Raw genomic sequence first — 55,670 nt, forward strand, 5'->3', positions numbered from 1 at the left:
GCCCGACCCCGCACCCGGCGCCTCCCGCACCGGTGCCCCCGGCCGTGCACCGGCCGGCGCCGGCCGTGGTGCCGCCCGCGCCGAGCGCGCCGCCACCGCGCCCGGGGCCGCAGGCCGTGCCCCGGATCACCCTGCGCAACTACCAGATGCCGCCGCGCAAGAAGCCCGCGCCCCGGCTCTCCCCCGTCACCTTCACCCTGCTCATCACCGCCCCCGCCGTCATCGGCGCGGCCCTGTTGCGCTCCCGCTCCGGCTCGCGCTCGCGCTGAGCCCCCTTTTCCTTGAGAGGTCCCGTTGTCCGACTGGCTCGTCCTGGTCATCGCCATGGCCGCCGCATGCGCGGTCGTGCTCACCATCACCCTGTTCAGCAGCCGCCGGATCACCCCGGACGTCGACACGTCCGAGACTCCCGACGTCATCGAGTACATGACGATGATGATCGGCGTGGTGTACGCCATCGTCCTCGGCCTCGCCATCGCCGGCGTCTGGGAGGGCCGCGGAGCCGCCCAGGCGGACGTACAGCAGGAGGCCCAGGCCCTGCACGAGATCAGCCAGCGCGTGCAGGTGTACCCGGCGGAGGTGCGCGACCGGACCCGGGCCGACGTCGACGCGTACGTCAGCTACGTGGTGCACACCGAGTGGAGCCACATGGCCAAGCACGGTGACCTGACCGACGAGGGCACCGAGAAGCTGGAGAAGATCCGCCGCGACGTGACGGACTACCACCCGGCGAACGACTTCGAGGCCCAGGCCTACCAGCCGGTGATCGACCAGGTGGGCGCGGTGGACGCCGCCCGCACCGCCCGCGGGCAGGGGGCGGGTGCCACGATGCCCGGGGTCGTGTGGTTCGGCCTGATCATCGGCGCCCTCGTCACGGTCGGGCTCATCTTCACGATGCAGATCAGGCGCAGCTGGCGGGAGCTGCTGCTCGCCGGCCTCTTCAGCGCCCTGATCGCCTTCCTGCTCTTCCTGATCTGGGACTTCGACGCCCCCTTCGGCCGGGGCATCTCGGCGACCGCGGGCCCGTTCATGGACCTGTTCCCCGGCATCGGCTGACACCCCCGGCCCGCCGGGCCGCGCCTCGTGGCTCCGCCGCACCGGCGGGGCCTTTGCTCGGCCGGGCGGGGGACGGCGATGCCCCATTCGCCGGACAGCGATCGCGACACGCCGGGCCGCCTCCTAGCGTTTCGGGCATCGAGGTGCATTTCACCCCATGTGGAATCGGATCCGCAGCTGCTCCTCGGGGACCGGAGGACTGACCATGGGCGCGATACGCATCGCATCCGCCACCCTGCTCGGCGCCGTCGCCGCCCTCACCCTCGCCGTGCCGACGACTGCCGCAGCGGCCGGGGGCAGCACCGGCGGAAGCACGGGGAGCAGCACCGGGAGCAGCACCGGCGGAAGCAACATCACGCCGTTCGGCTTCAGCATCACCCCCTCGGTGATCGCGCCCGGCGGTCAGGTCACGCTGAACGTCACCGGGTGCTCCACCGAGGCCACCGTGTCCTCCGGAGTCTTCGACACGGTCACCGTGCCCAAGGACAGTTCGAGGAACGCGACGGTCGACTGGGACGCCAAGCGAGGCGCCGCGTACACCGTGACGTTCTCCTGCGACGGCGCGCGCGGTACCAGCCAGCTGACGATCAGCGGCGGTTCGCCGACCACCAGCTCGACCGTGCGCCCCACCGTCCGGCCCACCGTCACCACCCCGCGCGGCGTCCGCGGCGGTCTGGGCGGCAGCGTGGACGGCTCCCTGAGCCCCGTCGAACTCGCGACCGGCGCCACGCTCATCGCGCTGGCGACCGGGGGCACGGGCTACGCCCTGTACCGCCGGCGTACCACCGGCCGGCGCCACTAGCGCCGGTCGCGCGACCACGCACACCCGTCGCCCCCGAGTCCTGGCCAGGACTCGGGGGCGACCGGCCGTTGCGATCCTTCCGGGGAGGTTCGTCCCGGTCAGACCCCTACGCCCTGGCGCCGGCGGCGGGCGATGAACAGCGCGCCGCCGAGCGCGGCCGTGCCGACGAGGGTGCCGCCGACCGCCATCTCGGTGTCGGTGGGGCCGGCCGCGCCGCCGAGGCCGCCGTCGGCTCCGCGGCCTTCGAGGACGCGGAAGCTGCGCGTCGCCACCCGGTCGTTGTCGTTGCACTTGACCGCCAGGCTGTACGTGCCCGGCGTCGTGGAGTCGTGGATCCTCGCGGTCGCGTAGTTGACGTCGCCCGACGACAGGTGGACCTCGTCGAAGGCGTTCGAACTGACCCTGCCGCCGTTGTGGCAGCCCCTGGCGGTGATCCGCAGAGTGGCGCCCTGGTGGACCGCGTAGGGGTCGACTTCGACACTGGTCGGGCCACCGCCGCCGCCCGGCGGGCCTCCGGCGACGGCCGCCGGGGCGGCGAACCCGACCGCGGCGCCGACCACCAGCGCCACCGTTAGAGCGCGTGAAGCACGCATCGTTGAACCTCCATGGGAGGACGCCCCGGAGCCGTGCTCCGGGATGATCGACGAGTACGCCTCCCATGACGAACCCTCACCGCCGCTCATACAAGCCGCATTTCGGCACTGATCCACCCTGGTGAACCGTGGCTCCCCCGTGCGCTTCGGAATCTGACGGACCCGCAGGTCACAGGCCGTCAGATCATTTTCGGCGGGGCGTTACCCGGATGGCTCAGGCCCGGTGGACAGCACCCGTTCGCCGCTTCCCGATCGCCGGTCGGTCACGTGGCCCTTACGTTGCTCGGAGGCGCTGAGGGTGGACGGCGAAGGAGACGGAGAGACATGGCGCAGGACGAGTACGGCATGGAGCGTCGCAGATACTCCCCGTGGGGAGCGCTGGCCCTGGTGATGCTCACCGGCCTCGCGCTGCTGCGCAACGGCGCGGACGTGACGATGGGCCCGCCGCAGCCCGCCGCGGCGGCGGCGCTGACCAGCACCGCGGGGACCGCGTCCCCGCCCCCGTCGGCCGCGGTCGAGCCGCTGCCCTTCGCCCCGGCGTCCCGGGTGCGGATCGAGTCGATCAACGTGAACGCCCCCGTCATGGACGTCGGCACCGACCCCCAGGGCTGGGTGCAGGCTCCCCCGCCCGAGGACCCGAACCTGGCGGGCTGGTACCAGAACGGGGTGGCCCCGGGCATGCGCGGCACATCGGTCGTGGTCGGCCACGTCGACAACATGAAGGGCCCCGCGGTGTTCTACGGCCTCGGCTCCCTGCAGAAGGGCAGTCACATCGAGGTGGACCGCTTCGACGGCCGCACGGCGGTGTTCGAGGTGTACGGCGTCGAGGTCTTCGACAAGGCCACCTTCCCGGGTGCCCGGGTGTACGGCGACACCGGGCACCCGGAGCTCCGGGTGATCACGTGCGGCGGCGGCTTCTCCAGGTCCCGCGGGTACGACGGGAACGTCGTGGCGTTCGCCCGCCTCGTGTCCGTCAAGTAGCCCCGACGCGACGGGCGCGGCCGCCCCACGGCCGCCGCCCCGGATTCATCTGCGGCGCGGCGGAACCTTCAACTCGTAGCCCTGCTTGAGGAGTTCGGGCAGATAGGTGCGCAGGGCCGCGACGCTCTGCGAGCGGTCGCCGCCCGCGTCGTGCGAGAGCACCACGACGCCGGGCGCGGCCCCTTCCAGCACCCGGCTGATGATGGTGGGTGTGCCGGGCGTGGTCCAGTCGAGGGTGTCGACGGTCCAGGCGAGCGGCTCCATGCCCATCTCGGCCTGGATCTCGAAGACATTGCGGTTCCACGCCCCGTACGGCGCCCGGAACCACTGCGGCGCCTCGCCGAGGGTCTGCTCGATGACCTCGCTGGTGCGGCCGATCTCGGAGCGGATCAGGGCGGAGGCCGTCTTGTTGAGCTGCGGGTGGGTCCAGGTGTGGTTGCCGACCACGTGCCCGTCGTCCCGCATCTCGCGCACCAGGTCCCGGTTGTCGGTGGCCATCTCGCCGCACAGGAAGAACACCGCGCGCACGTCGTGCTCGCGCAGGGTCTTGAGGATGCCGGGCGTGTAGCGCGGGTCCGGCCCGTCGTCGAAGGTGAGCACCATGGAGCGCTCCCCCAGCTGGGGCATGCTCAGGAACGGCCTGGTGCGCACCGGCGGCAGCGCGGTGTGATAGCGCGGCGGGATGTAGGCGGTCATGGGTTCCAGCCGGTACGCGCTGGCACGCACGGGGGGCGCGACGGCCTGGGGGCCCGCGGCCTGCGGGGCCGCGCGGGGCGCGGTGGCCGGGGCGACGGTGTCCTCCGCGGTGAGCACGCGTACCGCGGCTGCGGCTCCGAGACAGCCGGTGATGCGCAGCAGTGTCCGCCGACTGGGGAGCATCTGATCCCTTTTCATGACATACGGCTTTTGTTCGTCATGGCGGCAGATTAGGGCGTACCGGGCGCCACGAGGCCGACGAAACGTCAACAGCGCGATGACACCAGCACGAATGGAGTCACCCGGCGCGGTTGCCGTCGGGCGTGTTCAGGTGCGGCGGACCAGCGGGAAGGGCAGGGTCTCGCGGATGGTGAGACCGGTGAGGAACATGACGAGCCGGTCCACGCCGATGCCGAGGCCGCCGGTGGGCGGCATCGCGTATTCGAGCGCGTCGAGGAAGTCCTCGTCGATCTCCATCGCCTCGGGGTCGCCGCCCGCCGCGAGCAGCGACTGTGCGGTGAGCCTGCGGCGCTGCTCGACGGGGTCGGTCAACTCCGAGTAGGCGGTGCCCAGTTCGGTGCCGAAGGCGACCAGGTCCCAGCGTTCCGCGAGCCGGGGGTCCCTGCGGTGCTGGCGGGTCAGCGGGGAGACGTCGGTGGGGAAGTCCTTGTAGAAGGTGGGCAGCTTCGTCTTCTCCTCGACGAGCCGCTCGTACATTTCGAGCACGACGTCGCCGCGCGTGTCGTCCGGGGTGTGCGGGACGTGCACCCGGTCGCAGAGCCGGCGCAGCCGCTGCTCGTCGGTGTCGGCGTCGATCTCCTCGCCGAGCGCCTCGGACACCGCCCCGTACAGCGTCTTGACCGGCCAGGGCCCGGAGATGTCGTACTCGACGACCTTGCCGTCCGGGTCCGCCTTGCGGGCGATCGGGGAGCCGAAGGCGGCGGTGGCCGCACCCTGGATCAGCTCGCGGGTGAGGTCGAGCATCACGTCGTAGTCGGCGTACGCCTGGTAGGCCTCCAGCATCGTGAACTCGGGGTTGTGCTTGTAGGAGACGCCCTCGTTGCGGAAGGTGCGGCCCATCTCGAAGACCTTCTCGACGCCGCCGACGCAGAGCCGCTTGAGGTACAGCTCGGGTGCGATGCGCAGGTACAGATCGAGGTCGTAGGCGTTGATGTGGGTGGTGAAGGGGCGCGCGTTGGCGCCACCGTGGATCTGCTGGAGCATCGGCGTCTCGACCTCCAGGTAGCCGCGCTCCAGCAGGCCCTGGCGCAGCGCCTGGACGGCCGTGGAGCGGGCCCGGACGACCTCGCGGGCCTCGGGGCTCGCCACCAGGTCGAGATAGCGGCGGCGCACCCGGGCCTCGGGGTCCGCGAGGCCGCGCCGCTTGTCGGGCAGCGGACGCAGGCACTTGGCCGTCATCTGCCAGCCGGTGGCGAACAGCGAGAACTCTCCCTTCGCGCTCGGACCGGTCGTGCCGGTGGCGGTGATGTGGTCGCCGAGGTCCACGTCGTGGGTGAACCGGTCGAGGACCTCCGCGCCCGCGCCCTCGCGGGTGAGGGCGAGTTGGAGGTCGCCGGACCAGTCGCGCAGGACGGCGAAGACGACACCGCCGAAGTCCCGTACGGCCATGACGCGTCCGGCCACGGTCGCGCCGATGCCCTCGCCCTCGGCCCTGAGCCGGGCCAGGGTGTGGGTGCGCGCCGGGATGACGACGGGGTAGGGCTCGGTGCCGTCCGCGCGCAGCCGGTCGAGCTTGCGGTGGCGTACCCGTACCTGGTCCGGGAGTTGACGCTCCGTCACCCCTGCGTCGGTGGGCCCGGCGAGGCCGAGCGCCTCGATGGAGGGCAGACCCGCGGTGGTGACCGGCGTGGTGACGCCCTTGTGATGGCCCTTGCCCCAGAGCTTGCGCAGGCTCGGCACCGACACGAAGCCCTCGGCGATGCCGGAGGCCAGCCCGACCCGGGCGAGGGAGCCCGCGTCGCCGTAGCAGAGGAAGCGGGGGAACCACTGCGGCTGGTACTTCACGTTGGAGCGGTACAGGGCTTCCAGCTGCCACCACTTGGAGAAGAACAGGAGCAGCTTGCGCCACAGCCGCAGCACGGGTCCGGCACCGATGCGGGCGCCCTCCTCGAAGGCGGAGCGGAACACCGCGAAGTTGAGCGAGATCCTGCGCACCCCCAACTTCGGCACGGTGGCGCAGAGTTCGGCGACCATGAACTCCATGACACCGTTGGGCGCGCTGCGGTCGCGGCGCATCAGGTCGAGCGAGATGCCGTCGGGGCCCCAGGGGACGAAGGAGAGCAGCGCGATCAGCTTGGCGTCGGCGTCGAAGGCCTCGACGAGCAGGCAGTCGCCGTCGGCGGGGTCGCCGAGCCGGTCGAGCGCCATCGAGAAGCCGCGCTCGGTCTCGGTGTCGCGCCAGGCGTCGGCGCGGTCGACGATCCCCCGCATCTCCTCGTCGCTGAGCGCCGAGTGGCGGCGGATCCGGGTGGTGGCCCCGGTCCGCTCGACGCGGCGGACCGCCTGGCGGGTGACACGCATGTCGCGGCCGTCGAGGTCGAACCTCGCGACGTTCAGGATCGCCTCGTCGCCGAGCTGGATCGCGCCGAGCCCGTGCCGGGCGTAGGCGGTCGCGCCCTCCTCGGACGCGCCCATCACGGCGGGCGCCCAGGCGTACTTGCGGGCGACGTCGAGCCAGGCGTCGATCGCCGGCCCCCACGCCCCCTCGTCCCCCACGGGGTCACCGCTGGCCAGGGCCACGCCGGCCTCGACCCGGTAGGTGACGGCGGCCTTGCCGTTGGGCGAGAAGACGACGGCCTTGTCACGCCGGGTGGCGAAGTAGCCCAGCGAGTCCTGGCGTCCGTAGGCGCCGAGCAGCGCCCGGATGCGGGGCTCCTCGTCGCCGTGCAGGGCGGCCTCCATCCGCTGCGAGCGGAAGAGCGTGGAGGCGGCGGTCAGCAGGGCGATCGCACCGAACAGGCCGAGGAAGAAGTACAGCGGCCGGGGCGGGCTCCCGTCGAAGCGGCCGCTGGAGACGAGCCCGCCGAACACGCGGTTGGTGGCCCAGAGCAGGCGCTGGCCGCGCGGCAGGGTGTTGGGGAACAGTTCGATCAGGCCCCAGCCGACGAGGACGCCCGCCGCGAGACCCAGGCACAGCACCCCCACGGCTCGGCGGAAGGCGCCTCTGCGGGTCTGTGCGTAGAACTGCTTGCGGGCCAGGATCAGCACCAGGAGGGCGGCTCCGCAGAACAGCCCGTTGGCGATCCACGCCCATTCCATGACGGCGATGAGCAGCACGTCGAGCAGGAACAGCAGCCCCAGATAGACGACGACCAGCCACCAGGCGACCTTCTTGCGGGAGCCGATCGCGGCCGCGAGCAGCAGCAGGAAGACGGCGTACGCGAGGTTGGCGCTGACCGGCACGGCGACCCGGTCGAGGAACCAGGAGACCGGGTGGAGCAGTCGGCGCAGCGGCGGGATCAGCGCGATGACGGCACAGAACAGGCCGAGCACGCCGAAGAACATCGCGAACGCCTCGGGCACGCGCCCCAGAAAGCCGGTCCGGGACGGTGTCGGCGCCGCCTGGCTGACAGTCATGTTCAGCACTCTAGGGAGGCCGGGGCCGGGCCGCCTGTCGAAGGCGCCACCGGGCCCGTTAGCCTCGGGGCGTGACAGAGCAGCAGCCCCAGCCCCTCCCCGACTCCCAGCGCTTCGAACGCGGCACCGACGGTCCGAAGGTGATCGTCGCCGGTGTCGACGGCTCGGACTCCTCCCTGCGGGCCGCGGCGTACGCCAGCGGCCTGGCCCGGCGCCAGAACGCGCTGCTCGCCCTCGTGTACGTCCAGCCGGTCCTTCCGGCGGGCGCAGCGCTCGGCGCCCCGGTCGCCGACACCACGGGAGAGATCGCCGAGGGCCTGGTCGCCGAGATCAGGGAGGCGGCCGAGCGGGTGCGCGGCATCTGGGACGTGCGCTGGGAGTTCCACACGTTCCGCGGCGACCCCTACTCCGGCCTGGTGACCGCGGCCGACGAGCTCACGGCGGACGCGGTCGTGGTGGGCGCGTCGGAGTCGGCCGGCCACCGCATCATCGGCTCGGTCGCCGTCCGCCTGGTGAAGGCGGGCCGCTGGCCGGTCACCGTGGTGCCGTAGCCGGGCCGCCGGCCTGCCATCGTGGTGCCGGAGCAGGGCCGGTCCCGGCCCGGTGACCGGATCGGGACCGCAAGGGGCGGCCCGGGCACCCGGCGGGCCCTACCGCGACATCGTCAGGCCGTCCTTCGCCGCGCCGCGCCCCAGGACCGCCTCGCGGATGTGGTCCTGCGCCTCCGTGTAGTCCTCCCGCCCCGGTGACTTCGTCAGCGCATCGGGCAGGCTCATCACCCGGCCGCGGTCCACGTCGATCCACTGCGGGACGAACTCCGCCTTGCTGACCTCCCAGCGCGCCCCGGGCCTGACGGGCGGCGCGAAGGTGAAGCGGGCGATGGAACTCATGTTGCCTCGGTCGTCGCGCGCGCCGGTGTCGTTGAACATCTCGCCCGCGATCTGGTCGCCCTCCCCGTAGACGATCCAGGTGCCGTTGACCTTCTCGTACGCCTGCGGGATGTGCGCGTGGGTGCCGAGGACAAGGTCGATGTCGGGGCGGCCGTTCGTCTTCGACGCGGTGAGCGCCTTGCCGAGGGTGAGCTGCTGCTCGTCGGGGTCGGTCTGCCACTCGGTGCCCCAGTGGAGGCTGACGACCACGACGTCGGCGCCCGCCGCCCGGGCCGCCCGCGAGTCGGCGATGATCTTCTTCTGGTCGATGAGGTGGACCGCCCAGGGCTGTCCGTCCGGCATCGGATAGCCGTTGGTGTCGTAGGTGTAGGCGAGCTGGGCGACCTTGGCGCCGCCGGCCGAGAGCAGCGCGGGCCGCGCCGACTCCTCGGCCGTGCGGCCCGAGCCGGTGTGCTTCAGGCCGGCCTTGTCGAAGGCCTTCAAGGTCCGGGCGATGCCGTCGGCGCCGTCGTCCAGGGTGTGGTTGGAGGCGGTCGAGCAGGAGTCGTACCCGGCGTCCTTGAGCGCCGCGGCCACCTGGGGCGGGGACGTGAACGCGGGGTAGCCGGTGAAGGGGCCTTCGTCCTCTCCGTACACGGTCTCCATGTGACAGATCGCCAGATCGGCCCGCGAGATGATCGGCTTGACCCCGGCGAGCATCGGCCGGAAGTCGTAACTCCCGTCCTGCGCATCGGACTTGGCACGCTGAATGGTCGAGTCGTGCGGGAGCACGTCGCCGGTGGCGACGAGGGTGAAGGGATGCGCGGCGGGTGCGGGCCCCGAGGCCGGGGTGCGCTGGGCGCCCTGCGGGTGCGGCTGCCGCACGGCGGGCCGCTGCTCCCCGCCGCATCCCGTGGTGGCCGCGAGCAGGAGGGCCAGGGCGGCCGCCGCCCCGAGTCGGGTGCGTTGGGTCGGCTGGTGCATCGGCGTCGGACTCCGTTGCTCGAAGGCGGTGGTGTGTCCGAAATCCACCCCGCGAGAACCGGCCAGTCAAGCCGAAAAGCCGTTCATATGATTCAAGATCGCTGAATCGGACGCACCCGCGCCAGGGCCCGCTCCCCCGCCGCGACCGTTCGCCGTACCACTCGTCGGCCCGGTTCGACCGCTCGCCGCAGGACGGCGGACGACGCCTGTCCCCCGTCCGTCCGGATGCGCTCGGATACCGCTGGTCAGGGGTTTCGGGGGGAGAGGCGGGCACGGTGACGACGGCGGTCGCAGGCATACGGCGCTACACCCACGAGCGGGATCTGGCCGAACTGCAGCGCGCGCACGGGCCCGCGCTGCTCCACTTCCTGCTGGGGCTCACCTACGGCGACCGCCAGCGCGCCGAGGACCTCCTGCAGGAGACGCTGGTACGGGCCTGGCAGCACCCGGAGGCGTTCGAGGCGCCCTACTCCTCCATGCGGCCCTGGCTGTTCACCGTCGCCCGGCGCCTGGCCATCGACGCACGGCGGGGCCGGCTGGCCCGTCCCGCCGAGGTCGCCGACGAGGTGCTGCTCGCGACCGCGGAGTGCGCCGACCACACCGAGCGCTGCGCCGCAGCCTTGGACGTCCGCACGGCCGTGAGGTCGCTCACACCCGAACACCGCGCGGTCCTGGTCCAGTTGTACTTCCGCGGCCTGAGTGTGAACGAAGCGGCCGAAGTGCTCGGTGTGCCGCCCGGGACCGTCAAGTCCCGTTCGTACTACGCCCTGCGCGCCCTGGCCCGGGTGCTGCCCGGCTATTCTGCGTCGGGTCCCGAAGGGCTCTCCTCGGTGGGTTCCAGGTCCGCCTCGGTGAGCAGAGCGAGCAGTGAGGACGCCTCGGCGGCTTCGAGGTAGGCGGCCCGGCACGGCGCGCACCGGCGCAGATGCGCGGCGACGGCGCGGTCCTCCTCCGGCTCCAGGGCGCCCAGCACATGAGCGCCGAGGAGATGCCGCACATGCATGAGTACCTCGTGTCTTGTGACGGATCCTGCCCTTCTGGCCACGGCGGGCACGCGCCCCCGGTTCAATGCTCCCTGGAGCTCCCCGGGAGCGCCGGGACGGTCGATGAAAGAGGCGAGACAGGATGCGTCCGGAGGGAAGTAACGGGACCAGTGGTGGCGAACTGCTGGTGCCGATGGCATGGATGTACGCGGAGTACATCGCCGACGAATTGCTGCGCACCGGCGATCTGATGCCGCCGACGACGCTGGAGTTCAGAGCCGGGCGCAATGCCCTCGCCCTGACGATCTTCCTCTCCGACGGGGCAGTCGGCGGGGCCCTGGTGGTGGCGCGGCTGGACGAGTGGAGCTCGCTCACCGCCGCCGGGCGGCCCTGGCGGCACTGGGTCTGCGCGCGACTGCACCGACTGCTGCACGATCAGGAACGCGGACCCGATGTGGAGATGGCACGGACGGCCTGGCGATGGCTGGAGGAGACGGAGCTGCTCGCGGCCGACCTGGACGCCGTGGTGCCGGGCGGGGTCGATCCCCGGGCCGACACCGAGGACGAGCCCCGGGTGTGGACCCCCGCGTGGGAACTCGGCCTGCCGTTGGGCCACTTGGCGATCCACTTGTTTTGACGCCCAGTCAACTGTGCACACCCGCACGGTACTTGGGAATCCGTACCGTGATCTTCATGCCCGCGCCGACACCCGTCTCGATGACGAGGCCGTAGGCGTCGCCGTAGACCTGCCGCAGTCGTTCGTCGACGTTGAGCAGGCCGATGCCGCCCGAGGCGCCGCCCTCGCCGCGCAGGATGCGGCGCAGCCGCTCCGGTTCCATCCCCGCCCCGTCGTCCTCGATCACCACCTCGGCCTCGTTGCCCGCGTCCAGGGCGCTGATGGTGATGCGCCCCGCCCCGACGGCGCCCTCGACGCCGTGCTTGACGGCGTTCTCGACGAGCGGCTGGAGGCACAGGAACGGCAGCGAGACCGGCAGCACCTCGGGCGCGACCTGGAGAGTGACGGAGAGCCGGTCCCCGAAACGGGCCCGCACCAGGGCCAGGTACTGGTCGATGGAGTGGAGTTCCTCCGCGAGCGTGGTGAAGTCTCCGTGCCGCCGGAAGGAGTAGCGGGTGAAGTCGGCGAATTCCAGCAGGAGTTCGCGGGCGCGTTCCGGGTCGGTGCGGACGAACGAGGCGATCGCGGCGAGTGAGTTGAAGATGAAGTGCGGAGAGATCTGGGCGCGCAGGGCCTTGATCTCGGCCTCGATCAACCGGGTGCGGGAGCGGTCGAGCTCGGCGAGTTCGAGCTGTACGGAGACCCAGCGCCCGACCTCGCCCGCCGCGCGTGCGAGGACCGCCGACTCGCGGGGCGCGTAGGCGATCAGCGTGCCGAGCACCCGGTCGTCGACGGTGAGCGGCACGGCCACCGCCCAGCGCAGCGGGCAGTCCAGGTCGTCGCAGGACAGCGCGAACGCCTTGTCGCGCCCCGTTTCGAGCAACGCCCGTACCTGGTCGAGGACTTGGGCACCGTGGTGCTGCTCCCCCGCCCCGTCCCAGGTCAGGATGGCCTCGCGGTCGGTGAGGCAGAGCGCGTCGGTGCCGAGCAGCGAACGCAGGCCACGGGCCGACTTGCGGGCGGCCTCGGCGGTGAGCCCGGCGCGCAGCGGCGGCGCGGCGAGCGAGGCGGTGTGCAGGGTCTCGAAGGTGGCGTGCTCGACGGGCGTTCCGACATCGCTGGTACGGGCCTGTCGTGCGGCGCGTCGGCCGAGCAGGAACCCGGCGGCGGCGAGGAGCGGTCCGAGGAAGAGCAGGGCGGCCAGGGTCATCGCGGTGCGCCTCCCCCGCGGGCCAGGGATTCGGGCAGATGGAAGCGGGTCATGGCGGCGTTGGTGCCGGCCGGGATGCGTCCCGGGGTGGCGAGCGAGACCCCGATCATGGCGAGGAAGCCGACCGGCACCGACCAGACGGCGGGCCAGGCGAGCAGCGCGTGCGCGAGCCCCGGCGGGGCGAGCCCGAGAACGGTGGCGGCGACCGCGAGCAACGCCGAACCGCCCCCGAGGAGGAGCCCGGCCGCCGCCCCCGGCGGGGTCAGCCGCCGCCACCAGATGCCGAGCACGAGCAGCGGGCAGAACGAGGAGGCGGACACCGCGAACGCCATCCCGACCGCGTCGGCCACCGGCACCCCGCTCACCAGCAGCGCGCCGACGAGCGGCACCGAGATGGCGACCGGTGTGGCCAGGCGGAAGTGACGTATGCCGCGCGAGGGCAGCACGTCCTGGGTGAGCACTCCGGCGACCGCCATGGTGAGTCCGGAGGCGGTCGACAGGAAGGCGGCGAACGCGCCGCCCGCGACCAGCGCGCCGAGCAGATCGCCCCCGGCGCCGCCGACGAGGCGCTCGGGCAGCAGGAGCACGGCGGCGTCCGCGTCACCGGTGAGGGCGAGTTCGGGGGCGTACAGACGGCCGAGGGCACCGTAGACGGGTGGCAGCAGGTAGAAGGCGCCGATCAGGACGAGGACGACGACGGTGGCACGGCGGGCCTCGCGGCCGCCCGGGCTGGTGTAGAAGCGGACCACGACGTGGGGCAGGCCCATGGTGCCGAGGAAGGTCGCGACGATCAGCCCGTAGGTGGCGTACAGCGGGTGTTCCGTGCGGGCGGCGGTGCCGGGGACGCGGGTCGCGGCCGCGAGGGCGAGCCGGGTGCCGGCCCCGACGCGGTGCTCGCCCCGCGCGAGGGTGAGCGCCTCGCCGTGGCGCGGGCGTCCGTCGACGGTTCCGGTGGCACGGACGGGCAGCGGGTCCGTCAGCCGCAGGGTCAGGGTGTCGGCGACGTGGACGGTCTGCTGGTGGCGCAGGGCGGCGGGTTCGTCGTAGACCGGACGCGGCGCGCCGTCGCCCCGCCAGGCGAGGACCAGGAAGAAGACGGGGATGAGCAGCGCGGTCAGCTTCAGCCAGTACTGGAAGGCCTGGACGAAGGTGATCGAGCGCATGCCGCCGGCCGCGACCGCGACCACCACGACGGCCGCGACGAGCACCGGCCCGAGCCAGCCCGGCGCCCCGGTCAGGATCTTCAACGTGAGTCCCGCGCCCTGGAGTTGGGGCACCAGGTACAGCCAGCCGGCGCCGACCACGAACACGCTCACCAGACGGCGCACTCCCGGCGATTCGAGCCGGGCCTCGGCGAAGTCGGGCAGCGTGTACGCGCCCGAGCGGCGCAGCGGAGCGGCGACGAACAGGAGCAGGACGAGATAGCCGGCGGTGTAGCCGACCGGGTACCAGAGCATGTCCGGGCCCTGTACCAGGACGAGCCCCGCGATGCCGAGGAAGGAGGCCGCGGAGAGGTACTCGCCGCTGATGGCGGCCGCGTTGAGCCCCGGGCCCACGGTGCGCGAGGCGACGTAGAAGTCCGATGTGGTGCGCGAGATGCGCAGGCCGAACCCGCCGACGAGGACGGTGGCGAGCACGACGGCGGTCACCGCCACCACGGCGTACGTCTGGCTCACTCGGCGCGGCGGCCTTGCGTCGGGCGGCCGTCCGTCGGACGGTCGGCGACGAGGCGGGCGAAGTCGCGCTCGTTGCGCTCGGCGGTGCGCACGTACCACCAGGCGATGAGGGCGAGGGGCGCGTAGACGGCGAAGCCGAGCACGCACCAGGTGACGGCGTCGTCGTCCAGGGCGCGGAAGGCGAGCGGGAGGGTGCCGACCGTGAGGGCGAGCACCGCGAACCCGGTCAGTGCGGCCCGGAGTTGACCACGCATCAGGGAGCGCACGTAGGCGCCGCCGAGCGCGGTCTGCTCGTCGATCTCGGACTGGGCGCGGTGACGCGGCAGCGGGCGGACCCTCCTCGGCTCCCCGGTGACCCTCTCGCGTCGCGCCGCCTGCTCTGCGGACATGGCGCGGAGTGTACGCAGCCGCTCACTGATCGGGGAAGGGGCAGGTCAGCGGGGGCTGCGGCGCAGCAGGCGGTCGCGTACCGTGCGCGCGTGGCGCCGGCTGACGGGGAGTTCGGCGTCGCCGACCCGCACGCTCATGCTGCCCGCGTCCAGCCGGAGTTCGTCGATCCGGTCGAGGGCGACCAGGTGGCTGCGGTGGATCCGTACGAAGCCGCGGCTGCGCCAGCGCTCCTCCAGGGTGGTCAGCGGAATCCGTACCAGGTGGCTGCCGCGTGCGGTGTGCAGCCGGGCGTAGTCGCCCTGGGCCTCCGCGTAGGTGATGTCGTCGATGGCCAGGAAGCGGGTGACACCGCCGAGTTCGACCGGAATCTGGTCGGGCTCCTGGACGGTGGCCGTGCGGCCGGAGACGAGTTCGGCGACCCGGCGGACCGCCTCGGCCAGGCGCTCACCGCGTACCGGTTTGAGGACGTAGTCGACGGCCTTCAGATCGAAGGCCTGCACGGCGAAGCCCTCATGGGCGGTGACGAAGACGATCAGGGGCGGGCGGGCGAACCCGGCGAGCAGCCGGGCGATGTCCAGCCCGGTGAGCCCGGCCATGTGGATGTCGAGGAAGACGACGTCGACGCCCTGGTCTCCGTCCTCGCCCGCTTCGAGGGCGGCGCCGATGAGCCGGAGTGCCTCGGTGGCGCCGGTCGCGCCTTCGGCGGAGCGGATCCGGGGGTCGGAGCGCAGCAGGTAGAGGAGCTCTTCGAGGGCGGGGGCTTCGTCGTCGACCGCCAGTACGCGCAGCATGGGGCCGGAGTGTAGGCGGGGTCGTGCCGGGGTGTCGTGAGTGTTCGGGTCGCTTTCCGCGTACCTGACGGCATGAGTTCGCCGCAGATCCACCAGGACGTCGGGGCCTACGCCCTCGGTGTGCTCGGTGCCGCCGACGCCTTCCGCTTCGAGGAGCACCTCGCCGGGTGCGCCCGGTGCGGTGCGCTGCTCGCCGAGTTCGGCAGCGTGGCGGCGCTGCTCGCCGCCTACCTCGCGGGCGGCCCGGTGCCCGATCCCCCGGTGTCGCCGGAGGTGCTGCACCGGATGCTGGGCGCGGTGGCCCGCCGGCGCCGGCGCGGACGCGTGGTGCGGCTCGGCCTGGTGGCTGCCGCGGGGGTGCTGGTGGCGGGCGGGACGGGCATCGCCCTCGAACCCGCGGCGCCCGGCTGGAAGGTGGCCTCGCACGCGCCCGGGGTGACGGCATCCTTGGTGACGGCCCCTCAGGAGTGGGGTACGGACGTCGAGTTGGCGCTCTCGGGCGCGGCTCCGGTGTCGTGCACGCTGGTCGCGGTGGGCCGGGACGGCTCCAGGGAGACGGTGGCGACCTGGGCGGAGCCGGGCGGCCTGCCGGTGCGGATGCGCGGGGCGGCGGCGCTCGCGCAGAACGCGATCGCCCGCTTCGAGGTGCGGGGCGCGGACGGGACGCGGCTGGCGACGATCACGCCCCGGTGAGGCGGGGGTTCGCGCGCCCGGACGGCCTCGCACGCGCGGGCGTGGTCACTTGAGCAGCTTCGACAGGCGTCGGTCGGCGAGGACCTTGCCACCGGTCTGGCAGGTGGCGCAGTACTGGAGGGAGGAGTCGGCGAAGGACACCTCGCGGACGGTGTCGCCGCACACCGGACAGGGCTGCCCGGTGCGGCCGTGCACCCGGAGCCCGCTCTTCTTCTCGGCCTTGAGGCGGCCCGCCGCGAGCCCGTGCGAGCGCTCGACCGCCTCCGTCAGCGTCGTGCGCATCGCCTCGTACAGCGTGGTCGTCTCGTCCTCGGTGAGGTGGGCGACGGCCTTGAACGGTGACATGCGCGCGACGTGCAGGATTTCGTCACTGTAGGCATTGCCGATGCCTGCGATGAGGGACTGGTCGCGCAACGCTCCCTTGAGCTGGCGCCGCTCGCCCTTGAGCAGCGCCGCGAAGTCGTCGCGTCCGAAGCCGGGGGCCAGCGGGTCGGGGCCGAGCCGGGCGATGCCGGGGACCTCGGACGGGTCGTGGACGAGGTAGGCGGCGAGGCTCTTGCGGGTGCCGGCCTCGGTGAGGTCGAAGCCCGCGCCGCCGGTCAGCGAGACCCGCAGCGCGAGCGGGCCCTTGCCGGGCTTCGGCGGGGTGGCGGGCAGGGCGTCGTACCACCGCAGCCAGCCCGCCCGGGCGAGGTGGACGCACAGGTGCAGGCCGTCGGCGTCGAGGTCGAGGAACTTGCCGTGCCGGGCGACACCGGTGACGGTGCGCCCGGCGAGGGCGGTGTACGGCGGGTCGTAGGTCTTCAGGACGCTGATCGCGACGGGCACGGCGGCCGCGATCTCCTGCCCGACCAGGTGGTCGGAGAGGAATTCCCGCAGGGCCTCGACTTCGGGCAGTTCCGGCATAGGTCCAGGGTGCCCCGGCCGGGCCCGCTCAGCGAGCCGCGGACGCCCCGCGGAGTTCCCCGAGCTCCTCCCGCAGGCACGTGGCGAGCCGGTCCAGGTCGGGGACGGCCTTGCCGTCGGCGACCAGACCTACGTGGACACGGCCGCCGTACGGGGACAGGGCGATCGCCAGGGACTGGCCGCGGGCGAGCGGTGCCATCGGGTAGACGGCGCGCAGCGGGCAGCCGCCGAGGGAGAGCTCGGAGCGGGGCAGCGGCACGCTGGTGACGAGCACGTCGAAGAGCATCCGGGCCGCGTTTCCGGCGAGCGGCGCCCCGAACCGGTGTGCCAGCGGCGGCAGTTGATCGGCGAGCAGGGCCACGGCCCCGGCCCCGCGACCGGGCCCCGCGGCCTTGTTGCGGTCCATGGCGGTACGGACCGCCGCGAGCCGGGCCAGGGGGTCGGACTCGGCGACGGGCAGGCCGAGCAGGTAGGCGGAGAGCTTGTTGCCGGAGCCGGGCGGGGCGCCGGGACGGCGGCGGGATACGGGGACCAGGGCGCGCGGCTGGGCGCCGGGGACTCCCGAGCCGCGTTCCAGGAGCCAGCGGCGCAGTCCACCCGCGACGACGGCGAGCAGCACGTCGTTGGCGGTGCCGCCCTCGGCCCTGCGCACCCGCTGGACGTCCTCGTGGTCGAGGACGGCGGTGGCCAGGCGCCGGGTGCCGCTGGAGTGGGCGGCGAGCGCGGAGCCCGCGCCGAGTTCGAGCCGGCCGGCCCGCAGCACGGAGGCGCCGATGCCCACGGCCCGGGTCAGTTCGCCGACCCGGTCGCGGGCGAATCCGGCGACCTGGCGCGGGCCGGGCAGCCCGGAGCTCGGCGGCACGGGGCGCCGGCGCCGGGCGCTCGGGGTGGCGAGCTGGTCGAGGATGCCGGCGCCGATGGCGACCGCGCGCATGCCGTCGGCGAGCGCGTGGTGCAGCTTCACCAGGACGGCGAACGCCCCGTCGTCCTCGCCGGTCAGGACGTACATCCGCCAGGGCGGCAGACCACGCGCGAGCGGGCGTTCCATCAACTCGCCCGCGACCCGGACGGCCTCGGTGTCGAAGTCCCCCGCGGGCAGCCGGACCCGGCGGACATGGCGGCGGACGTCGAAGCCCGGGTCGGCGACCCAGGCGGCGCCGCCGACGGGCAGCCAGACGCCGCGTACGCACGTCCGCAGCCGCGGGACGGCCGCGGCGCGCTCCGCGAGGAGGTCGAGGACCTGGCCGCCGCCCACGCCGGGGCGCGGGTCGAAGTGTGCGAGCGCACCCAGATGCATGGGGTGCTCAGCCGATTCGAGGTGCCAGAACGCCAGATCAAGAGGTGCCAGCAGCTCACTGCTCAAGGGGTCCTCGTGTCGGTCGGAGGCCGGTCGGGCGGCCACGGTGCCGCCCGTACAGAGTGAGCAGTCAAACCCTTGCGAACGGTTACGGTCAAGTAATGAATCGTTACGGATAGTTACCGTCAAGTATTGATCAGTTCCGCTCCGGCACGGTGAACTCGCACCACACGCACTTGCCGCTGCCGCGCGACTCCACGCCCCACACGTCGGCGAGCCGGTCCACCAGCATCAGGCCGCGCCCCGACACACCGGAGGAGCCGGCCTCACGGCGGCGCGGCAGCGCGCTGGAGCGGTCCTCCACCTCGACGCGCAGCCGCCGTTCGGGGCCGGACAGTACGCGGATGGTGACGATCGCCCCGCCGTCGGTGTGCATCAGGGCGTTGGTGATCAGCTCGTCGGCGGCCAGCTCGATCTCGTCGGACCGCTCCCGCGCGCCCCAGGCCCGGACCGCCGCCCGGATCATGTGCCGGGAGGAGGTGAGCGCCTCCGGGTCGTTCTGCGCGACGTGCTGGCGGAGCCTGCCGCCGCCCTGGGGCACCTCCGTCTCGCTGCGGCGCAGGAGCAGCAGCGCCACGTCGTCCTGGCCGCCCCGCTCGTCGACCACGTCGCACAGCCGGTCGGCGAGCGCTTCGAGCTCCTCGGGACCCGAGCGCACCAGGGACGCCAGCCACTGCATGCCGTCGTCGAGATCGGCGCCGGGTCGCTCGACGAGCCCGTCCGTGTAGAGCAACAGGGTCTGGCCCGGGTCGAGTTCGATGGTGGACACCGGGTATTCGAGCCGGCCGAACTCGGCCGAGAGCCCCAGCGGAAGGCCGCCCTCCACCGGGAGCCTGCGGCAGCTGCCGTCCGCGAGGCGGAGCAGCGGGTCGACGTGCCCGGCCCGCACGATCTGCACCACACCCGTGCTCAGGTCGGCCTCCGCGTAGGTGCAGGTCGCGAAGCGGTCGGTGTCGAGCTCGTGCAGGAAGACCGAGGCCCGGGCCGTGACGGTGGCCGGCGCGTGCCCCTCGGCGGCGTACGCGCGCAGCACGATGCGCAGCTGGCCCATCACGGCGGCGGCGTGCGTGTCGTGTCCCTGTACGTCTCCGATGGCCACCCCGACCCGGCCGCCGGGCAGCGGGATCACGTCGTACCAGTCGCCGCCGATGTCCCGCCCGAACCGGGCCGAGCGGTAGCGCACGGCGAGCCGGGCGCCGGGCACCTCGGGGATGCGGCGCGGCAGCATGGCCTGCTGGAGCCCCTCGGCGAGGTCGTGCTCCTGCTCGTACAGCATGGCGCGCTGGAGGGACTGGGCGATCGAACTGCCCAGCGCCACAAGGAGGTTGCGCTCGTCCGTGGTGAAGCCGCGCTTGTCGCTGTAGAGCAGGCCGATCGCGCCGATGGGGCGGCCCTGGGCGATCAGCGGCAGATAGGCCGCGGAGGTGATGCCGAGGCCGCTGATGTTCGGCCACAGGCCGGGGTAGGACTCCTCGAAGTCCCGGGGCGATTCGATGAAGCGGGGCGCGAGGGTGCGGATGACCTCGCTCATCGGATACCGCTCGTCGACCCGGGTCCACCGGGTGCCCGGCACGAAGCTGCCCTCGGGGCCCTCGGCGATGAGATGGATGCGGCCCGCCTCCAGGAGTCCCATGACCAGGCTGGTGGCGCCCAGGTACTCGGGGCCCCGCGAGTCCTTCATGACGTCGATGACGTCCTTGACGGTCCTGGCGTGCGCGAGGGCGGCGGTGGTCGCCTCCACCACACTGGTCGTGCGACGCCGCTCGTCGTCGAGGCCGACCCGGGCGGTGGACTCGGCGAGTTCCTGGGTGGCGTCGCGGACGATGCCGATGATGCGCAGCGGGCGCCCGTTCTCGTCGCGCCGCACGAAGCCCTGCGTGTGGGTCCAGCGCAGCCCGCCGTCACGGGCCCGGATGCGGAAGTACACGCCGTAGTTGACGCTGCCGTTCTTCAGGGCCTGCGACACCAGCGCGTCGAGTCTGAGGGCCTCCGCGGGCGGCACCCGGGCGGCCAGCGACTCGGGCCGGTTGTCGTACTCGTCGGGCCTGAGGTCGAACACGTCCAGCGCCGGCTCGTCCATGTACATCAGGCCCGCGCCGAGGTCCCAGTCGAAACTGCCCATCCGCAGGTCTCGGCCGTACGAGTGGAGGAAGCGGCACTCCTCGCCGCCGGCCGCCCCGCCGCAGTGGCACAGCCCGGCCGCCCCTCCGCCCTCTGCACCCGCGTCCATGGGGCCACGCTAGGCGCAGCCAGGACCGCGCGCATCAGGGAGGCGCCGGTGGGCGCGGGGGCGGGCGAGGGCGGCGGGGGCCGCGCGTCAGTTGGCCGGGGAGGCCTTGCGCAGGGCGGTGATGCAGCTGCCGATGGCGCTCTGGAGGGCTTCGAGGCGCTGCACCATGTCGTCCTCGTAGATGTCGTCGGCATCGTCGAGCGTGAGCTCCTCGAACACCTTGGTCGCCTTCTGCAGGCTGCTGTAGAACTTCGTGCGGCGCTCCTGGACGCGCAGCTCGGGGTCGGCCTCCACGGCCTGTACGACGAGGCCCTTGACGGTGTCGTACGCCTCGGTCGCCCACTCGCCGGCCTCTTCCGAGTCGTCGAGCTCGTCCAGCAGGGACAGGTGGCGCTCGGCCTCGGCGCGCAGCTCCGCGGGCGCCTCGACGGTCTGTCCGGCGGGCGTCCTGATCTGGCCGTTCTCCACGATCTGGCGGACATAGCCGATGCGGTCGGCGGCCCGGGTCTCGGAGGCCACCGCCTTCTTCAGCTCGTCCGTGCGGGCGATGTCGCGGGCCAGCTCGGTCTGGAGCGCCGGGTCCTCCTTGAGGCGGTCCAGGAGCGCGGAGCGGGCGGCCTGCGCGGTGCCGGGGTCGGCCAGGATGGCGGCGCGCAGCGCGGTCGGGTTCTCGGCGACCTCCAGGGCCTTGGTCGGCCGGATGCCCTCGGCCTCGGCGGCCGCCGTGATGGCGGTGCCGCGCTCGGAGGTCGCACTGGACCGGGAGGTGTAGTACGTCAGCCACACGTCCGCGTCGGGCAGCTCGATGTCCTCGCCGGGGACGAGCGCCTCGAAGAGCGGGACCAGGCCGTCGTCGGAGGCCTTGTCCCACGCCTTGTAGTAGCGCATGACGCGTTCCGCGGAGCAGCCGGCCAGCTCGCTGAACTCCTTCGCGGAGACCTTCGGCGTCTCACCGGCCGCCTGCCCGCCGGGGCGCACGCTGCGCGCCACCTTGAGGGCGAACGCCCAGCCACCGGTGCGGGCGTACGCCCCGAACTCGCGGGCGTCGCGCAGCACGCTGTCGTGGACCGGATCGGCCGCCACGGCGTCGTGGACGACATCACCCGCCACGCTGTCGTGGAGTTCGGCGGCGGGGGGCGCGGACGGCTCGGGCAGGTCGATGGCGACGGTCACGGAGGACGCTCCTGGCTGCTGGAGGAGGGACAACGGCACAAAGGAAGCAGCCTATATGCACCTCTTGGCCCGCCTTTTCGTCACGACCCCGAGTCCGGCCCGTGTCGTGCCGCGCGGCCACCGGCAGGAGCTGCCGGTGGCCGCGGGCGAGGCGGGTACGCCTCAGACGTTCTCGGACTCCGGGGACGGCGGGACGATGCCGGAGTCTCCGTTCGGCAGGTCCGTCGGCATGTCCGTCGGCAGCGAGGGCATGTCACCGGACGGGCTCGACTCCGGGGTCGAGGGCTCCACGGGCGACGGGGTCGAGGGGCCCGGCGACGGTGTCGAGGCGCTGGGCGACGGCGAGGGCGTCGCGGTGACCGTCGTGGTGGCGGTCGGACAGCCGCTCGGGGTCGCGGCGCCGGGCGGGCTCACGGGCGGGGCGGAGCCCGGCGCCGCGGGCGAGGGCGTCTCGGTGACCGTCACGGTCGGCGTGGGCGTCGGGCAGTCCGGGCTCGGCGGCGGGGAGCTGATGGGGGGCGAGGTGCTGGGACTCGCCGGGGGCGACGGCGGCAGCGTGACCGGCGGCTTGTCCGGGTCGATCTGGATGTCCGGGCGCTCCCGGTCGCGCCGGCCGTCGTCGCCGGTCTTGCGCTCGATCCAGGTGTTGTTGGTGATGTTGACGATGATGAGGTTGTTGATGACCACGGTGGTGGGCCGCACCACGATGACCCGGTCGGCGTGGTAGCCGGGCCACGGCTTGCCCTTGTCGTTCCACTCGCCCTGGTGGGCGTTGGGCGGCTTCAGCGGGTTGCCGCAGGCGCACCGCACGCGCGGCGCGCCGTGGTCGTCGACCAGGACGGCGGTGCCGGCCTGGAGCACCGACTGGAAGCTGGTGGCCGAGCCGTTCCGGAAGCCGTGATTGGTGACCCGGGTGTCGCCGCGCAGCACCACCGGTGTCAGCCCGCGCAGGAAGCTCGCGACCGACCCCGGGTCGATTCCGGCGGCGTCCGCGAAGGCCCGGTTCTTCGCCCGGTCACCGCCGAGGAAGCGGATCTGCTTCTCCACGTCGCAGCTGGCCACGGACTGGGTGCCGCCGTACAGGCCGGGCGCGGCGCCCGAGACGATCCGGGTCGACTGGACGCCCGGCGCCGGACTCCGGGGGGCGGGCGGCGCCGCCGGGGTGGGGGTCGCCGTCGAATCGGCCGTGGACTGGGTGAACGGGTCGGGTCCGGCGGCGGCGATCGGCTGGAGGTTGAGGTCCTGCCGGCTGTCGGCGCCACTGGCGCCGCCGCCGCATCCGGCGGCGAAGGCACCGACGGACAGCACGGCGGCGGCAGCGGCGATTCTGCGCAGGGTCGAGGGCACGTGGATCTCCCAGCTGTACGCCCCGAGTTGCCCCTCATTGTGTGCCGCAGGCGCGCGTCCGGCGCAAACGGACGGGGCGGAACGGGGGACACGGAGGCTCGCCCCCTCGTCGAGCGACCGCCCGCCGGGGGGGCATCGCGACCCGGCCCCCGAGCCCCGGCCCCCGGCTCCGGCCGGCAGGCACGCACACCCCGCGACGGAGGCCCCGGCTCGGGTGAGTGATCCCCTTGTCCCTTCGCGCGCTGCTCAGACCAGTTCGGGGCGCTGCCACTCCTCGTCCCGTACGTGGTGGTCGAGGAAGCCCAGCAGGGTGGCGTACCAGAGGCGGGCGTGGTTCGGGGCGAGGATCCAGTGGCCCTCGTCGGGGAAGTACAGGAACTTCGTCGGGACTTCGCGGCGCTGGAGGTCCTGGAAGAGGGCCATGCCCTGCCCGACGGGGACCCGGTAGTCCTTGCCGCCGTGGACCACCAGCACGGGCGTGCGGACGCGGTCGGCCGCGAGCGCGGGCGAGTTCGCCTCGTAGCGCTCCGGCCGCGTCAGCGGGTCGCCGAAGATCCGCCGGAAGTAGGCCGAGACGTCGGTCTCCGACTGGAACGCCCGCAAGTCCCAGAGCGAGGCGTGCGAGACGATCGCCTTGAAGCGGTCGGTCAGCGTGGCGATGCGGTTGGCCAGGTAGCCGCCGTAGGAGGCGCCCGCGAGGCCTGTGCGGGTCGCGTCGATGTCGGGGCGGGCCTCGGCGGCGTCGGTCGCCGCCATCAGGTCCCGGTAGGGCTGCCCGCCCCACTGGCCCCAGCCCCGCTCGTGCATCCGGGGCCCGTAGCCGGACGAGAGCGCCGGGTCGGGCAGCAGCACCGCGTAGCCCCGGGCCGCGAACGGCCACGGGTTCCAGCGCCAGGTCCACGCGTTCCAGGACGTCTCGGGTCCGCCGTGCGGGAAGACGATCAGCGGCGCGGGCCGCTCGGCGGACGCGCCCTCGGGCAGCACCAGCCAGGAGCGCAGCGGGAATCCGTCGTCGGCCACCGTGTGCACCTCGGTCAGCGTCCCCGGCAGCCGGCCCACCCCGCCCGGCGCCTTGAGCGCGACCGGCTCCTGGTCGGGTGCGGCGGCGTCGAGGCGGACCGGGGTGGGCGGCGAGTCGACGCCACTGCGCAGCGCGTACAGGGTGCGCCCGTCCGGCGCGACGCACAGCGAGGTGTACGTGCCGGTGGCGGTGAGCCGGGTGACGGTGCCGTCCGGGTCGCGCCGGAAGACGGGCGAGTGGCCGAGTTCGTCGGCGGCGAACCAGACGGTCGCGTCGTCGGGGCGCGGCGAGACGGTCGCGCCGATGGGCCAGTTCTCGAAGTCCGGCACGAGCTCGCTCTCGGCGCCGTCGGCGAGGTCGACGCGGACGAGGGTGTAGGAGTACGGCGTCTCGTACGTCTCAAGCAGTTGGCGGGTGCAGATCAGACCGGTGCCGTCGGCGGTGAACAGCGGGGCGCTGTAGACGAATCCGTCCCGGTCGATCACGCGCAGCTGTTCGCCCGTGGCCGCGTCCGCGATCACGACGACGGTGCGGCAGCGGTCCGGTACCGCGCCGTGGACGAAGCGGGTGTGGGCGACGCGCGTACCGTCAGGCGAGAGCGCGGTCTCGGTCTCGCTCACGCTGCCCTGCCCGCCGGCGTCGACCGGCGAGCCGTGCGCGCCTCGGGCCCGTACGAAGGTGTGCTGCTCGTCCGGGCCGAGGTCGCTGCCCCAGTACCGGGTGGGCCCGGACTCGTACAGGATCGCGGTGACCTTGGCATCGGCCCGGTCCTTGCGCAGCTTCGCGTGCGCCGCGGCATCGGCGGCACCGGGCAGGAGTCCCGCGCTGTAGGCGAGGGTGCCGGTGTCCCGGGCGAGGCAGAAGCCCGCGATGCCACCGGGGTGACGTGCCGTCAGGGCTGCCTCGCCGTGCTCCGGAAGTGCCCACACCGCCGAGCCCTCCTCGGCCTCCTCCACCGCGGCGGGGTCGCCGTCGGGCCGGCCGGAGAGGAAGTACAGGGTGCCGTCCGTGGCGAAAGCGGGCGCCGACTCGCCCTTGCGGGAACGGGTCAGCCGTCGGGGTTCGCGGACGCCGGCGGGGTCCAGCTCCCACAGGCCGGACACGCAGGCGTTGCCCTCGGCGTTGAGGGTCCCCACGGCGGCCACCAGGCGCTTTCCGTCGGGTGAGAGCGCGAGTCCGTTGACGCGCGGGATGGCGAGGAAGGCGGTCAGGTCGTGGAAGGCGGTGGAGTCACCGGGCGTCTCGGGCATCCGGTCATCCTGCCCCGTGGGCCGTCCGGGCGACAGGGGTGGAAAAGGCCGGATCACGCCCCTGCCCGTCCGCCGATTCACCGGCCTGCAGGCGTCGTTGGCCTGCCGGGGCCCTCACAAAAGCCCGTGCCCCCTGCGTCAGGGGACACGGACCGAGGTGCGCGGCGGGTCAGTCGATGCCGGGCAGGATGTGCGGCTCGGCGAGGTCCTCCTCGTAGCCCGCGAGGCGGATCGGGGCCGAGCGGGCCCAGACCTCGATGTTGCGGAGCTTCTCGGGCCGTCCGGCCCGTTCGCCACCGCGTTCCGGCGTACGACGTTCGCGCTCTGTGGTCTCTGGTGTCACCGCGCACTCCTCTGTGTCGCGTAACCCTGGGCGTCCCGGTCTGCGTCGTTCTCCGACCCGGTGTCCGCCCGAAGGCAGGGGCAAGGGCAGTTCTGACGCGGTGGCGCCGGCACTCTGTCCGCATCACGGCCACAGGTTGTGGGACGGATCCGGAACGGGCCTTGAGGGTTGGTGGACCCGCTGTGGCTACCGTTCGCACCAGAGTAACCAAATGAGCGCGGTAGCGCTCGATAGGGACGCTTCCTTTGCGTCAACTTTCCTTCGCCGGGCGTTCAGCCCGATGTTCACCCCGCCATGATCTGCTGGCCGGGTCGGCTGCCGCGCGCGGGGAGGAGACCACATGGAGCTGTCGAGGGGACCCGTTCCGGAGCGGATCGTGGGCTCGGTCGAGGAGCTGATGGAGCTCCTGCACGGGTGCCGCGGCGCCTGGGACACCCCCGACCGCAGCGGCGATCCCGTCGATCTGCACGACCACGCCCTCCAGACCGCCCACCTGCTGCGGCGCGCCCACCCGGCCGACAAGGAACTCCAGGTCGCGGGCCTCGTCCACGACCTCGGACATCTACTCCATCCAGGTGATGACGCCGGGCACGCCGATACGGCGGCCCGGGCTGTCGGCCCGCTGCTCGGCGACCGCGTGGCCCGGCTCGTGCGGCTGCACGTGCCGGCCAAGCGGTACCTGGCGGCGGTCGAGCCGGACCGGACGCTGTCGCCGCAGAGCGCCCTGACCCTGCGCGCCCAGGGCGGGGTGATGGGGCCCGAGGAGGCGGCGGCCTTCGCGCGCGACCCGCTCGCCGAGGACGCGGTGGTGCTGCGGCAGGCCGATGACGCGGGGAAGGTCGTGGGGCTTGACGTGGGCGTCATGGAGGACTGGCGTCCGGTCCTCGCTCTGGTCGCGGCCCGGGCCAACCGGCCGTCGGAGGGCGGCCGTTGAGGCCGGAGGGCGCCGGGTGATGCCGGAGGGCGGCACCCGTCGAGGCGTGCCGCCCTCCGGATGAGGTCCCGCGGCCTACCAGTTGGCGGGCGCGTAGTCCTTGAGGAAGACGCTGTGCAGGTCCTCGCCCAGCTCGCCGCGCACGATCGGGTCGTAGACGCGGGCGGCGCCGTCGACCAGGTCGAGCGGGGCGTGGAAGCCCTCCTCGGCGAGCCGCAGCTTGTCGTGGTGCGGGCGCTCGTCGGTGATCCAGCCGGTGTCGACCGACGTCATCAGGATCTTGTCGCTCTCGAACATCTCCTGGCCGCTGGTCCGCGTGACCATGTTCATCGCCGCCTTGGCCGCGTTGGTGTTGGGGTGTCCCGCGCCCTTGTAGCCGCGGCTGAAGACACCCTCCATCGCCGACACGTTCACCACGTACGCGCGGCCCTTCGGCGCCTTGCGGGCGGCCTCCGCCATCACCGGGCGCAGGCTGCTGATCAGGATGAACGGCGCGGTGTAGTTGCACAGCTGGGTTTCGAGCAGCTCGACCGGAGAGATCTGGTCGATGGACTGCACCCAGGTGTTGCTGTCGACGACGTCCGGAAGCAGCCCGCCCGCGTCCAGGGCGGTGCCGTCGTGGTGCTTGGCGATGCTGGCATTGCCGGCGACCAGGGCGAGGTCGGCGACGCGCTGGGCGTCGAGGCCCGAGGTGCCGACGGGCAGCGCGGTCAGGCCGTCGACCGCGCCGGAGTTGAAGGCCCCGATGACCTCGTGGGCGGGCAGTTCACCGGCGGGCAGCGGCGCGCTCTCGCCGTCGACCAGGGCCGCGTACGCGGAGGGCAGCCGGCGCACGGTCTGCGTGGCGTTGTTGATCAGGATGTCCAGCGGGCCCTGGGCGGCGGTCCGCTCGGCCAGGGCGACCACCTGCGCGGGGTCGCGCAGGTCGATGCCGACGACTTCCAGGCGGTGCATCCAGTCGCCGGAGTCCTCCATCGCCTTGAAGCGGCGGATGGCGTCCTTGGGGAAGCGGGTGGTGACGGTGGTGTGCGCGCCGTCGCGCAGCAGCCGCAGCGCGATGTACATGCCGATCTTGGCGCGACCGCCGGTGAGCAGGGCGCGCTTGCCGCTGAGGTCGGTGCGCGCGTCCCGGCGGGCCCGGTTCTCGGCGGCGCACTTCTGGCACAGCTGGTGGTAGAACGCGTCGACCTCGACGTACCGGCCCTTGCAGATGTAGCAGGAGCGGGGTCGCTGGAGTATGCCCGCGATCTCGCCGGTGACGGAGGAGCTGGGCAGCAGGCCCTCGGTCTCGTCGTCGATGCGCTCGGCGGAGCCGGTGGCGGTCGCCTCGGTGACGGCCCGGTCGTGGGCGGTCTTGGCGGCCCGGCGCTCCTGGCGGCGGCGCTGCTTCACGGTGCGGTAGACGCCGGCGGTGGCGCGGCGCACGGTGATCGCGTCGGGGTGGTCGACGTCGATCTGGTCGAGTTCCGCCAGCACGCTCAGGCAGAGCGCGAGCCGCTCGGGGTCGATGCCGGGGCCGAAGTCCTGGTCAACGCCCTGTGCGGGCCGCTCGTCGACACCGGGGCCCTGCTCCTGGCCCTGGAAGTCCTCTGTCACCGTCATCGCCGCTGTGTTCCTCGATCAGTCCGGATATCAAGTTCCCAAAAGCGCCATGGTACGGAGCGACCCGCCCACATACCAAACCGCCCGCCGCCGGGGAAGCGGGGCGGGCGGTGGCTGGGCGGGCGCTAGCGCACGACGGGCGGTGCCGCCGAGGGCGCGGTGCCCCAGGCGGAGGGCGCGGCGCCCACGGTGAAGGAGAGCGTGCGGCTCGCCCGCAGGTCCGCCCCGGTCAGATAGGTACGGGACTGCTCCCGCCCGTCGAGGCGGGCCGAGGCCACATAGCGCTGGGTGGCCGAGGTGCCCGGCGCCCGCACGGTGAAGCCGCCGTGCGGGTAGTAGCGCCGGTCGAGCGAGAGGTCGACCCGGTCGAAGACGGGCGTCGACAGGCCCCAGGTGTCGGTGCCGGGCTGGACCGGGAAGATCCCGATCGAGGACAGCACCATCCAGGCGGACATCGTGCCGAGGTCGTCGTTCCCGGTCATCCCCGTGGGCGCGTCGGTGAACAGCGTCAGCGCCGCGTGCACCACGTCGGTGGTCTTCCAGGGCTGCCCCGTCGAGAGGTAGGTGTACGGGGCGATGAGGTCGGGCTCGTTCTGCGGGTTGTACTTGTCGGCGTTGTAGTACGAGTACGGCCCGTTCACCCACACCTCACGGGCCGTCTTCGCCGGGTCACCGAGGAGCTTGTCGTAGGCGAAGAAGGAGTCGAGGCGCCGGTTGGCCGCGTCCTGGCCGCCGATGAGCGAGATCATCCCGGGCAGGTCCTGCGGGACCAGCCACTGGTACTGCCAGCTCGTGCCCTCGTGGAAGCCCTCGCTCTGCGCTGGGTCGGCGGGGCCGGTGAAGGCGCCCCGGGCGTCGCGGGCGCGGAAGAACCCGGTCGAGGGGTCGAAGATCTTCCGGTAGTTCTGGGCGCGTGCGGTGTAGCGGGCCGCGTCCTCACGGTGGTCGAGTTCGCGGGCCATCCTGCCGAGCATGGCGTCGGACAGCGCGTATTCGAGGGTCGCGGACGCGCCGTGGTCGAAGTCGGAGTCACCGGGCTTGGCGTGCGGGCGGTCCTTGATGTACGGGGCATAACCCGCCTTGATGTAAGGGGAGTTGGCTTCGCGGCCGACCGCCGGGGAGTCGGCGGGCGGGGCGCCGTCGGCGTTCTTCCTGAGCGCGCGGTAGGCCTCCTCCTCGTACCCCTTGAGCAGCCCCTGCGCATACGCGTTGGTGAGGAACGGCGTGACCGGGTCGCCCGTCATGATGTTGGTCTCGACGGTGCCGTAGCCCCACTTGGGCAGCCAGCCGCTCTCCTCGTCGATCTTCAGGACGGAGATCGCCATGTCGCGGGCCTCGCGCGGGGCGAGCAGCGAGAGGAGCTGGGTCTGGGTGCGGTAGGTGTCCCAGAGCGACCAGTTCTGGTAGTAGTCGAAGCCGCTCGTGCGGTGGATCCTCTGGTCCCAGCCGGTGTAGCGCCCGTCGGTGTCGCTGCCGATGTTGGGCGCGAGGAACGAGCGGTAGAGCGAGGAGTAGAAGGTGCGCCACAGGGTGTCGCTGCCGCCCTGGGTGCGTACGGATCGCAGCCTGCGCTCCCAGGCCGCCCGGGCGGCGCCGGCCACCCGGTCGAAGCCGCGGCCGCCCTCGGCGCGCAGATTGCCGGCCGCGCCCGCCGCGTCCACGTAACTGAGCGCGGTGGTCGCCTCGACGGTGTGGTCCTTGGTGGTGTCGAAGCGCAGCCAGGCGCCGTTGCCGGCGGTGCCGCTGGACCGTGTCGTGCCCGTGCTGACCCGGCCGTCCTTCCAGGTGCCGAAGGCGGTGAAGGGGCGGTCGAAGCGGGTGACGGTGTGGACCGTGTAGGGCTTGGTGTCCTGGCAGAAGCCGCTGCCGGTGATGGCCGTACGGACCGTGCGCGCGTCCAGGACCTCGACGGTGGTGGAGATCGTCCGGTGCAGCGACTGCCCCGCGTTGAGCAGGACGTTGGCCTTGTCGGTGGCGGGGAAGGTGTAGCGCTGGACCCCGGTACGCGTGGTCGCGGTGAGCTCCGCGGTGATCCCGGAGTCGAGGCCGACCTTGTAGTACCCGGGGCTCGCCCGCTCGGTGTCGTGACGGAACTTCGCGGCGTAGCGGGCGTAGTCGGTCTCGGTGATGTCGCCCGTGGTGGGCAGGGTGGGCAGGTCTCCGCCGAGCCCGCAGCCGACGCCCGACAGGTGGATGCCGGAGAAGCCCCTGATGTGGTCCTGGGCATGGTCGTAACCGGTGTTGTGGCCGGTGTCCGGGGAGAGTTGGACCATTCCGAAGGGTACGGAGGCGCCCGGATAGGTGTTGCCCTCGTTCTCCGTGCCGATGAACGGGTCGACCAGATCGGTCAGTTGGCCGTCGCGGGAGGCCTGCCCGTCGTGGGACGCCTGCCCGTCGTGGGACGCCTGCCCGTCGTGGGACGCCTGCCCGTCGTGGGACGCCTGCCCGTCGTGGGCCGGCGCGGCCTCGGCGCCGGGCGCGGCGAGCGCCCCGGCGAACAGCGCGAGCGCGGCGAGCGCGACGCCCGCCCCGCGCCTTCTCCGGTGGGGATGCATGGGTGGAGGGCCTCCTTGGACAGCGTGGACAACGTTGTCAGAGTGCGGTCATTCTTCGACCTCCCACGTGTACGCGTCAAGGGTGCGGACGGCTCGGGGGCTCGGCGCGATCGGCGCCCAGCCCCCGACTCCCCTGCTCCGCCCGCCCGTACGGCCTCGGGCGCCTACGCCTCGGCGGCCGCGACGCGGGCCAGGGTCTCCTCGCGCAGCTCCGCCGGGTCGGCGCCGCGCGCCGCGAGGACCTCCCGACCCCGCCCGCCGTCGCCCGCCGCCAGGAGGCCGAGCAGCATGTGCTCGGTGCCGAAGCGGTCGTGCCCGAGCGCCTTGGCCTCGCGCAGGGTGGCCTCCAGGACCTGCTTGGCGCGGGGCGTGTAGGCGGGCCGGGGGTATTGGAAGGCACCGGGCCCGAAGGTGCTGTCGGCCTGGCGCTTGATCTCCTCGACGTCGATGCCGATCGGGGCGAGCGCGTCCTTCGCGGGCTGCCCGCCACTGCTCGGCACCCCGGCCGCTTCGAGGATCCGTACGGTCTCCGCGCGCAGCGGCTCCGCCTCGACCCCCCGCGCGGCCAGGGCCTCCCGGGCGATGCCGTCGGTTCCGGCGAGCCCGAGCAGGATGTGCTCGGTGCCGATGAAGTCGTGGCCGAGCGCGATCGCCTCGTCCTGCGAGGCGACGATCGCCCGCTTGGCCGGCTCGGTGAAAAACTCGAACACCTTCAGCCCTCCTTGCCTGTGGCTTTGCGCCTGCTCGCATGCTTTTCGTGCACCGACTGCCTGCTGACCTGCAGGGACGACGCGATGTTCTGCCATGACCAGCCCTGCTCGCGGGCGTTGTCGACGTGCACGCGCTCCAGTTCCTCCAAGAGGCGGCGCAGCGCGACGACCGCCGCGAGTCCGACGGCGGGGTCCTTGTTGGTGACTTGTCCGGCCAGCGAGGCCGGGGTGTCCTCAGCTCCCATGACCGTCAGGATTCCCTGACACGGACGGGTTGTCAAGGAATCCTGACACCTTGCCGACGGGTCAGTCCGGTGCGCCACCCCGCGACGGGGTCCGCCGGGGCGGCCGTTCGAAGACGCAGTCGCCGCAGAGGCCGCCACCGGGGCAGCGGTAGTAGAGGCAGCAGCTGCGCCTGCGGAAGGCCGGCCCTTCCAACAGGACTCCTGTACCGGCGAGTTGAGAACAGGCGAAGAGCTCGGCCCCCAGGGCCAGGGCCCGCTCCCCCGCCTCCGGGCGCCCCGACTTGCTTGCCCAGCCGTGGAGTTCGCGCACGGCGCCGGCCAGAGCCGACCCCGCGTTGCCGCGCAGCAGTCCGCGGGAGACCGGGGTGTCCCGGCGGAACGCCTCGGCGAGCGGGACGAGATGACCCTCGATGACGCTCTCCACCAGACCTTCGGCGCTCGCCTCGCGGTCCTGGCCGCCCGGAGCGAGGAGCAGGTCGTCGGGCGAGGTACGGGCGCCGTCCCAGTGCAGCCGGGGCGCGGCGAGGTCCGGCAGGACGCCGTACAGCACGGCCGGGCCGAGCGCGATCGACCAGAGCCGGGCGGCCAGACCCAGGTGGGCGATGGACGCGGCCACCCGGCGCTCGGGGGCGTCGAGCCGATTGGCCACCGTGTCGATGCGCGCGCTCAGGGGCGCGGTCCGCCCCGCGTACAGGGTGGCGAGGGGGACGTGGGGGCCGGTGGCGTCGCCGGTTCGGAGGGCGAAGAAGCCGCCGACCGACGAGACCTCGGCCCACTTTTCGGGGTGCACTGCGCCGCCCGTCTGTCGATGTCAGTTCGTGCCACTGTGGCACGAACTCCTGGATGGCCGGTTCCACGCCCGTGACAGGGGGTTGCGCGGTCGAACGCCCGGGCCCTCCCAGGGTGACGGAAGGTGATCGTCCGATCCCCTTGACGCCCTGTTTGAGCTGCGGTTTTACTGAAAGTCCGATATCTGGGACGACTTTGGTCGTATGCCCCTACTCCTCCTGGAGTACTCATGAATCGGTGCTCAGGGACGACGACACGGGGTCCGCAACGAGACATCGTGGAGCCATGAGCGCCCTTGTCCTGGCCGTGCTGCTGTCGTTGGTCTCCGCCGTCGCGTACGCGGCGGCGGCGATCGTGCAGGAGCGCGTGGCCGCCTCCGCCCCGAGCAGCGCGTACGCACCCGTGCGCCGCCCCGCGTGGTGGGGCTCGGTCACCCTCAACGGGCTCGGCGCGGCGCTGCACGTGGCGGCCCTGGCCTACGGCCCGCTCACCTTGGTGCAGCCGATGGGCGCGCTCACCATCGTGTTCGCGCTGCCGATGTCGGCCGTGTTCATCCGGCGCAGGGCCGGGGCCGCCGCCTGGCGCGGCGCCGTCATGGCGACGGCGGGCCTCGCCGGCCTCCTGGCGCTGACGAAGGGAGCGGACGCGGGCGCCGTCGCCATGGGCCCACGCCTGGTGCTCGCCGCGGCCGGGCTCGGGGCGGTCGCGGCGCTGTTCGTGGCGTCGAGGGCCCTGCACCGGGCGGCCACCCGCAGTGTGCTGCTCGCCGCGGCGGCGGGCAGCGCCTTCGGTCTGGCCTCGGTGTTCACCAAGTCCGTCGCCGAGGACTGGCAGTCGGGCCTTCCGGCGGCGGAGCTGCCCATCCTGTTCGCGATAGCCGCGTTCGCGCTGGCGGGCCTGATGCTCTCGCAGGCCTCCTATCGCGGCGCGGGCCTCGCGGCGCCGCTCGCCACGGTCACCGTCGTCAATCCGGTGGTCGCCGCGGCCATCGGTCTGACCCTGTTCGGCGAATCGTTCCGGTACGGGACCGCGGGGACCGCGATCGCGCTGGGCTTCGGCGTGGTGGCCGCGGGCGGTCTGATCCTGCTCACCACCGAGCGTCTGAACGCCGGCCGCCGCACCGGGCCCGCCCCGGCCCCGGCCGCGGGCATGCCCGCGGCGCCCGGTGCGGCCGGGCGCCAGGAGGACACCCCGGATCAGACGGCTACGCCGCCCGCCCTCAGGTAGGCCAGCGGGTCCACATCGGAACCGTAGGCAGGACCTGTCCTGATCTCGAAGTGCAGATGCGGTCCGGTCGCGTTGCCGGTCGCGCCCGAACGCCCGATCCGCTGGCCGGTGTTGACCTTCTGACCGGTCTTCACATTCACCGCGGACAGATGGGCGTACTGGCTGTAGCGGCCGTCGGGGTGGTGGATGACCACCTGGTATCCGTACGAGCCGCCCCAGCCGGCCGCGACGACCGTGCCGGAGGTGACCGCCTTCACCGAGGTGCCGGTGGACACCGGGAAGTCGACGCCGGTGTGATAGCCGCTCGCCCAGGACGAACCGGCCTTGTGGTACGGGGTGCTCGGGTCCGCGTCGACCGGCGCGGTGAACGCGGCCGTCCTGGCCGGCGCCTTCGCCACGGGCTTGGCGGCCGGGGGCTTGGCGGCCGGCTTCGCCGCGCTCTTCGGCGGCGTCGTGGGCTTCGCGGGGGCGCCACCGGGCAGGGTCAGGTGCTGGCCGGGGCGGATGAGGTTCGGGTCGGCGCCGACGACCGTACGGTTCTCGGCGTACAGGTGCGGCCAGCCGCCCTGGACCCGCTCGCGCTCGGCGATCAGGGACAGCGAGTCACCGTGCAGCACGGTGTACGAGTCCCGCTTGCCCGGCACCTTGGTGGGACTCGCCTGCTCGGCCTTCTTCGGGGTGGAGGGTCTCGCGGCCGGGGGTCTGGCCGGGGTCTTCGCCGTCCGGTGCGTCGACTGCGGCTTGATTTCGGTGGTCGTCGTCAGCTGCGGGGCCGTGCCGCCCCGGGTGAGACCGGCCTCGCCCGAGCAGACCGGCCAGGCGCCGGGGCCCTGCCCCTTGAGCACCTTCTCGGCGATCGCGATCTGCTGGTCCCTGCTCGCGAGGTCGGCGCGCGCCGCGTACTGACGGCCGCCGTACGCCTCCCAGGTGGACTGGGTGAACTGGAGCCCGCCGTAGAAGCCGTTGCCCGTGTTGATGTGCCAGTTGCTGGTGGACTCACAGGCCGCGACCTTGTTCCACACGTCGAGCGACGCGGCATCGGCGGTCCCCGCCGCGATCAGCGGGAGGGCGATGCCCACCCCGCCGGCCGTGACCGTCAGGGACGCCTGGTTGATCCGGCTCGGCTGGTACCGGCGGTGCCGGCCGCGTAAGGCCATGAGTCCCCCTCGAAGGCATCAAGAGCCGCCAAAGTAGGGGCTGCGAACAGGTCATGACAAGGGGTCGGAACAAGCGGAGGGAAGCCTTCAGGGGAGCGTGGACTTTCGGCACGCCGTGTCGGGAATCCCGTCCATGCCGTATGACGTGCCCCGTTCCGTAGGGTGGGCGGCAAACGTGCGCCATGACGGACGCTCGTGGCGCCGCGCACCCCGAGAATCCAGGAGCAAACACGCATGAGTGGAACAGCCCAGATCGGCGTCACCGGACTCGCGGTCATGGGCCGCAATCTCGCCCGCAACTTCGCGCGCAACGGATTCACGGTCGCCGTGCACAACCGGACGGCCGCCAAGACCCGGGCCCTGGTCGAGGAGTTCGGCGAGGAGGGCAGCTTCGTGGCGGCCGAGTCGCCCGAGGACTTCGTGGCCGCTCTCGAGCGGCCACGCCGGCTCGTCATCATGGTCAAGGCGGGCGAGGCGACGGACGCGGTGATCCGGGAGTTCGCGCCGCTCCTCGAAAAGGGCGACGTCATCATCGACGGCGGCAACGCGCACTTCGAGGACACCCGCAGGCGCGAGCGCGAACTGCGCGAGCGCGGCATCCACTTCGTCGGCGTCGGCATCTCGGGCGGCGAGGAGGGCGCACTGCACGGACCGAGCATCATGCCGGGCGGTTCCGCCGAGTCGTACGAGTCCCTCGGCCCGCTCCTGGAGCGGATCGCGGCGAAGGCGCCCGACGGCACCCCGTGCGTCACCCACGTGGGCCCGGACGGCGCCGGCCACTTCGTGAAGATGGTGCACAACGGCATCGAGTACGCCGACATGCAGCTCATCGCGGAGGCGTACCACCTGCTGCGTACGGTGGCCGGCTACTCCCCCGAGAAGATCGCCGAGACGTTCCGGGACTGGAACACCGGTCGCCTCGACTCGTATCTCATCGAGATCACCGCCGAGGTCCTCGCCCATGTCGACGCGGCGACCGGCAAGCCGTTCGTGGACGTGGTCGAGGACGAGGCCGAGCAGAAGGGCACCGGCCGCTGGACCGTGCAGATCGCGCTCGACCTGGGGGTCCCGGTGTCGGGCATCGCCGAGGCCGTGTTCGCCCGGTCCCTGTCGGGCCACGCCGAGCTGCGCGAGGCGGCCCGTTCGCTGGCCGGGCCCGCGGCGAACCCGCTGGGCGAGAAGGAGGCCGCGGCCTTCGCCGCGCAGGTGGAGCAGGCGCTGTACGCGTCCAAGATCGTCTCGTACACGCAGGGCTTCCACCAGGTCCAGGCGGGCAGCCAGAACTACGACTGGGACGTCGACCCCGGCGCGGTCGCGGCGATCTGGCGCGCGGGCTGCATCATCCGGGCCGCGTTCCTGGACCGGATCCGGGCCGCCTACGACGCGCAGCCCGAACTCCCGAGCCTGCTCTCGGACAAGCGGTTCGGCGACGAGATCGGTGCGGCGCAGGACGACTGGCGCGCGGTGATCGTGGCGGCCGCCCGCCAGGGCGTCCCGGTGCCGGGCTTCTCGGCGGCGCTCGCGTACTACGACGCGCTGCGCGCCGAGCGCCTCCCGGCGGCGCTGACGCAGGGCCAGCGCGACTTCTTCGGCGCGCACACCTACCGGCGCACCGACCGGGAGGGCTCGTTCCACACGCTGTGGGGCGGCGACCGGTCCGAGGTCAGCACCGGCTGACCGGCGCCGCGGCCGGGCCCCTCAGCCCGCCGGTTCGGGCTGCGGGGGGCCCGGTACGGGATCGGGGCCCGGGGGCTGCGGCACGGGGTCCGGCAGACCCGGGTCCGGGTCCGGCTGCGGCGGGCTCGGGTCGGGACCCGGGCTCGGCGGCTGGGGGTCGGGACCGGGGCCGGGCCTCGGCGGAACCGGATCGGGGCCGGGGCCGGGACCCGGTCCGGGGATCGGGCCCGGTTCGGGGTCGGGCAGCGGCGTGGGCCACGGCGGGGTGGGCTCCGGGTGCGGCACGGTCATGATCGGCCTCCTCATGGTCTGAGATCAGCTTCACCTGCGCGCCTGCCCGGCGCCCGCCGGTTCAACCCGTACGGGTCAGGCGGCCCGGCCCGCCACGGCGGCCGCCGCCCGCAGCCCGGGGCGAGGGCTCGACAGGACCGGAACGGCGGTCGTGGTCCGGTCGGCGGCGGGCGCCATCGAAGCCTGGGCCAGCACCACGACGTCGACGTCCGTCAGGGCGTCCACCGCCCGGGCCACCTCCGCGAAGTACGCCTGCGCGTCGCCCGATTCGAAGTGGGACCAGGCGTCCTCGACGAGCACCGTCCGCAGTGCGAGCGGCCGGTCGCCTGCCTCCTCGCGGATCAGCGCGGCCGTCGGCCCAAGGGTGGAGGCGACGGCGGCGACGACGGCGATCCGCGGCCCTCGCGCCACTGCGGCCGCGGCCATCGGCCGGTCGACCCGCAGCACCGGCACGCCCAGGGTCGCGGAAGCGGCCTCCGCGACCGCGCCGATGGTGGAACAGGTGCAGAGGATCGCGTCCGCGCCCTGGGCCACCGCGTCGGCGAGGACGGCCCCGACGTCCCCGGCCACCGCGTCCGGCCCCAACTCCCTTGCCCTGCTGAGCAGTTGCTCGTCCACCAGGTGGCGCAGCACGAGGCCCGGGGCGTCCTCGTCGCGCAGGGCGTCGAAGACCGGGACGTGGACGGGCGAGGTGTGCAGCAGTGCGAGCCCGCTCACCACAGCTCCGGATTCGCGGCGAGCCGGGCCTGGGCGGCCTCGACCAGGGCGGCCGGGGCGGCGGGCGCCTCGCCCGGGTGCCGCTCGGCCCACTTCGCGGCGTACGGGCAGAGCGGCACGACGGCCAAGCCCTCGCGCGCGGCGGTGGCGTAGAACTCCCGCACCAGGTCACCGGCGATGCCCTTGCCCTCGTGCCCGGGCTCCACGACGGTGTGCACCGCCACCAGCGCGGCGGACGGCTCGTCGAGTACGAAGTAGGCGATGCGGCCGACCACTTCACCGCCCTCGAAAGCGGCGAGCAGCCCTCGGGCGCGGTCGTCCCGGATCTCTGCCATGGTGCGGGTTCCTCTCCGGGGGCGGGTCAGCGCTGCGGGGCGGGGATCGTGGCCTGCGGGCTGCGCCGCTGGTCACTGCCGGGCACCGGGGCCGAGGCGTCGGTGCCGAGCTCGACGATCCGGTTGGCTCCGTCGACATGCACGACGCTGGGCTTGAACACGCGCGCCTCGATGTCGTCGATCTGGGCGTAACTGATGAGGATCACCAGGTCACCGGGGTGCACGAGGTGGGCGGCGGCACCGTTGATCCCGATGACCCCGGAACCCCGCTCGCCCTCGATGACGTACGTCTCCAGGCGGTTGCCGTTGTCGATGTCGACGATGTGCACCAGCTCGCCGGGGAGCAGATCGGCCGCCTCCATGAGCTCGGCGTCCACGGTGACCGAGCCCACGTAGTGCAGGTCGGCCTGGGTGACGGTGGCTCGGTGGATCTTGGACTTGAACATGGTACGTATCACTGAAGTACTCCTAGGCACAGGCTCCCTGCCTGCTTTTTCGCAGGTCAAGGGCACTTTCCAACCCTACGACGAGTCGCATGTCCGGGCAGCGTCCGCCAGGTCTTCCAGGACTCGCGCCGACCACTTGCCGACTTTCCTGACGAGCCATCAGGCGAGGCCTCCAGGAGGACTGCGCACACCCTCCCGGACACCGCCCCGACGACGGCCCAAGCCTACGCAGCACTCCGCGAAGAGCGTCCGTGATCACCGTCACTCCGGTCGCGCACGGGGCGACGGTCCGGCCTCCCCTTCGTCCAGGAGACACCAGGAGACGCCCGGCACGGCCTGCCGGGATGCGTACGGGTTCGCCCGCGGTCAGGACATCTGCGGGTCCGGGGTGAGCAGTGCGAACGCCGCGCCCGCCGGGTCCGCCACCCAGGCGATCCGGCCGACCGAGGGCACGTCGGCGGCAGGCATCAGCACGGAGCCGCCGTTCGCCGTGACCGCCGCGACGACCGCGTCGGCGTCGAGGACGTGGAAGTACGGCGCCCAGCGCGCCTGCTCCTCGTCACCCGTCAGCGGGACCACCCCGCCGAACGAGCCGTCCTGCTGATCGCCGTCCGCGATGCTCAGCACCCGGTAGGTCATCCCGGGCACCTGCATCTCGGCCGAGCGCCAGCCGAACAGGCCCGCGTAGAAGCCAATGGCGGCCGCCGGGTCCGGCACGTGCAGCTCGGCCCAGATCAGCGCGTTCTCGGCGGAGGCCAACTCGAAGCCGGCCGTACGGCCGGGCTGCCAGCAGGCGAACTGGGCGCCCTGCGGGTCGGTGAACTGGCCGAGCCAGCCCTCACCCATCACGTCCACCGGCTCCATCCGCACGCTCCCGCCGCCGTCGCGCACGGCAGCCGTGGTCGCCTGGATGTCGGGGGTGTGGAAGTGCAGCATCCACGCCGAGTCCGCGCCTTCCTCGGTCAGCTGCCCGACCGCGGCGACGGTCCGGCCGTCACGCTGGAAGAAGCCGTAGCCGCCCGTGTCGGGTCCGGCGGCGACGAACCGCCAGCCGAAGACGGCTCCGTAGAAGGCACAGGCCCCGGGGATGTCGGGACTGCCGAGGTCGAGCCAGTTGGGCGATCCGGTGCGGAAGTCGGTACCGAGCATGCGTGCTCTCCTGAGTAGGGTCCGGCAGCGTAGCGAGGCACGCCACTCCTGGTAAGGCGCAGAGTACTGAGCGTTACGGCGAGTCGCCTCCGGAACTCCGGCAGCGACCGAAGTCGACTCCGTCGACGCCGTCACGGCGTCGGAATCCGCCCCCGTCGCGCGCCCGTGACACCGCCTTGCACCCGACCGCGCCGCGATGCCCTCGGCCCTCAATCGAGAAATGGCAATCGCCGGATCGGGTGACCGCCCCCTCACGAGTGATTCGAACGCAAGATCACGAGCTCCGACCCCGACCACAGAGGCCGGGGCGAGCTTCACGGAACACATTCGAGCGAGCCTTCGCTCTGCGCTCACCGCTACGCATGACCGGCACCGCGTGTTTTCCGAGCTCCTGTCCGTACCGATGCCCTCGGAGGAGCCCCCGTGCGAAGCCAGCCCAACATCGTCGGCGTACACCTTGTTTTCGAGCATGCCGGACAAGTGCTGCTCCAGCGGCGCTCCCCCTGCTCCCCCTTCGACCCCGGCTCCTGGCACGTCCCCGCCGGACACCTCGAAGAGGAATCGGCCAGCGCCTGCGCGGTCCGGGAATCGGAGGAGGAACTCGGCGTGAAGATCGACCCGCAGGACCTGCGCCTCGTCCACGTCCTCCACTATCGCGACAGCGTCGCCGCCATCCCCCGCATCCAGTTGTTCTTCCGTGTTCTTTCGTACGGCGGCACTCCGCGGATCTGTGAACCGGACCGGCACACCGCCCTGGCCTGGCACCCTTACACGGCGCTGCCCTCACCGCTCGTCGCCTACACCGCCGCGGCCCTGACCGCGATCGCGGTCGGGCGTCCGTTCGCCGCCATGGGGTGGGCGGCATGACACCGGCCAAGCCCGCACCGGCCATGGTCGGTGCGACCGCGGCGGCCTTCATCCGGCGAGCCGACGGCCGCGTCCTGCTCGTCCACCACGCCGGAACCGGCCACTGGGTCACGCCGACACGATCACTCTGGTGGGCGGGGCGCGGTTCTCGCCCGCCGTCACGACCGCGCGGGCTTCGCGCAAGTCGGCCCAGGCAGCACTGGCGGGAAGGCCGCGGCTCACCCCTCGGGGCCGTCGGATGCGGTAGCGGTATCCGCGTCCGGCTGGAGGGTGAAGAGCTCGTCGAGGCCGACGATACGCAGAACGCGCAGGGCATTGGCGGGTACGGCGGCGAGGGCGATGCCGGCCTGGGCGGCGTGGGCCAGGGTGCGGGCCACGATCAGGGCCGAAATGCCGCTGGAATCCATGAACTCAAGGCCGCCCAGGTCGAGGACCAGGCGCTGGCCCGGTTGGATCGTGAGCGCGGCGAGCTGCCCGCGCAGCTGGGGGGCGGTGGCGTGATCGAGATCGCCGGTCACCTCGACGACAGGTCCGGACGCGGCGTCCCGTGTAGTGATCATGAATTGGTTCGTCACCTGGTCTTCACTGCCGGTGCGATCGCCTGATGGGTGGGGACGCCGATGGCAAGAAGTGCGGTGTCGTCGTCGAGCCCGTCGCCGAAATCGTCGAGCAGGCCGGTGAGGGCCTGGATGACCGCCTCAGCGGGCTTGCCGGCCTGCCCGGCGGCGAAGGCGCGCAGAGCCCCGTCACCGTAAAGCGTGGTGCGGTCCTGGCCGGTGCGGGCCTCGGTGAGGCCGTCGGTGTAGAGCAGGAGGGTGTCACCGGGTTCCAGGGTGGTGGTGGCGGAGGCGAAAGGGGCCTTGGGCAGGACGCCAACCAGGAGGCCACCGGGAGTGGGCAGGAAATCGGCATGCCCGGCGGCCCGCAGGACGAGGGCCGGTGGATGGCCGCCGGAGGCCAGGCACACGGTGACCCGACCGGTTGCCGGGTCGGGCTCGATGGTGCCGAAGATGGCGGTGCAGTACCGGGGATCGCCTCTGGTGTAGCGCTCGTGGAGCACCGCGTTGAGGGTCGTGAGCGCGGAGACCGGGTCGGCGTCGTGCAGAGCGGCGGCGCGCAGGGTGTAGCGGGTCAGCGAGGTGACCGCGGCGGCCTGTGGGCCCTTGCCGCACACATCGCCGAGGAAGAAGCCGAAGCGCTTGCCGTCGAGGGGGAACAAGTCGTAGAAATCTCCGCCCAGTTGCTCGGGCGAGGCGGTGCGGTAGTGCGCGGCGCTCTCCACCCCGGGGATCTCCGGCAGGGCGGCGGGCAGCAGCGACTGCTGGAGTACGGCCAGGGCGTCCTGGAGCCGGGCGCGGTCGGCTTCTGCTTGTTTGCGGTCCTGTTCGGCGGCGTTGCGGGCGCGCAGGAGTTCTTCTTCGTAGGCGCGGCGGTCGCTGGCGTCGAAGATGGTGGTGCGGATGAGCAGGGGTTCACCGGTGGTGCCGTGTTTGACCACGGAGGAGACCAGCACGGGAATCCGACCCCCGTCGGCCTGCTTGACCTCCAGGGCGATGCCGCTGATCTCGCCCCGCATGCGCAGGAGCGGGGCGAAGTGCGTCTCGTGGTACAGCTTTCCGCCCACGGTCAGGAGGTCGGTGAAGCGCAGTTTGCCCACCACGGCCTCGCGCTCCCGGCCGAGCCAGCGCAGCAGCGTGGTGTTGACCTTCGCGATGGTGCCGTCCATCAGCGTGGACAGATATCCGCACGGGGCGTTCTCGTACAGCTCCTCGGTGCTGTCTTCCAGCAGCGCGGCGAACGTCGCGTTCGCCGTCCCCTGCTCGCCCCGGCCCTGGCGATCGGGCGGGTCGCCCTGCTGGCCTGTGCGACACGTCACCGCAGGCCCTCGCGGACCGGGGTGATCGGATCGTTGACGGCACGTGGGGCGGACTGGTGCGGGCCGTGATCAGTGGCATCGAAGGTGGTCAACTGCGGGCCGGGGATGGCCCCGTGACCGTAGCCGCCGACTTCGCGTGGAGCATTCGCGTCCCGTGCGCGGTCGAGGACCGGCGTCGGGACGTCCACGCTTTTCAGGCCACCCCGGGGCTGCGGAAGAAGGTCACCCCGGGAATCCGCAAGGACGTCGCCCCGGGAGTCCGGAAGGAACGGGGTACGGGCGAAGACATGCGCCATGTCGGGGTCGGTCGCGCAGAAGCTGTTCGTCGGTTCTTCCTCAGGTTCGGGCCGCTCCGCGTTCCCCATGACCACTGGGACCACCGGGACGACGGGCGCCACGGCCGCGGACCGACCCGGACGGTTCGGCCCCAGGGACGCCGACAGCTCGTCGATGTTCTCGGCGATCTCGGCGTCTTCGTCGTTCTCGGCGTTTTCGCCGTTCTCGGCGGCGAATCCGCCGCGGCAACCCTCGTCGTAGATATACCGCGGTGACGGAGTCACCATAACCAGTGCTCCGATGCGTTCGGGGGCCATGCGAGCGGCCGGCACTCCGACCATCGCACTGACCGAATGCCCCACGAACGCCGCATCACGCAGATCGACGGCCGCACAGATCTCGACCCCGTCGCGGGTGCAGCCGTCGAGCGAGGCACGGCGGTCCTCCGAGAACGCCGGCAGGTCCCAGTGGCCCGATCCCATGTGACCGAACGGGCCCACCCGGTAGTCCTCATCGAGGGGAGGCGGCGTCGGCCTCCACATGCGTTGATCACAGCCGAACCCCGGGGCGAGCACCACCACGAGCCACTGTGGGTTGCCCGCGACGATGACGTTGTTCCTGCGCCCCGTATCCATATCCGTCACCCTCCCAGACTTCAGTCATCCCTCCGCAACGGCCGCGGATCGCCTCCCGCTCCTCCACACCCCGCGCACACCGGTGTCGCCCACCGCCTGCGCGACACCGGCCTCGCCGCCGCCGGTAGCCGGGTGAGGAACCGCTCGTGATCGGCGGTTTCCACGGACGATTCAGGCATCCGCGTTGCGGCGGGACTCGGTTCGGGCGCGATGTTCTTCGTTGATGCGCCGGGCCTCTTCGAGCTGGTCCTCAAGAATGACGATGCGGCAGGCGGCCTCGACCGGGGTGCCCTGGTCGACCAGTTCACGGGCACGTGCGGCGATCTTCAACTGGTAGCGGGAGTAACGGCGGTGGCCGCCCCGCGAGCGCAGCGGCGTGATCAGGCGGGCCTCGCCGATCGCACGCAGGAAGGCGGGCGTGGTGCCGAGGAGGTCGGCGGCCCGGCCCATGGTGTAGGCGGGGTAGTCGTCGTCATCGAGCCGGCCGAACGAATCGTCTGCTGTCATTGCACCTCTCTCATGGAACCGGAACGCGCTTGAGGGGCCCGGGTGCCATGTGGCACCCGGGCCCCGAAGGAACTTGCTACACCATCTGCCGGCCCTGATATCGCGCCGGCCTTCTGTGTCCGCACGTCCACCCGAGCGAGGGCGGGAAATGCGGGGATCGCGGTTGCTTGACCGGAGACCACCTCACTATCGATGTCCTGCGGTACCCGGACGGCTTTCGGTGTCCGGGCGATCCTGATGGCGTTTTGGCTCCTCCGTTCTTCCCTCTGGCTGTGCTGACCACTGACGGGAACGTCAACTGCACTTTCCCGTACTGCTGCCACGTGTACTGCGGCACTGCTGCGGCAGCCCCTGATCACTGCGGGCCGCCCGGTCCGGTGATCAGTTCCGTCGCCGCTGTCGCAACCATCCTGGCTTCGGAACTCCACCACCGCACCGCCCTGCGAACTGCAACTGCGGTACTGGCGCCCGGCACTTCTTCTCTGCCGGGCCTGCGGTCCTTCTTGACTACGACAGGAACCATACGCACACCACAACCCAATGTCTACTCTCGCCGCCATAGATTTCCACTCGTTCGACAGATAGGTAATCGGCATCGAACGGCGACATGGGTTGAGGACGAACCGCGCATCCCGAGGGTTAACGGCTCAGGGCCGGGGCATAGGCCCTGCCTAGCAGGACCAGGGCATGACGATCCAGAGACCAGGACGATCCAGAGACCAGGGTGAACCGATGGACACGATGAGCCTCACCGCCACAGCCGTCAGCTCCCCGGCATGCGTCGCCGACGCCCGCGACACGGCCCGGGACTTCGTGGACGGGCTCGCGCATCCGGTCGCGGCCGATGCCGCCGACACGGTGGTCCTGGTGGTGTCGGAGCTGGTCACCAACGCGCTGCGGCACGGCGGCGGCGCCTGCACCCTGGATCTGTGCGAGCACCCGGGCAGCATCGAGGTGGCCGTGCACGACCGCAGTACGCAAGCCCCGCGGAGGCGCACCCCCGACCTGCACGGTGACACGGGCGGCTTCGGATGGCCGATGGTCGGCCGCCTTGCCCATGCCACCTTCGTCACTCACAGCAGCGCCGGCGGAAAGACCGTCAGCGCCCTCCTGCCCCGCTGACCGCCCTGGTACAGAAGGGCCGCGCGGTGGACCGGGAGCCCGGCCGACGCCCTGTTGTCCGCTCTCACCCACCGGGCGCCCGGCATGGCCGACCGCCCGGAGTTCCCGGCCGTACGGGATCGGGTCCGCCGTACGGGACCGGGGGCACCGCCCCGGAGAAGAAGGACCGGATCGTGAACGGCAGCGCCACGGCAGGACAGGGGCCGTCCGTACGCGTCGCCTAAGCGCTCCCGGGTGCGCGCAGAGCATGCGCGAGCGCGTCCACGGTCACGCCGACCACGGCCAAGAGCTGCGCCCGGCTCGCCCCGGCTCTGCTCATGACGGCGAGGGACTGGTTCACGGCAGCCGCGTGTTCGGCGAACGCATCGGCGTCCCGGTCGGCGAGTCGCCCGGCCTTCAGCGCGGCGCGCAGGCGCGCCCGCTGGAAACCGAGCGCCTCCTTGGCGTGCGCGGCGACGGCCGTGCTCAGCACCGGAATCGCCATGGCCGACTGGGCGATCAGGCATCCATCGGGCAGGTCGGGATCGGCGATGCGATCGAGGGTGACGTCGAAGAACGCGCGCACAGCCGCAAGCGGTTCCGAGGCCGCACCCGCCAGGGCGGCGTCGTACTTCTCGCCGTAGCGCGCGGTGTAGCGATCCAGGCAGCGCAGGAAGAGCGTGTCCTTGTCGCCGAGCGAGGAATAGATGGAGCTGCGGTTCAGGCCCGTTGCCCGTGACAGGTCGTCCACGGAGGTGTCGGCGTATCCGGCGCGCCAGAACTGGACCATCGCGGCGTCGAGTGCCGTGTCCATGTCGAACTGCTTCTTGCCTGCCACGTGACACTTCCTTGCCGGTACGTGCGTCGATGCCCATGCGCTGCGCACCACTCTATCTTGAACTGAATAGTTCAAGATGTGTTAGGTTGCAGATCTTCGATGGAGGTTTCCTGTGACTGACCCCGCGACCACGACTCGGCATGTCTCCGAAGCCGGCCCTGTCCACCACTTGCCCCTGCGCGACCTGGACGGGTTCACCCACCGCTGGGTCGACGCGGACGGCATCCGCCTTCACGCCGTCGACGGCGGCCGGCCGGCCGGCCCGGCTGTCGTGCTGCTCGCCGGATTCCCGCAGACCTGGTGGGCTTGGCGGAAGGTCATGCCCCGCCTCGCCGACCGGTTCCGCGTGATCGCGATCGACCTGCCGGGCCAGGGCCACTCCGAACGCCCGGAGCACGGCTACGACACCCACACGGTCGCCGCCCATGTCCACGCCGCCGTTGAGGCACTCGGAGTGTCCACCTACTGGCTGGCCGCGCACGACATCGGCGCCTGGGTCGCCTTCTCGCTCGCCCTCAACCACGGGAGCCAACTGCGCGGGGTGGCCCTGCTCGACGCCGGAATCCCCGGCATCACCCTCCCGGAAGCGATTCCCACCGACCCGGCCCGGGCGTGGAAGACCTGGCACTTCGCGTTCCATGTCGTGCCCGACCTGCCCGAGACCCTGCTCCTCGGGCGCGAACGGGACTATGTCGGCTGGTTCCTGAAAACGAAGGCCCTCTCTCCCGACGCGTTCGACGACGCCGACCTCGACCACTACGCAGCGGCCCTCGCCGCGGACGGCGGCCTCCGCGCCTCGCTCGCCTACTACCGGGACGCCGCCGAGTCTGCGCGCAGGAACCATCAGGCACTCGACCGGCAGCACCTGACCGTGCCGGTCCTCGGAATCTCCAGCAGCCACGGTTCCATCCCGGACATGGCAGCCTCCATCGGCCCATGGGCCGACGACACCACCGGAGTTGTCGTGCCCGACGCCGGGCACTACATCCCCGACGAGCAGCCCGAAGCCGTCGCTGCCGCCATAGCCGGGTTCATCGCCGACGGCGGCTGACGCCGCTCCGGACCTGCCCGGCACGCGCCGGCCCGGGCCGGCGGCCGCCAAGGCGCCCTCGTCGTGGGCGGGATGACGACGGCGACAGCCCCGGTTTCACGCCCGCCCCTCCTGCTCGGCGACGGCTCGCAGCGGGGCTCCGGCGTCGTGGAGGCTCGCGAGAGCCTGTCGATAGGAGGCGAGCAGACTGGTCTCGAGGTAGCCGACGCCCAGCTCCTGGCAGTAGCCGCGGACGATGGCCTGGGCCTTGCGCAGGTGGGGGCTTGGCATGCTCGGGAAGAGGTGGTGCTCGATCTGGTGGTTGAGCCCGCCGAGCACGAGGTCGGTGAACCATCCCCCGCGCACATTGCGTGAGGTGAGCACCTGACGACGCAGGAAGTCCGGGCGTTCCTTACCGGTCAGGATCGGCATGCCCTTGTGGTTGGGAGCGAAGATCGATCCGAGGTAGACGCCGAAGAGACACTGGTTCAGCGCGAGGAACGCGATGGCCATACCGGGCGGCAGCACCAGGAACAGGGCCGTCAGATACGCCGCGAAGTGCACGAAGAGAAGCACGCCCTCCAACCGGCGGCTCCTCAACGAAGGGTTGGCGAGCGCTCGGACACCCGAGATGTGGAGATTGAAGCCTTCCAGGGTCAGCAGCGGGAAGAAGAGGTACGCCTGCCGACGCCCGAGCAGTCTGGGCAGCCCAGTGGCCGCGCGGGCCTGAGACTGGGACCAGACCAGCACATCGGGGTCGAGATCCGGGTCGAGATCCTCATGATTGGGGTTGGCGTGGTGGCGGGTGTGCTTGTCATGCCACCAGCCGTATCCCATGCCGATGCCCATGTTTCCAGCGATGCGGCCGGACACTTCGCTCGCTCTGCGCAGCCGGAAGACCTGCCGGTGGGCGATGTCGTGTGCGACCAGCGCCACTTGGCCGAAGACCACCGCGAGGAACGCGGCCACGGCCAGGGTCCACCAGCTGCGGCCCACCAGCACGAAGGCGGCCCAACCGCCGACGTACAGGGAGGCGACGGCGGTGATGCGGATGGTGTAGTAGCCCGGCCGACGGGCCATCAGGCCCGCATCGGCAATCCTCTTCGACAGCCGGGCAAAGTCACTCCCCGCCACATCCGTACGTACGGGAATGGTGCTGTTCGTCGGCACGGCCTTGAGCCCTTCAGCGGAGGACACCCGGGTGCTGCGGCACCCGGTGCTCCACGCAGCCGAATGGCGGGGTCACGGCCGAGCGCATCCCTGGCGGGACCACTTCGAAGGTTGCGAGAGGTCTCCAGCCTACTGCGCGGCCGGTACCCGGCGGATCGCCCGGCAGAGCGCCTACGCGTGAGGCACCCTTCGCCACTCACCGGAGTCGCCGCCGCCACCCGCCGGCTTTCGGGCGGGAGTCGGGCGCCGGTACGGGGCACACCTGGCCGGCGCGGGGTCGGGAGGCTCACTGTTGTGCCGGGGGTGCGGGACGGGGGATGTGGGCGGTGTCGAAGCGGCCGGTGGTGATGTCGAGGGCGAGTTGGGTGAGGCGGTGGTGGTGGGAGCGGGCGTAGGCGCGCAGGGCGGTGAAGGCGTCGTCGACGCTGGTCCCCCAGCGCTCCGCGAGTATCCCTTTGACCTGTTCCAGGATGATGCGGCTGGTCAGGGCGTACTGGAGCTGGGAGCGTTCGACTTCGCTGTGGGCCAGGGTGCGCTGCTGGAGTATGCCGATGGTCGCCATGTCCGCCAGGGCCTGCGCAAGGAGCAGGTCCTCCTCGCCGAGCGGGGCGGGAACGTTCTGGAACAGACCGAGCGCACCGATGACGCTCTCGCGCAGGCGCAGGGGGAAGGCGTTGGTGGTGGTGTAGCCGATCTTCTGTGCGGCGGTGGCGAACTGAGGCCAGGCGTGTGTGGTGTCGGGGTCGGTGAGGTCGATGTCGAGGCGGGTGAGGCCGCTGTGGTAGCAGTCCACGCAGGGACCCTGTTCGTGCTGGGTGGCGAATACCTCAAGGAGCCGGGTGTTCTCGTCGGAGGCGGCGAGGAGGCGCAGATGGCCTTCTTCGTCGGCGAGGAGGATCCCGGCCGCGTCGACGCCGAGGAGACGGGCGCAGTTCTCGGTGAACCGCTGGAGGAATTCGATGATGTCGAAATCGGCGACCAGGGTGTCGGCGACGTCGAGGAAGATCTGGGAGAGCTGCTGTTCGCGCGGCATGACGATCAGTCCTTGTCTGTCACGGAGGGGGGCGTGTCATCTCCCGTGGAGGGCAGGCGCAGCCTTCTGGTGACGATGTCGTGAGCGAGGTCGGTGACGGGGCGGCTCTGTCCGTAGGCGTGGGCGCGCAGTGCCTGCAGGGCCTGGGCCAGGGGCAGACGCAGCTGGACGCTGACCATGCCGGTCGCCTGGTGGATCTCGGCGTGCCCCAGGCTTTGAGTGAGGGGAAGGGGTCCGGTCCGGTCGATCGCGGACGCCGTCCGGGTCAGGTACCAGTGGGTCAGGGCCGCGGCCAGGGCCAACGCGTCGTCCAGCTGCTGCCAGGTGAGGCGGCTCGCGGTGGGGCGGATGGCGCTCAGCACGCCGATCCGGATCGCGCCGAGGGTCATCGGGAAGCAGAACACCGACCGCAGCCGCAGCCCCAGCACCTCGCCCCGCAGCAGAGGCCAGCAGCCGGCGCGTTCCTCGGTCAGGTCGGCCACCAGGACAAGGGTCCCGCTGCGCAGGGCATCCACCCCCGGGCCCTCGCCCACCGTGAACTGCAGGTCCTCGAACCTCCGTGCCGCCTCGCCGGAGCACACCACCGGCTCCATCCCCGTCTCGGGAGTTGCCAGTGTCACGGCGAGACCCGCGACGTCGAGCGCGGTGAGGGCCGCCTCGATCGCCTCGTCGACGCCGCCTGTCCAAGGGGCGTCATCCAGCAGACGGATGGCTTCTGCCATCTGGTCACTGATCACGGACTCCGCCTGGATCATCGGCTCTTCTCCCGGCCCCACGCCGCCCGTGGCGCGGGGAAATGCGACAGGGGGCACCATGCCGGAGCCGGTACGAGAGGCGCCGCGCGGCGGCCCGCAAGAGGCGTCGCCCCGAGGACGGGACGAGCAGGACGCGGTCGGCTGCCGCCGGGCAGACGAGTCGGCGGACCTGAGGGGACAACCCGCGAAGGTCCAGGCGACGCCCCGCGTCGATGGCACGCCGGACTGCCTCCGGAAGGACGTTCAGCCCACTGACGTCGCGGAAGGTGAGGGCCGACATCTCGATGGCGATGCCCGGCCGCGGCCGCAGCGGGCAGGATTCAACGGCCTTTCGTCCCCGGAACGTTGCCTCCGAATCCGTCTCGCCGCGCAGCACGACCGACGACAAAACCCTGTACCTGTGCCGGATGGACGGCTCGGGCGGAGCAGCGAGCACAGCACCTCAGTTCCCGCACCGCCGCGCCGACCCGGTGGATACCGCTGGTTCCTGCCGGTCAGGCCGTTCACGGAGAAGCGCCCAGGAGGAGCCCGCACCGACATCCGTCCGACCGTCCGCGACACGGCCCCGGGTGAGGCCCGCCGCGGCAGCCGACGGACCCGTCTCTACGGGCACCTGCGACATCTTGCCGACCGCGTCGGGGGCTGGGACGCAGCAACAGGCTAGCCCCGACATGCCCACGGGAACAGTCCGCCTCAACGCCGTTGCGCGTTGTCGGGCCCATCCGAGCGGCCTTCCCGGCAGAGAGGCGCAGCTTCTTCCGAATACCGCCGCGGACCGGGTCGAGGGCGGCATCACCCCCGACGGGGCCGCGACGTCCGCAGCTCACGGTGACCGTGCGACGGAGCGAAGACCGAGGTGGCCAGGTACGCGGGCCGTGCGCGCACGTACCCGCGCGCACGTTGCGGCTTCCGCGTCTGGGCTGGCGACGCGCTCGGTCTAGGCGGCCGGTTTCGGAGGCTGTGCGGGACCTTCGGGGTCGAGTCTGGGGAGCCGACGGTCCAGCCAGGCGGGAATCCACCAGTTGGCGCGGCCGAAGAGGTACATCGTCGCGGGCACGAGCAGCAGGCGGACGACCGTCGCGTCGACGATCACACTCACGCCGAGGCCGAGCGCGAGCATCTTCACCACGACGTTCGGGGAGAGCATGAACGCCAGGAAGACGCTGGTCATGATGAGCGCCGCACAGGTGATGACGCGCGCCGTGGCGGCGAGGCCGGTGGCGACGGAGAGGTGGTTGTCGCCGCGGTGCAGCCATGTTTCGCGGATGCGGGCCAGCAGGAAGACCTCGTAGTCCATCGAGAGCCCGAAGATGATCGCGAACATCATCATCGGCACGTAGGACTCGATCGGCACCTTCTCGCCGACGCCCAACAGCGAGCCGCCCCAGCCCCATTGGAAGACCGCGACCACCACACCGTAGGCCGCGGCGATGGAGAACAGGTTCAGGACGGCAGCCTTGAGCGCCACCAGCGGGCTGCGGAAGACGCAGAGCAGCAGGACGAACGCGGCGGCGACGACCACGCCGATGATCAGCGGCAGTTTCGCCACGAGGGTGTCGGTGAACGTCTGCCCCGAGACCGTGGGTCCCGTGACATAGCCGGTGGCACCGGTGCCGGAGAGGGCGTCGGGCACGGTGTGGTCCTCAAGGGTGTGGATCAGGTCGGTGGTGGCCCGGTCCTGCGGGCCGGTCGCCAGAGTGACCGTGCTGACCAGCAGGGCGTGGTCGGGGGTGGGCTTGGGGGGCGTCACGGACGCGACGCCGGGGGCCGCCGACAGATCGTGCTGCAGAGTGGTGGCGAGGGCCTGGCTCTGGGACGGGTCGGCGGCCTGCTCGCTGTCGAGCTTGGCGACGACGGTGATCGGCCCGTTGGCGCCGGGTCCGAAGCCCTGGCTGATGAGGTCGTAGGCCCGCCGGTCGGTACTGGAGGTGGGCTGGGCCCCGGCGTCGATGTGGCCCAGGTGCAGCGAGCCGACCGGGATGGCGAGAACGCCGAGCACGACCAGGCCCGCCACGAGGAAGAGCCAGGGGCTGCGGCCGACCCGGGCGGCCCAGCGGTGCCAGACGTCGTTGGTGCCGGTGGGTTCGGCGACCGGCGTACGGACGCGCAGGCGGTCGATGCGGCGGCCGAGCAGGCCCAGGAGGGCGGGGGTGAGCGTCACGGATGCGGCAGCCGCGACGATCACGGTCAGCCCCGCCGCCGCACCCAGGGTGCCGATGAAGCTCATGCCCGAGACGTACAGGCCGGCCAGCGCAATGGCCACGGTCGCGGCGGCGACCAGGACGGACCGCCCACTGGTGGCCACGGTGCGGCCGACCGCCTCGGCGGGGTCGAGGCCATGGCCGGCGCCCCCGATCTCGTCGGTGCCGAGGAGTGCTCGGTAGCGGGTGGACAGGAACAGGGCGTAGTCGATGCCGACGCCCAGGCCCATCATCGCGGCCAGCGTCGGGGCGGCCTCTCCGAAGCTGAACTGGGCGGCGAGCAGGCCGAGTCCGGCGAGGCCGACGGCGAGACCGAGGACGGCGGTCACGAGCGGCAGCGCCGCGGCCGCGACGCTGCCGAAACCGATCAGGAGCACCAGGAGGGCGACGCCGAGGCCGATCATCTCCGAGGTCAGGTCGGCGGCCTTCGGTGCGGCCAACTGCCCGAGCGGATCGCCGTATTCGACCTCCACGTGATCGGCGCGCAGCGGCTGCACGGCGGTGTCGACCTTGCCGACGTACGAGTGGTCGAAGCCGGCGGGGTTGCTGGTGAACGTGACGCCGATCTGGGCGATGTCGCCGTGCGGCGAGACGGCCCCGGGGGTGGTGAGCGGATCGTTCACGGAGACCACGTCGGGCAGACGCTTGAGGTTGTTCACCGCCGCCTCGACCGATGCCTGGTGGTTGGCGACCGAGCCCTGATCGGACTTGATCACGATCGGGGCGGTGGTTCCGGACGTACCGCCGTGGGCCTTGAGCAGGTCCGCGCCGGTCTGGGTGCTGGTGCCGGGCAGCGAGAAACTGTCCGCGAAGCTTCCGCCCCACCGCCCGTGGGCCACGCCGATCACGACGAGCAGGACGAGCCAGCCCACGACGACCCGCCAGGCGTGCCGGGCACACCAGCTTCCGAGGCGGTGCAGCAGTCCGGTGCCGGGTTCTGCGGGCGAGTCGTTCTTCATGGTCGTGACCCTGTCTGCCGTGCGAGGAGAGCCGCGGCGCACTGTTCGGGACGGAAGGGAAGGGGGGAGGTGGGAGGGAGGGGCGGAGACGCGAGGAGGGAGGGGCGACACCGGCCCGGGCGGGCGCCTGGGGACCCGGGGGGGGCCGGGGGGGGGGGCCGCTGCCGCTCGGCTCGGGCGGAGGCCTCGGCTCCGTCCTGCGGCCGGGGGCCGGGGGCCTCAGCCGAAGGTCTCGACTCCGTCCTGCTCCTGGTCCTGCTCGCGCTCCTGGTTCCTGGCTCGGCGTCCGACCACGGCCGCGGCCGCCACGGCGCTGCCGAGGAAGGCGAGGGCGACGGTCCAGGGCTGGTCCAGTACGTGATCCGTTGCGTGGTCGAGTGAGTAGCGCCCCGCGCCCGCGAGGCCGATCGCGGCGGCGGTGAAGCCGAGGAACGCCGGGTACTCGAAGCCGCCGCCCTGGGCGAAGAAGCCCGCCGGCGCATGGACGGCCACGGCGCCCGCCATGGCCCCGGCCGCCGCCGCTCCGGCGGCCGGGGTGGCGAGGCCCAGGGTCAGCAGGGCGCCGCCGCCCATCTCGCCGAGCCCGGCGGCGACGGCGCTCTGCTTGCCGGGGGTGAAGCCCATGTGTTCCATGGCCGCCGCGGTGCCTTCGAGCCCGCCGCCGCCGAAGCAGCCGAAGAGCTTCTGGGCGCCGTGGGCCATCAGGACCGCGCCGGTGCCGGCCCGCAGCACGAGCAGTCCGAGGTCGCGTCGGTTGAGGCAGGTCATGGCGTCTCCCAGGGCGTGCGGCGGTGGACTCGGGATCCACTCTCCGGGGCACGCGGCTGCGACCCTCAGCGTTGCTGGGCCGTACGGGTCACGGCCCCGGCGGCGCGGCGCCCCGCACGGCCGGTGCGGGCCACCCCGGCCCGCACCGAAGCACCCGCTCCCCCGCGACCCTCAGCGCTGGGCCTCGCCCTGGGCTATCTCGATGCCCCCGTGCAGATCCGCGGCGGCCTCGACCGCCGAGGCCGCCGAGGCGCACAGGCAGCCGAGCAGGACCGCCGCTATGAGCCGGGCGCCGCGCGAGCGGGGCAGCCTGGGCGCGGGGCGGCGGTCGAGCAGGGCCGCGACCCTGCGCGGGACCGGACCGACCGCCGCGGCCAGCACCGCGCGGGGGCGGGCCGCGCTCGGTTCGGCGGCGCGTGTGGCGAGGGCGGCGCGGCCGATCGCCCGGGCGGCGAGCTTACGGTCGCCCACGGCCCCGGCGGCGTACTCGTCGGCGGCCCGTTCCAGGGCGTAGGCGAGCGGGGCACGCAGCGAGCGCAGCGACGGATGGCAGTGCGCGGCGAGTTCGGCGGCGGCCAGGAACAGATGATGGCGGCTCTTGAGGTGGGCCCGCTCATGGGCGAACAGGGCCTCGCGCTCGGCGGGGCCGAGGGCGCGCAGCATGCCGGTGGTGACGACGATGCGGCCGGGGCGGCCGGGCAGCGCGTAGGCATCCGGTGTCGGGTCGCGCAGCACGGCGAGCTCACCGGTGCCGGGCGTCAACCGGCCGTGGGCGGCACGCAGTTCGGCCAGGTGGCGACGGGCGGTGCGGATCAGGGCCACGCACGAGGCGGCGACGAGACCGGCCGCGGTGGCCGCCGCGGGGAAGGCGAGCCAGGTCGGGAGCGCGTCCAGCGGGGACGTCAGGTCTTCGAGCGAGGCGAAGAAGGGCAACCGGAGCGCGCCGGCCAGCGCGATCAGGCCGAGGGCGGCCGTCGAGCAGGCGGCGAGGCCGGTGGCCGCGGCGGCCAGCAGCCAGGCCGCGGGCCGGGGCGGCAGGGCCTCGGCGAGCCTGCGGGCGGCGGGCACCGCGAGGAACGGCACGAGGAGCGGGATCCAGACCGAGAAGATCATTGCCCGTCGCCCCCGGACTCCTCCAGGAGGGAGCGCAGCAGTTGTTCGTCCTCGTCGCTGAGCTGGGAGACGAAACGGGCGAGGACCGTGGAGCGGTCCTCCTCCTTGGCCAGTTCGGTGTGCATACGGCGGGCGGTGAGGCCCGGCGCGTCCTCCGTGGGGGTGTACGCGTAGCCGCGCCCGACACGCGTGCGGGTGACGGCGCCCTTGTCGTGGAGGCGCGAGAGGATCGTGGTCACGGTGGTGCGGGCGAGGCGACCGCCGAGTTCCGTCTGGACCTCGCCCGGGGTCAGGGGCGCATCCGCGGCCCAGAGCGCGGCCAGGACCCCGGCTTCCAGTTCGCCCGCGGGGCGTCGTCCGTCCCCGTGTCCGGCGTCTCCCGTGACCGTCATGGAACGCTCCTCCCGCATCATTCGTCTACAGTGCTGTAGACCGTCTACATCACTGTAGTCAGCCGGGCCCGGTGCGTCCCCCGTGGACGAGCGGCCCGAACACCATTATGGGAGGGCCCACTGACATGGCTGTCGTACCCCTGTTCGCAGCGGCCCCACAGGCCGTGAACGTCCTCGACGCGGGCTCGCTGCTCGCCGCCTTCGGGGCCCTGGGCATCGCGGTGGTGCTCTTCGCGGAGACCGGTCTCCTCGTCGGCTTCCTGCTCCCGGGCGACTCCCTGCTCTTCACCGCGGGCCTGCTGTGCGTGCCCGGCGGCAGCGGACCCGTGACGCTCTCCCTGCCGCAGGTCCTGGTCTGCTCGGTGATCGGCGCGCTGGTCGGCGCCCAGGTGGGCTACTGGATCGGCCGCCGCGGCGGGCGCGCGCTGCTGGCCCGCAGCCGGTCCCGCAAGCTGCACGAGGGCGCGGCCCGGGCCGAGGAACTGCTGGCCAAGTACGGACACGCGAAGGCGATCGTGCTGGCACGCTTCGTGCCGATCGTCCGCACGGTGCTCAACCCGCTCGCGGGGGCGCTCGGCGTACCGGCCCGGGTCTTCGCCCTCTGGCAGGTCCTCGGCGGCCTCGTGTGGACCTGCGCGCTGGTCCTCGGCGGTTACGCGCTCGGCTCGTCCGTACCGAACATCGACCACTACCTGCTGCCGCTCGTCGCGCTGGTCGTCGCCGTCTCGCTCATCCCGGTCGCCCTGGAGAT

General features: G+C 72.4%; 53 protein-coding genes and 1 pseudogene (1 of these 54 running past the window's edge). 15 read left to right on the forward strand and 39 right to left on the reverse strand.

Annotated elements, in window-relative coordinates; genetic code table 11:
* The 3 genes and pseudogenes from IE267_RS39975 to IE267_RS35940 all read left to right on the forward strand — a co-directional run.
* Positions 1 to 269: pseudogene (locus tag IE267_RS39975) on the forward strand (hypothetical protein); the annotation flags it as partial.
* 25 nt (positions 270 to 294) lie between these two features.
* The gene (locus IE267_RS35935) at positions 295 to 1,056 is read left to right on the forward strand and encodes a bestrophin-like domain (protein ID WP_167151971.1); all 762 of its coding nucleotides are present in this window, start codon (positions 295 to 297) and stop codon (positions 1,054 to 1,056) included.
* A 205-nt stretch (positions 1,057 to 1,261) separates the two neighbouring features.
* The gene (locus tag IE267_RS35940; RefSeq protein ID WP_189766098.1) at positions 1,262 to 1,858 is read left to right on the forward strand and encodes a hypothetical protein; all 597 of its coding nucleotides are present in this window, start codon (positions 1,262 to 1,264) and stop codon (positions 1,856 to 1,858) included.
* A 98-nt stretch (positions 1,859 to 1,956) separates the two neighbouring features.
* On the opposite strand, the gene IE267_RS35945 is transcribed toward IE267_RS35940, so the two are convergent.
* On the reverse strand, positions 1,957 to 2,451 hold the full coding sequence (locus tag IE267_RS35945; protein ID WP_167151975.1) for a hypothetical protein: 495 nt from the start codon (positions 2,449 to 2,451) through the stop codon (positions 1,957 to 1,959).
* 324 nt (positions 2,452 to 2,775) lie between these two features.
* On the opposite strand from IE267_RS35945, the gene IE267_RS35950 reads away from it, so the two are divergent.
* Positions 2,776 to 3,432 carry a class F sortase gene (locus IE267_RS35950; protein ID WP_161249633.1) on the forward strand — a complete coding sequence of 219 codons (657 nt, stop codon included), beginning with the start codon at positions 2,776 to 2,778 and terminating at the stop codon, positions 3,430 to 3,432.
* Positions 3,433 to 3,477: 45 nt separating this feature from the next.
* Here the strand turns inward: IE267_RS35950 and IE267_RS35955 are convergent, their stop codons facing one another.
* Positions 3,478 to 4,326, reverse strand: a complete 849-nt coding sequence (locus tag IE267_RS35955) for a polysaccharide deacetylase family protein (RefSeq protein ID WP_189766099.1) — start codon at positions 4,324 to 4,326, stop codon at positions 3,478 to 3,480.
* Between the two features lie 129 nt (positions 4,327 to 4,455).
* Positions 4,456 to 7,725: a bifunctional lysylphosphatidylglycerol synthetase/lysine--tRNA ligase LysX gene (lysX, locus tag IE267_RS35960; protein ID WP_189766100.1), complete on the reverse strand. Its 3,270-nt coding sequence runs from the start codon at positions 7,723 to 7,725 to the stop codon at positions 4,456 to 4,458.
* Positions 7,726 to 7,796: 71 nt separating this feature from the next.
* Here lysX and IE267_RS35965 point away from each other — a divergent pair, with 71 nt between their 5' ends.
* Positions 7,797 to 8,276, forward strand: a complete 480-nt coding sequence (locus tag IE267_RS35965; RefSeq protein WP_161249639.1) for a universal stress protein — start codon at positions 7,797 to 7,799, stop codon at positions 8,274 to 8,276.
* 99 nt (positions 8,277 to 8,375) lie between these two features.
* Here the strand turns inward: IE267_RS35965 and IE267_RS35970 are convergent, their stop codons facing one another.
* Positions 8,376 to 9,578, reverse strand: a complete 1,203-nt coding sequence (locus IE267_RS35970) for a CapA family protein (RefSeq protein WP_189766101.1) — start codon at positions 9,576 to 9,578, stop codon at positions 8,376 to 8,378.
* 275 nt (positions 9,579 to 9,853) lie between these two features.
* Between IE267_RS35970 and IE267_RS35975 the strand changes: the two genes are divergently transcribed.
* Complete coding sequence (locus tag IE267_RS35975; RefSeq protein WP_229861626.1) at positions 9,854 to 10,474, forward strand: sigma-70 family RNA polymerase sigma factor; 621 nt, start codon at positions 9,854 to 9,856, stop codon at positions 10,472 to 10,474.
* Here the strand turns inward: IE267_RS35975 and IE267_RS40545 are convergent.
* Positions 10,375 to 10,761 carry a zf-HC2 domain-containing protein gene (locus IE267_RS40545; RefSeq protein ID WP_373300262.1) on the reverse strand — a complete coding sequence of 129 codons (387 nt, stop codon included), beginning with the start codon at positions 10,759 to 10,761 and terminating at the stop codon, positions 10,375 to 10,377. The two genes, IE267_RS35975 and IE267_RS40545, sit on opposite strands and share 100 nt — an antisense overlap.
* Between IE267_RS40545 and IE267_RS35985 the strand changes: the two genes are divergently transcribed.
* Positions 10,704 to 11,198 (forward strand): hypothetical protein, encoded by a 495-nt coding sequence (locus IE267_RS35985; RefSeq protein ID WP_189766102.1) that lies wholly within the window; start codon positions 10,704 to 10,706, stop codon positions 11,196 to 11,198. The genes IE267_RS40545 and IE267_RS35985 overlap by 58 nt on opposite strands.
* 7 nt (positions 11,199 to 11,205) lie before the next feature.
* On the opposite strand, the gene IE267_RS35990 is transcribed toward IE267_RS35985, so the two are convergent.
* From IE267_RS35990 to IE267_RS36005, 4 genes are read right to left on the reverse strand one after another with little or no spacing between them, the layout of a single operon-like run.
* Positions 11,206 to 12,387 carry a histidine kinase gene (locus IE267_RS35990; RefSeq protein ID WP_167151986.1) on the reverse strand — a complete coding sequence of 394 codons (1,182 nt, stop codon included), beginning with the start codon at positions 12,385 to 12,387 and terminating at the stop codon, positions 11,206 to 11,208.
* On the reverse strand, positions 12,384 to 14,063 hold the full coding sequence (locus IE267_RS35995; protein ID WP_189766103.1) for a sodium/solute symporter: 1,680 nt from the start codon (positions 14,061 to 14,063) through the stop codon (positions 12,384 to 12,386). The genes IE267_RS35990 and IE267_RS35995 overlap by 4 nt, the downstream gene beginning before the upstream one ends.
* Positions 14,060 to 14,452, reverse strand: coding sequence for a hypothetical protein (locus IE267_RS36000; RefSeq protein WP_167151990.1), 393 nt, complete (start codon positions 14,450 to 14,452; stop codon positions 14,060 to 14,062). Before IE267_RS36000 ends, IE267_RS35995 begins: the two co-directional genes overlap by 4 nt.
* A 45-nt stretch (positions 14,453 to 14,497) precedes the next feature.
* Complete coding sequence (locus IE267_RS36005; protein ID WP_167151992.1) at positions 14,498 to 15,244, reverse strand: LytR/AlgR family response regulator transcription factor; 747 nt, start codon at positions 15,242 to 15,244, stop codon at positions 14,498 to 14,500.
* A gap of 72 nt (positions 15,245 to 15,316) precedes the next feature.
* Here IE267_RS36005 and IE267_RS36010 point away from each other — a divergent pair, with 72 nt between their 5' ends.
* On the forward strand, positions 15,317 to 15,937 hold the full coding sequence (locus IE267_RS36010; protein WP_189766104.1) for a zf-HC2 domain-containing protein: 621 nt from the start codon (positions 15,317 to 15,319) through the stop codon (positions 15,935 to 15,937).
* A gap of 45 nt (positions 15,938 to 15,982) precedes the next feature.
* Here IE267_RS36010 and IE267_RS36015 read toward each other — a convergent pair whose 3' ends face one another.
* The 7 genes from IE267_RS36015 to IE267_RS36045 all read right to left on the reverse strand — a co-directional run bounded on the left by IE267_RS36015 (position 15,983) and on the right by IE267_RS36045 (position 25,564).
* Entirely contained in the window at positions 15,983 to 16,843 is an 861-nt protein-coding gene (locus IE267_RS36015; protein ID WP_167151997.1) for an Fpg/Nei family DNA glycosylase, read from the reverse strand.
* Positions 16,844 to 16,871: 28 nt separating this feature from the next.
* Positions 16,872 to 18,206: a wax ester/triacylglycerol synthase family O-acyltransferase gene (locus IE267_RS36020; protein WP_189766105.1), complete on the reverse strand. Its 1,335-nt coding sequence runs from the start codon at positions 18,204 to 18,206 to the stop codon at positions 16,872 to 16,874.
* Between the two features lie 130 nt (positions 18,207 to 18,336).
* On the reverse strand, positions 18,337 to 20,322 hold the full coding sequence (locus tag IE267_RS36025; RefSeq protein ID WP_229861632.1) for a SpoIIE family protein phosphatase: 1,986 nt from the start codon (positions 20,320 to 20,322) through the stop codon (positions 18,337 to 18,339).
* Positions 20,323 to 20,517: 195 nt separating this feature from the next.
* The gene (locus IE267_RS36030) at positions 20,518 to 21,603 is read right to left on the reverse strand and encodes a hypothetical protein (RefSeq protein ID WP_373304630.1); all 1,086 of its coding nucleotides are present in this window, start codon (positions 21,601 to 21,603) and stop codon (positions 20,518 to 20,520) included.
* 162 nt (positions 21,604 to 21,765) lie between these two features.
* Entirely contained in the window at positions 21,766 to 22,950 is a 1,185-nt protein-coding gene (locus IE267_RS36035) for a DUF6777 domain-containing protein (protein WP_189766107.1), read from the reverse strand.
* A gap of 246 nt (positions 22,951 to 23,196) precedes the next feature.
* A complete protein-coding gene (locus tag IE267_RS36040; protein WP_189766108.1) occupies positions 23,197 to 25,221 on the reverse strand; it encodes a S9 family peptidase in 2,025 nt (674 codons plus the stop codon).
* Between the two features lie 169 nt (positions 25,222 to 25,390).
* Positions 25,391 to 25,564 (reverse strand): hypothetical protein, encoded by a 174-nt coding sequence (locus IE267_RS36045; protein WP_167152006.1) that lies wholly within the window; start codon positions 25,562 to 25,564, stop codon positions 25,391 to 25,393.
* A gap of 340 nt (positions 25,565 to 25,904) precedes the next feature.
* Between IE267_RS36045 and IE267_RS36050 the strand changes: the two genes are divergently transcribed.
* Positions 25,905 to 26,498: an inositol oxygenase family protein gene (locus IE267_RS36050; protein WP_161252670.1), complete on the forward strand. Its 594-nt coding sequence runs from the start codon at positions 25,905 to 25,907 to the stop codon at positions 26,496 to 26,498.
* 75 nt (positions 26,499 to 26,573) lie between these two features.
* Here the strand turns inward: IE267_RS36050 and IE267_RS36055 are convergent, their stop codons facing one another.
* The 5 genes from IE267_RS36055 to IE267_RS36075 all read right to left on the reverse strand — a co-directional run bounded on the left by IE267_RS36055 (position 26,574) and on the right by IE267_RS36075 (position 32,400).
* Positions 26,574 to 28,100 carry an SDR family NAD(P)-dependent oxidoreductase gene (locus IE267_RS36055; protein WP_167152010.1) on the reverse strand — a complete coding sequence of 509 codons (1,527 nt, stop codon included), beginning with the start codon at positions 28,098 to 28,100 and terminating at the stop codon, positions 26,574 to 26,576.
* A 125-nt stretch (positions 28,101 to 28,225) separates the two neighbouring features.
* Positions 28,226 to 30,655 (reverse strand): GH92 family glycosyl hydrolase, encoded by a 2,430-nt coding sequence (locus IE267_RS36060; protein WP_229861627.1) that lies wholly within the window; start codon positions 30,653 to 30,655, stop codon positions 28,226 to 28,228.
* A 164-nt stretch (positions 30,656 to 30,819) separates the two neighbouring features.
* On the reverse strand, positions 30,820 to 31,365 hold the full coding sequence (locus tag IE267_RS36065) for a Clp protease N-terminal domain-containing protein (protein WP_189766109.1): 546 nt from the start codon (positions 31,363 to 31,365) through the stop codon (positions 30,820 to 30,822).
* A gap of 2 nt (positions 31,366 to 31,367) precedes the next feature.
* The gene (locus tag IE267_RS36070; RefSeq protein WP_189766110.1) at positions 31,368 to 31,610 is read right to left on the reverse strand and encodes a hypothetical protein; all 243 of its coding nucleotides are present in this window, start codon (positions 31,608 to 31,610) and stop codon (positions 31,368 to 31,370) included.
* A gap of 61 nt (positions 31,611 to 31,671) precedes the next feature.
* On the reverse strand, positions 31,672 to 32,400 hold the full coding sequence (locus tag IE267_RS36075) for a (2Fe-2S)-binding protein (RefSeq protein ID WP_189766111.1): 729 nt from the start codon (positions 32,398 to 32,400) through the stop codon (positions 31,672 to 31,674).
* Positions 32,401 to 32,684: 284 nt separating this feature from the next.
* Between IE267_RS36075 and IE267_RS36080 the strand changes: the two genes are divergently transcribed.
* Positions 32,685 to 33,626: a DMT family transporter gene (locus IE267_RS36080; protein WP_189766112.1), complete on the forward strand. Its 942-nt coding sequence runs from the start codon at positions 32,685 to 32,687 to the stop codon at positions 33,624 to 33,626.
* Here the strand turns inward: IE267_RS36080 and IE267_RS36085 are convergent.
* Complete coding sequence (locus IE267_RS36085) at positions 33,596 to 34,783, reverse strand: transglycosylase family protein (protein ID WP_189766113.1); 1,188 nt, start codon at positions 34,781 to 34,783, stop codon at positions 33,596 to 33,598. The two genes, IE267_RS36080 and IE267_RS36085, sit on opposite strands and share 31 nt — an antisense overlap.
* Positions 34,784 to 35,017: 234 nt before the next feature.
* Between IE267_RS36085 and gnd the strand changes: the two genes are divergently transcribed.
* Positions 35,018 to 36,460 (forward strand): NADP-dependent phosphogluconate dehydrogenase, encoded by a 1,443-nt coding sequence (gene gnd, locus IE267_RS36090; protein WP_189766114.1) that lies wholly within the window; start codon positions 35,018 to 35,020, stop codon positions 36,458 to 36,460.
* A 366-nt stretch (positions 36,461 to 36,826) separates the two neighbouring features.
* Here the strand turns inward: gnd and IE267_RS36095 are convergent, their stop codons facing one another.
* The 4 genes from IE267_RS36095 to IE267_RS36110 all read right to left on the reverse strand — a co-directional run bounded on the left by IE267_RS36095 (position 36,827) and on the right by IE267_RS36110 (position 39,398).
* Entirely contained in the window at positions 36,827 to 37,468 is a 642-nt protein-coding gene (locus IE267_RS36095) for an aspartate/glutamate racemase family protein (protein WP_189766115.1), read from the reverse strand.
* Positions 37,465 to 37,803, reverse strand: a complete 339-nt coding sequence (locus IE267_RS36100) for a GNAT family N-acetyltransferase (RefSeq protein ID WP_167152030.1) — start codon at positions 37,801 to 37,803, stop codon at positions 37,465 to 37,467. The genes IE267_RS36095 and IE267_RS36100 overlap by 4 nt, the downstream gene beginning before the upstream one ends.
* 26 nt (positions 37,804 to 37,829) lie before the next feature.
* Positions 37,830 to 38,261, reverse strand: a complete 432-nt coding sequence (panD, locus tag IE267_RS36105; protein ID WP_161249646.1) for an aspartate 1-decarboxylase — start codon at positions 38,259 to 38,261, stop codon at positions 37,830 to 37,832.
* Between the two features lie 354 nt (positions 38,262 to 38,615).
* A complete protein-coding gene (locus tag IE267_RS36110) occupies positions 38,616 to 39,398 on the reverse strand; it encodes a VOC family protein (RefSeq protein WP_189766116.1) in 783 nt (260 codons plus the stop codon).
* A 423-nt stretch (positions 39,399 to 39,821) separates the two neighbouring features.
* Between IE267_RS36110 and IE267_RS36115 the strand changes: the two genes are divergently transcribed.
* Positions 39,822 to 40,265 (forward strand): NUDIX hydrolase, encoded by a 444-nt coding sequence (locus tag IE267_RS36115; RefSeq protein ID WP_189766117.1) that lies wholly within the window; start codon positions 39,822 to 39,824, stop codon positions 40,263 to 40,265.
* Between the two features lie 218 nt (positions 40,266 to 40,483).
* On the opposite strand, the gene IE267_RS36120 is transcribed toward IE267_RS36115, so the two are convergent.
* The 4 genes from IE267_RS36120 to IE267_RS36135 form a co-directional block, all read right to left on the reverse strand.
* On the reverse strand, positions 40,484 to 40,825 hold the full coding sequence (locus IE267_RS36120) for an STAS domain-containing protein (protein WP_167152036.1): 342 nt from the start codon (positions 40,823 to 40,825) through the stop codon (positions 40,484 to 40,486).
* Between the two features lie 11 nt (positions 40,826 to 40,836).
* Positions 40,837 to 42,141, reverse strand: coding sequence for a PP2C family protein-serine/threonine phosphatase (locus IE267_RS36125; RefSeq protein ID WP_189766118.1), 1,305 nt, complete (start codon positions 42,139 to 42,141; stop codon positions 40,837 to 40,839).
* Positions 42,138 to 43,052 carry an alpha/beta fold hydrolase gene (locus IE267_RS36130; RefSeq protein WP_189766119.1) on the reverse strand — a complete coding sequence of 305 codons (915 nt, stop codon included), beginning with the start codon at positions 43,050 to 43,052 and terminating at the stop codon, positions 42,138 to 42,140. Before IE267_RS36130 ends, IE267_RS36125 begins: the two co-directional genes overlap by 4 nt.
* 171 nt (positions 43,053 to 43,223) lie before the next feature.
* On the reverse strand, positions 43,224 to 43,559 hold the full coding sequence (locus IE267_RS36135) for a MerR family transcriptional regulator (protein WP_167152042.1): 336 nt from the start codon (positions 43,557 to 43,559) through the stop codon (positions 43,224 to 43,226).
* Positions 43,560 to 44,291: 732 nt separating this feature from the next.
* Between IE267_RS36135 and IE267_RS36140 the strand changes: the two genes are divergently transcribed.
* Positions 44,292 to 44,681: an ATP-binding protein gene (locus tag IE267_RS36140; protein ID WP_167152044.1), complete on the forward strand. Its 390-nt coding sequence runs from the start codon at positions 44,292 to 44,294 to the stop codon at positions 44,679 to 44,681.
* A 220-nt stretch (positions 44,682 to 44,901) separates the two neighbouring features.
* Here IE267_RS36140 and IE267_RS36145 read toward each other — a convergent pair whose 3' ends face one another.
* Complete coding sequence (locus IE267_RS36145; protein ID WP_189766120.1) at positions 44,902 to 45,498, reverse strand: TetR/AcrR family transcriptional regulator; 597 nt, start codon at positions 45,496 to 45,498, stop codon at positions 44,902 to 44,904.
* Between the two features lie 112 nt (positions 45,499 to 45,610).
* On the opposite strand from IE267_RS36145, the gene IE267_RS36150 reads away from it, so the two are divergent.
* Positions 45,611 to 46,549 (forward strand): alpha/beta fold hydrolase, encoded by a 939-nt coding sequence (locus IE267_RS36150; RefSeq protein WP_189766121.1) that lies wholly within the window; start codon positions 45,611 to 45,613, stop codon positions 46,547 to 46,549.
* A 96-nt stretch (positions 46,550 to 46,645) separates the two neighbouring features.
* Here the strand turns inward: IE267_RS36150 and IE267_RS36155 are convergent, their stop codons facing one another.
* From IE267_RS36155 to IE267_RS36190, 8 genes are all read right to left on the reverse strand, one after another.
* On the reverse strand, positions 46,646 to 47,698 hold the full coding sequence (locus IE267_RS36155; RefSeq protein ID WP_189766122.1) for a fatty acid desaturase family protein: 1,053 nt from the start codon (positions 47,696 to 47,698) through the stop codon (positions 46,646 to 46,648).
* Positions 47,699 to 47,984: 286 nt separating this feature from the next.
* On the reverse strand, positions 47,985 to 48,731 hold the full coding sequence (locus IE267_RS36160; protein WP_189766123.1) for a GAF and ANTAR domain-containing protein: 747 nt from the start codon (positions 48,729 to 48,731) through the stop codon (positions 47,985 to 47,987).
* A 5-nt stretch (positions 48,732 to 48,736) separates the two neighbouring features.
* On the reverse strand, positions 48,737 to 49,486 hold the full coding sequence (locus IE267_RS36165; RefSeq protein ID WP_189766124.1) for an ANTAR domain-containing protein: 750 nt from the start codon (positions 49,484 to 49,486) through the stop codon (positions 48,737 to 48,739).
* Positions 49,458 to 49,922 (reverse strand): STAS domain-containing protein, encoded by a 465-nt coding sequence (locus IE267_RS40550; RefSeq protein WP_373304631.1) that lies wholly within the window; start codon positions 49,920 to 49,922, stop codon positions 49,458 to 49,460. The genes IE267_RS36165 and IE267_RS40550 overlap by 29 nt, the downstream gene beginning before the upstream one ends.
* A gap of 501 nt (positions 49,923 to 50,423) precedes the next feature.
* Entirely contained in the window at positions 50,424 to 52,646 is a 2,223-nt protein-coding gene (locus IE267_RS36175) for an MMPL family transporter (RefSeq protein WP_189766126.1), read from the reverse strand.
* Positions 52,647 to 52,865: 219 nt separating this feature from the next.
* Positions 52,866 to 53,414 (reverse strand): DoxX family membrane protein, encoded by a 549-nt coding sequence (locus tag IE267_RS36180; protein WP_189766127.1) that lies wholly within the window; start codon positions 53,412 to 53,414, stop codon positions 52,866 to 52,868.
* Between the two features lie 171 nt (positions 53,415 to 53,585).
* Entirely contained in the window at positions 53,586 to 54,527 is a 942-nt protein-coding gene (locus tag IE267_RS36185) for a M56 family metallopeptidase (protein ID WP_189766128.1), read from the reverse strand.
* Positions 54,524 to 54,919, reverse strand: a complete 396-nt coding sequence (locus IE267_RS36190; RefSeq protein ID WP_161253896.1) for a BlaI/MecI/CopY family transcriptional regulator — start codon at positions 54,917 to 54,919, stop codon at positions 54,524 to 54,526. The genes IE267_RS36185 and IE267_RS36190 overlap by 4 nt, the downstream gene beginning before the upstream one ends.
* A gap of 125 nt (positions 54,920 to 55,044) precedes the next feature.
* On the opposite strand from IE267_RS36190, the gene IE267_RS36195 reads away from it, so the two are divergent.
* Positions 55,045 to 55,670, forward strand: the 5' portion of a protein-coding gene (locus IE267_RS36195) for a DedA family protein (RefSeq protein ID WP_229861628.1). Its footprint extends 46 nt past the window's final position; the window shows 626 of its 672 coding nt (coding positions 1-626); it begins with the start codon at positions 55,045 to 55,047; the stop codon falls past the right edge of the window.

This window comes from Streptomyces xanthochromogenes (genome assembly GCF_014650455.1).
In the GTDB taxonomy this organism is placed as follows: Bacteria; Actinomycetota; Actinomycetes; order Streptomycetales; family Streptomycetaceae; genus Streptomyces; species Streptomyces xanthochromogenes.

Bases quoted from the DNA above. Each gene is read 5' to 3' on its own strand.
- IE267_RS35940 (WP_189766098.1), top strand. From the start codon at position 1,262: ATGGGCGCGATACGCATCGCATCCGCCACCCTGCTCGGCGCCGTCGCC.
- IE267_RS35945 (WP_167151975.1), bottom strand. From the start codon at position 2,451: ATGCGTGCTTCACGCGCTCTAACGGTGGCGCTGGTGGTCGGCGCCGCG.
- IE267_RS35950 (WP_161249633.1), top strand. From the start codon at position 2,776: ATGGCGCAGGACGAGTACGGCATGGAGCGTCGCAGATACTCCCCGTGG.
- IE267_RS35955 (WP_189766099.1), bottom strand. From the start codon at position 4,326: ATGAAAAGGGATCAGATGCTCCCCAGTCGGCGGACACTGCTGCGCATC.
- lysX (WP_189766100.1), bottom strand. From the start codon at position 7,725: ATGACTGTCAGCCAGGCGGCGCCGACACCGTCCCGGACCGGCTTTCTG.
- IE267_RS35970 (WP_189766101.1), bottom strand. From the start codon at position 9,578: ATGCACCAGCCGACCCAACGCACCCGACTCGGGGCGGCGGCCGCCCTG.
- IE267_RS35985 (WP_189766102.1), top strand. From the start codon at position 10,704: ATGCGTCCGGAGGGAAGTAACGGGACCAGTGGTGGCGAACTGCTGGTG.
- IE267_RS40545 (WP_373300262.1), bottom strand. From the start codon at position 10,761: ATGCCATCGGCACCAGCAGTTCGCCACCACTGGTCCCGTTACTTCCCT.
- IE267_RS35990 (WP_167151986.1), bottom strand. From the start codon at position 12,387: ATGACCCTGGCCGCCCTGCTCTTCCTCGGACCGCTCCTCGCCGCCGCC.
- IE267_RS36000 (WP_167151990.1), bottom strand. From the start codon at position 14,452: ATGTCCGCAGAGCAGGCGGCGCGACGCGAGAGGGTCACCGGGGAGCCG.
- IE267_RS36005 (WP_167151992.1), bottom strand. From the start codon at position 15,244: ATGCTGCGCGTACTGGCGGTCGACGACGAAGCCCCCGCCCTCGAAGAG.
- IE267_RS36010 (WP_189766104.1), top strand. From the start codon at position 15,317: ATGAGTTCGCCGCAGATCCACCAGGACGTCGGGGCCTACGCCCTCGGT.
- IE267_RS36015 (WP_167151997.1), bottom strand. From the start codon at position 16,843: ATGCCGGAACTGCCCGAAGTCGAGGCCCTGCGGGAATTCCTCTCCGAC.
- IE267_RS36025 (WP_229861632.1), bottom strand. From the start codon at position 20,322: ATGGGCAGTTTCGACTGGGACCTCGGCGCGGGCCTGATGTACATGGAC.
- IE267_RS36040 (WP_189766108.1), bottom strand. From the start codon at position 25,221: ATGCCCGAGACGCCCGGTGACTCCACCGCCTTCCACGACCTGACCGCC.
- IE267_RS36050 (WP_161252670.1), top strand. From the start codon at position 25,905: ATGGAGCTGTCGAGGGGACCCGTTCCGGAGCGGATCGTGGGCTCGGTC.
- IE267_RS36055 (WP_167152010.1), bottom strand. From the start codon at position 28,100: ATGACGGTGACAGAGGACTTCCAGGGCCAGGAGCAGGGCCCCGGTGTC.
- IE267_RS36060 (WP_229861627.1), bottom strand. From the start codon at position 30,655: ATGCATCCCCACCGGAGAAGGCGCGGGGCGGGCGTCGCGCTCGCCGCG.
- IE267_RS36070 (WP_189766110.1), bottom strand. From the start codon at position 31,610: ATGGGAGCTGAGGACACCCCGGCCTCGCTGGCCGGACAAGTCACCAAC.
- IE267_RS36080 (WP_189766112.1), top strand. From the start codon at position 32,685: ATGAGCGCCCTTGTCCTGGCCGTGCTGCTGTCGTTGGTCTCCGCCGTC.
- IE267_RS36085 (WP_189766113.1), bottom strand. From the start codon at position 34,783: ATGGCCTTACGCGGCCGGCACCGCCGGTACCAGCCGAGCCGGATCAAC.
- gnd (WP_189766114.1), top strand. From the start codon at position 35,018: ATGAGTGGAACAGCCCAGATCGGCGTCACCGGACTCGCGGTCATGGGC.
- IE267_RS36100 (WP_167152030.1), bottom strand. From the start codon at position 37,803: ATGGCAGAGATCCGGGACGACCGCGCCCGAGGGCTGCTCGCCGCTTTC.
- IE267_RS36110 (WP_189766116.1), bottom strand. From the start codon at position 39,398: ATGCTCGGTACCGACTTCCGCACCGGATCGCCCAACTGGCTCGACCTC.
- IE267_RS36120 (WP_167152036.1), bottom strand. From the start codon at position 40,825: ATGATCACTACACGGGACGCCGCGTCCGGACCTGTCGTCGAGGTGACC.
- IE267_RS36130 (WP_189766119.1), bottom strand. From the start codon at position 43,052: ATGGATACGGGGCGCAGGAACAACGTCATCGTCGCGGGCAACCCACAG.
- IE267_RS36135 (WP_167152042.1), bottom strand. From the start codon at position 43,559: ATGACAGCAGACGATTCGTTCGGCCGGCTCGATGACGACGACTACCCC.
- IE267_RS36140 (WP_167152044.1), top strand. From the start codon at position 44,292: ATGGACACGATGAGCCTCACCGCCACAGCCGTCAGCTCCCCGGCATGC.
- IE267_RS36160 (WP_189766123.1), bottom strand. From the start codon at position 48,731: ATGCCGCGCGAACAGCAGCTCTCCCAGATCTTCCTCGACGTCGCCGAC.
- IE267_RS36165 (WP_189766124.1), bottom strand. From the start codon at position 49,486: ATGATCCAGGCGGAGTCCGTGATCAGTGACCAGATGGCAGAAGCCATC.
- IE267_RS36175 (WP_189766126.1), bottom strand. From the start codon at position 52,646: ATGAAGAACGACTCGCCCGCAGAACCCGGCACCGGACTGCTGCACCGC.
- IE267_RS36180 (WP_189766127.1), bottom strand. From the start codon at position 53,414: ATGACCTGCCTCAACCGACGCGACCTCGGACTGCTCGTGCTGCGGGCC.
- IE267_RS36185 (WP_189766128.1), bottom strand. From the start codon at position 54,527: ATGATCTTCTCGGTCTGGATCCCGCTCCTCGTGCCGTTCCTCGCGGTG.
- IE267_RS36190 (WP_161253896.1), bottom strand. From the start codon at position 54,919: ATGACGGTCACGGGAGACGCCGGACACGGGGACGGACGACGCCCCGCG.